Annotated in this window: 51 protein-coding genes and 1 tRNA gene (2 of these 52 cut by a window edge); 31 read left to right on the plus strand and 21 right to left on the minus strand. The window is 69.8% G+C overall.

Going from position 1 to position 57,671, the window contains the following annotated elements:
• The 5 genes from OHA11_RS17705 to OHA11_RS17725 all read right to left on the minus strand — a co-directional run.
• Positions 1-359, minus strand: the start of a protein-coding gene (locus OHA11_RS17705; protein ID WP_266507260.1) for a serine/threonine-protein kinase. 1,123 nt of this gene lie to the left of the window's left edge; only the first 359 of its 1,482 coding nucleotides appear in the window; it begins with the start codon at positions 357-359; the stop codon falls past the left edge of the window.
• A 38-nt stretch (positions 360-397) separates the two neighbouring features.
• Positions 398-1,024, minus strand: a complete 627-nt coding sequence (locus OHA11_RS17710; protein ID WP_266497335.1) for a hypothetical protein — start codon at positions 1,022-1,024, stop codon at positions 398-400.
• A 209-nt stretch (positions 1,025-1,233) separates the two neighbouring features.
• A complete protein-coding gene (locus tag OHA11_RS17715; protein ID WP_266497337.1) occupies positions 1,234-1,977 on the minus strand; it encodes an N-acetyltransferase in 744 nt (247 codons plus the stop codon).
• Between the two features lie 366 nt (positions 1,978-2,343).
• Positions 2,344-3,063: an HNH endonuclease family protein gene (locus tag OHA11_RS17720; protein WP_266497340.1), complete on the minus strand. Its 720-nt coding sequence runs from the start codon at positions 3,061-3,063 to the stop codon at positions 2,344-2,346.
• Positions 3,064-3,368: 305 nt separating this feature from the next.
• A complete protein-coding gene (locus OHA11_RS17725; protein WP_266497342.1) occupies positions 3,369-4,271 on the minus strand; it encodes a hypothetical protein in 903 nt (300 codons plus the stop codon).
• A 320-nt stretch (positions 4,272-4,591) separates the two neighbouring features.
• Here OHA11_RS17725 and OHA11_RS17730 point away from each other — a divergent pair, with 320 nt between their 5' ends.
• A complete protein-coding gene (locus OHA11_RS17730) occupies positions 4,592-5,116 on the plus strand; it encodes a TetR/AcrR family transcriptional regulator (RefSeq protein WP_266507262.1) in 525 nt (174 codons plus the stop codon).
• 167 nt (positions 5,117-5,283) lie between these two features.
• Here OHA11_RS17730 and mfd read toward each other — a convergent pair whose 3' ends face one another.
• Positions 5,284-8,838: a transcription-repair coupling factor gene (gene mfd, locus OHA11_RS17735; RefSeq protein ID WP_266497345.1), complete on the minus strand. Its 3,555-nt coding sequence runs from the start codon at positions 8,836-8,838 to the stop codon at positions 5,284-5,286.
• 486 nt (positions 8,839-9,324) lie between these two features.
• On the opposite strand from mfd, the gene OHA11_RS17740 reads away from it, so the two are divergent.
• Positions 9,325-10,437, plus strand: a complete 1,113-nt coding sequence (locus OHA11_RS17740; protein WP_266497347.1) for a peptidoglycan bridge formation glycyltransferase FemA/FemB family protein — start codon at positions 9,325-9,327, stop codon at positions 10,435-10,437.
• Between the two features lie 88 nt (positions 10,438-10,525).
• Here OHA11_RS17740 and murF read toward each other — a convergent pair whose 3' ends face one another.
• Complete coding sequence (gene murF / locus OHA11_RS17745; protein WP_266497350.1) at positions 10,526-11,869, minus strand: UDP-N-acetylmuramoyl-tripeptide--D-alanyl-D-alanine ligase; 1,344 nt, start codon at positions 11,867-11,869, stop codon at positions 10,526-10,528.
• Positions 11,870-12,336: 467 nt separating this feature from the next.
• Between murF and vanH the strand changes: the two genes are divergently transcribed.
• Genes vanH through vanX form a run of 3 tightly spaced genes read left to right on the plus strand, consistent with a single transcriptional unit; the run spans position 12,337 to position 15,015 of the window.
• A complete protein-coding gene (vanH, locus tag OHA11_RS17750) occupies positions 12,337-13,377 on the plus strand; it encodes a D-lactate dehydrogenase VanH (RefSeq protein ID WP_266497353.1) in 1,041 nt (346 codons plus the stop codon).
• The gene (gene vanA-Sc / locus OHA11_RS17755; protein ID WP_266497356.1) at positions 13,370-14,410 is read left to right on the plus strand and encodes a D-alanine--(R)-lactate ligase VanA-Sc; all 1,041 of its coding nucleotides are present in this window, start codon (positions 13,370-13,372) and stop codon (positions 14,408-14,410) included. Before vanH ends, vanA-Sc begins: the two co-directional genes overlap by 8 nt.
• Complete coding sequence (vanX, locus tag OHA11_RS17760; RefSeq protein ID WP_266497358.1) at positions 14,407-15,015, plus strand: D-Ala-D-Ala dipeptidase VanX; 609 nt, start codon at positions 14,407-14,409, stop codon at positions 15,013-15,015. The genes vanA-Sc and vanX overlap by 4 nt, the downstream gene beginning before the upstream one ends.
• A gap of 169 nt (positions 15,016-15,184) precedes the next feature.
• Here the strand turns inward: vanX and OHA11_RS17765 are convergent, their stop codons facing one another.
• Together OHA11_RS17765 and OHA11_RS17770 are read right to left on the minus strand one after the other, a co-directional pair.
• The gene (locus OHA11_RS17765; RefSeq protein WP_266497361.1) at positions 15,185-17,770 is read right to left on the minus strand and encodes an ABC transporter permease; all 2,586 of its coding nucleotides are present in this window, start codon (positions 17,768-17,770) and stop codon (positions 15,185-15,187) included.
• Positions 17,767-18,555, minus strand: coding sequence for an ABC transporter ATP-binding protein (locus OHA11_RS17770; protein WP_266497364.1), 789 nt, complete (start codon positions 18,553-18,555; stop codon positions 17,767-17,769). Before OHA11_RS17770 ends, OHA11_RS17765 begins: the two co-directional genes overlap by 4 nt.
• A gap of 499 nt (positions 18,556-19,054) precedes the next feature.
• On the opposite strand from OHA11_RS17770, the gene OHA11_RS17775 reads away from it, so the two are divergent.
• The 8 genes from OHA11_RS17775 (at position 19,055) to OHA11_RS17810 (ending at position 27,305) form a co-directional block, all read left to right on the plus strand.
• Complete coding sequence (locus tag OHA11_RS17775) at positions 19,055-20,614, plus strand: MFS transporter (protein WP_266507263.1); 1,560 nt, start codon at positions 19,055-19,057, stop codon at positions 20,612-20,614.
• A 214-nt stretch (positions 20,615-20,828) separates the two neighbouring features.
• Positions 20,829-22,439 (plus strand): flavin monoamine oxidase family protein, encoded by a 1,611-nt coding sequence (locus OHA11_RS17780; protein ID WP_266497366.1) that lies wholly within the window; start codon positions 20,829-20,831, stop codon positions 22,437-22,439.
• Entirely contained in the window at positions 22,436-23,077 is a 642-nt protein-coding gene (locus OHA11_RS17785) for a Rid family hydrolase (RefSeq protein WP_266497368.1), read from the plus strand. Before OHA11_RS17780 ends, OHA11_RS17785 begins: the two co-directional genes overlap by 4 nt.
• 182 nt (positions 23,078-23,259) lie before the next feature.
• Positions 23,260-23,856 carry a hypothetical protein gene (locus OHA11_RS17790; protein WP_266497371.1) on the plus strand — a complete coding sequence of 199 codons (597 nt, stop codon included), beginning with the start codon at positions 23,260-23,262 and terminating at the stop codon, positions 23,854-23,856.
• Positions 23,857-24,085: 229 nt separating this feature from the next.
• Positions 24,086-25,039, plus strand: coding sequence for a helix-turn-helix transcriptional regulator (locus OHA11_RS17795; protein WP_266497374.1), 954 nt, complete (start codon positions 24,086-24,088; stop codon positions 25,037-25,039).
• 269 nt (positions 25,040-25,308) lie between these two features.
• Entirely contained in the window at positions 25,309-25,731 is a 423-nt protein-coding gene (locus OHA11_RS17800; protein WP_266497377.1) for a hypothetical protein, read from the plus strand.
• 463 nt (positions 25,732-26,194) lie between these two features.
• Positions 26,195-27,034 (plus strand): helix-turn-helix transcriptional regulator, encoded by an 840-nt coding sequence (locus OHA11_RS17805; protein WP_266497380.1) that lies wholly within the window; start codon positions 26,195-26,197, stop codon positions 27,032-27,034.
• Entirely contained in the window at positions 27,006-27,305 is a 300-nt protein-coding gene (locus OHA11_RS17810; RefSeq protein ID WP_266497382.1) for a DUF397 domain-containing protein, read from the plus strand. The genes OHA11_RS17805 and OHA11_RS17810 overlap by 29 nt, the downstream gene beginning before the upstream one ends.
• Here the strand turns inward: OHA11_RS17810 and OHA11_RS17815 are convergent.
• From OHA11_RS17815 to OHA11_RS17830, 4 genes are all read right to left on the minus strand, one after another.
• Positions 27,277-28,560, minus strand: coding sequence for a hypothetical protein (locus OHA11_RS17815; RefSeq protein WP_266497385.1), 1,284 nt, complete (start codon positions 28,558-28,560; stop codon positions 27,277-27,279). The genes OHA11_RS17810 and OHA11_RS17815 overlap by 29 nt on opposite strands.
• 358 nt (positions 28,561-28,918) lie before the next feature.
• Positions 28,919-29,806: a cellulose-binding protein gene (locus tag OHA11_RS17820; protein ID WP_266497388.1), complete on the minus strand. Its 888-nt coding sequence runs from the start codon at positions 29,804-29,806 to the stop codon at positions 28,919-28,921.
• A 262-nt stretch (positions 29,807-30,068) separates the two neighbouring features.
• The gene (locus tag OHA11_RS17825) at positions 30,069-33,305 is read right to left on the minus strand and encodes an SUKH-4 family immunity protein (RefSeq protein ID WP_266497391.1); all 3,237 of its coding nucleotides are present in this window, start codon (positions 33,303-33,305) and stop codon (positions 30,069-30,071) included.
• Positions 33,306-33,312: 7 nt separating this feature from the next.
• The gene (locus OHA11_RS17830) at positions 33,313-34,308 is read right to left on the minus strand and encodes an SMI1/KNR4 family protein (RefSeq protein WP_266497393.1); all 996 of its coding nucleotides are present in this window, start codon (positions 34,306-34,308) and stop codon (positions 33,313-33,315) included.
• A 249-nt stretch (positions 34,309-34,557) separates the two neighbouring features.
• On the opposite strand from OHA11_RS17830, the gene OHA11_RS17835 reads away from it, so the two are divergent.
• Together OHA11_RS17835 and OHA11_RS17840 are read left to right on the plus strand one after the other, a co-directional pair.
• Positions 34,558-35,061, plus strand: coding sequence for a YwqJ-related putative deaminase (locus OHA11_RS17835; protein WP_266497396.1), 504 nt, complete (start codon positions 34,558-34,560; stop codon positions 35,059-35,061).
• 109 nt (positions 35,062-35,170) lie between these two features.
• A complete protein-coding gene (locus OHA11_RS17840; protein WP_266497398.1) occupies positions 35,171-35,683 on the plus strand; it encodes an SUKH-3 domain-containing protein in 513 nt (170 codons plus the stop codon).
• Positions 35,684-35,878: 195 nt separating this feature from the next.
• Here the strand turns inward: OHA11_RS17840 and OHA11_RS17845 are convergent, their stop codons facing one another.
• A complete protein-coding gene (locus OHA11_RS17845) occupies positions 35,879-37,207 on the minus strand; it encodes a sensor histidine kinase (RefSeq protein WP_266497402.1) in 1,329 nt (442 codons plus the stop codon).
• A 167-nt stretch (positions 37,208-37,374) separates the two neighbouring features.
• Between OHA11_RS17845 and OHA11_RS17850 the strand changes: the two genes are divergently transcribed.
• The 10 genes from OHA11_RS17850 (at position 37,375) to OHA11_RS17895 (ending at position 47,096) form a co-directional block, all read left to right on the plus strand.
• Positions 37,375-38,250 (plus strand): hypothetical protein, encoded by an 876-nt coding sequence (locus tag OHA11_RS17850; protein WP_266497404.1) that lies wholly within the window; start codon positions 37,375-37,377, stop codon positions 38,248-38,250.
• A 15-nt stretch (positions 38,251-38,265) separates the two neighbouring features.
• Positions 38,266-38,337: transfer RNA gene (locus tag OHA11_RS17855), tRNA-Gln, on the plus strand.
• Positions 38,338-38,464: 127 nt separating this feature from the next.
• Entirely contained in the window at positions 38,465-39,913 is a 1,449-nt protein-coding gene (gene glmU, locus OHA11_RS17860; protein ID WP_266497407.1) for a bifunctional UDP-N-acetylglucosamine diphosphorylase/glucosamine-1-phosphate N-acetyltransferase GlmU, read from the plus strand.
• A gap of 121 nt (positions 39,914-40,034) precedes the next feature.
• The gene (locus OHA11_RS17865) at positions 40,035-41,006 is read left to right on the plus strand and encodes a ribose-phosphate diphosphokinase (RefSeq protein WP_200396421.1); all 972 of its coding nucleotides are present in this window, start codon (positions 40,035-40,037) and stop codon (positions 41,004-41,006) included.
• A 280-nt stretch (positions 41,007-41,286) separates the two neighbouring features.
• Positions 41,287-41,874 carry a 50S ribosomal protein L25/general stress protein Ctc gene (locus OHA11_RS17870; RefSeq protein WP_266497413.1) on the plus strand — a complete coding sequence of 196 codons (588 nt, stop codon included), beginning with the start codon at positions 41,287-41,289 and terminating at the stop codon, positions 41,872-41,874.
• 163 nt (positions 41,875-42,037) lie between these two features.
• A complete protein-coding gene (gene pth, locus OHA11_RS17875; RefSeq protein ID WP_266497416.1) occupies positions 42,038-42,649 on the plus strand; it encodes an aminoacyl-tRNA hydrolase in 612 nt (203 codons plus the stop codon).
• 269 nt (positions 42,650-42,918) lie between these two features.
• Positions 42,919-43,188, plus strand: a complete 270-nt coding sequence (locus OHA11_RS17880) for a hypothetical protein (RefSeq protein ID WP_266497420.1) — start codon at positions 42,919-42,921, stop codon at positions 43,186-43,188.
• Complete coding sequence (locus OHA11_RS17885) at positions 43,181-43,804, plus strand: DUF6879 family protein (RefSeq protein WP_266497421.1); 624 nt, start codon at positions 43,181-43,183, stop codon at positions 43,802-43,804. Before OHA11_RS17880 ends, OHA11_RS17885 begins: the two co-directional genes overlap by 8 nt.
• A gap of 197 nt (positions 43,805-44,001) precedes the next feature.
• Entirely contained in the window at positions 44,002-46,293 is a 2,292-nt protein-coding gene (locus tag OHA11_RS17890; protein ID WP_266507265.1) for a tetratricopeptide repeat protein, read from the plus strand.
• Between the two features lie 317 nt (positions 46,294-46,610).
• On the plus strand, positions 46,611-47,096 hold the full coding sequence (locus OHA11_RS17895) for a hypothetical protein (RefSeq protein ID WP_266497425.1): 486 nt from the start codon (positions 46,611-46,613) through the stop codon (positions 47,094-47,096).
• 133 nt (positions 47,097-47,229) lie between these two features.
• Here OHA11_RS17895 and ppc read toward each other — a convergent pair whose 3' ends face one another.
• Positions 47,230-49,962, minus strand: coding sequence for a phosphoenolpyruvate carboxylase (gene ppc / locus OHA11_RS17900; protein ID WP_266497429.1), 2,733 nt, complete (start codon positions 49,960-49,962; stop codon positions 47,230-47,232).
• Positions 49,963-50,243: 281 nt separating this feature from the next.
• Between ppc and OHA11_RS17905 the strand changes: the two genes are divergently transcribed.
• From OHA11_RS17905 to OHA11_RS17920, 4 genes are all read left to right on the plus strand, one after another.
• Positions 50,244-51,257, plus strand: coding sequence for a fatty acid desaturase (locus OHA11_RS17905; RefSeq protein WP_266497432.1), 1,014 nt, complete (start codon positions 50,244-50,246; stop codon positions 51,255-51,257).
• Positions 51,254-51,925 carry a TetR/AcrR family transcriptional regulator gene (locus OHA11_RS17910; protein WP_266497435.1) on the plus strand — a complete coding sequence of 224 codons (672 nt, stop codon included), beginning with the start codon at positions 51,254-51,256 and terminating at the stop codon, positions 51,923-51,925. Before OHA11_RS17905 ends, OHA11_RS17910 begins: the two co-directional genes overlap by 4 nt.
• Before the next feature lie 76 nt (positions 51,926-52,001).
• A complete protein-coding gene (locus OHA11_RS17915) occupies positions 52,002-52,253 on the plus strand; it encodes a type II toxin-antitoxin system Phd/YefM family antitoxin (RefSeq protein WP_266497437.1) in 252 nt (83 codons plus the stop codon).
• Positions 52,250-52,501 carry a type II toxin-antitoxin system RelE/ParE family toxin gene (locus tag OHA11_RS17920; RefSeq protein WP_266497441.1) on the plus strand — a complete coding sequence of 84 codons (252 nt, stop codon included), beginning with the start codon at positions 52,250-52,252 and terminating at the stop codon, positions 52,499-52,501. The genes OHA11_RS17915 and OHA11_RS17920 overlap by 4 nt, the downstream gene beginning before the upstream one ends.
• Here the strand turns inward: OHA11_RS17920 and OHA11_RS17925 are convergent.
• Together OHA11_RS17925 and OHA11_RS17930 are read right to left on the minus strand one after the other, a co-directional pair.
• Positions 52,476-52,859, minus strand: coding sequence for a VOC family protein (locus tag OHA11_RS17925; RefSeq protein ID WP_266497444.1), 384 nt, complete (start codon positions 52,857-52,859; stop codon positions 52,476-52,478). The two genes, OHA11_RS17920 and OHA11_RS17925, sit on opposite strands and share 26 nt — an antisense overlap.
• A gap of 3 nt (positions 52,860-52,862) precedes the next feature.
• Positions 52,863-53,681, minus strand: coding sequence for a trans-aconitate 2-methyltransferase (locus OHA11_RS17930; RefSeq protein ID WP_266497448.1), 819 nt, complete (start codon positions 53,679-53,681; stop codon positions 52,863-52,865).
• Between the two features lie 125 nt (positions 53,682-53,806).
• On the opposite strand from OHA11_RS17930, the gene OHA11_RS17935 reads away from it, so the two are divergent.
• A complete protein-coding gene (locus OHA11_RS17935; protein ID WP_266497450.1) occupies positions 53,807-54,304 on the plus strand; it encodes a MarR family winged helix-turn-helix transcriptional regulator in 498 nt (165 codons plus the stop codon).
• Here the strand turns inward: OHA11_RS17935 and OHA11_RS17940 are convergent.
• Positions 54,263-55,030, minus strand: a complete 768-nt coding sequence (locus OHA11_RS17940) for a response regulator transcription factor (RefSeq protein ID WP_266497451.1) — start codon at positions 55,028-55,030, stop codon at positions 54,263-54,265. The genes OHA11_RS17935 and OHA11_RS17940 overlap by 42 nt on opposite strands.
• Positions 55,031-55,283: 253 nt before the next feature.
• Between OHA11_RS17940 and OHA11_RS17945 the strand changes: the two genes are divergently transcribed.
• Positions 55,284-55,751: an N-acetyltransferase gene (locus tag OHA11_RS17945; RefSeq protein ID WP_266497454.1), complete on the plus strand. Its 468-nt coding sequence runs from the start codon at positions 55,284-55,286 to the stop codon at positions 55,749-55,751.
• Here OHA11_RS17945 and OHA11_RS17950 read toward each other — a convergent pair.
• From OHA11_RS17950 to galE, 3 genes are all read right to left on the minus strand, one after another.
• Positions 55,738-56,364 (minus strand): Uma2 family endonuclease, encoded by a 627-nt coding sequence (locus tag OHA11_RS17950; RefSeq protein WP_266497456.1) that lies wholly within the window; start codon positions 56,362-56,364, stop codon positions 55,738-55,740. The two genes, OHA11_RS17945 and OHA11_RS17950, sit on opposite strands and share 14 nt — an antisense overlap.
• 133 nt (positions 56,365-56,497) lie before the next feature.
• Positions 56,498-57,670: a galactokinase gene (gene galK / locus OHA11_RS17955; protein WP_266497459.1), complete on the minus strand. Its 1,173-nt coding sequence runs from the start codon at positions 57,668-57,670 to the stop codon at positions 56,498-56,500.
• A protein-coding gene (gene galE / locus OHA11_RS17960; protein WP_266497461.1) for a UDP-glucose 4-epimerase GalE crosses the window boundary here: on the minus strand, positions 57,670-57,671 show a 2-nt sliver of it. It continues 1,033 nt past the right edge of the window; just 2 of its 1,035 coding nucleotides fall inside the window; the start codon falls outside the window, past its right edge; only part of the stop codon is in view: it crosses the right edge, with 2 bases visible at positions 57,670-57,671. Before galE ends, galK begins: the two co-directional genes overlap by 1 nt.

Genomic DNA, 57,671 nt, shown 5'->3' on the forward strand with positions numbered 1-57,671 from the left:
GGCACGGCGTGCACCGCGGACAGCACGGCGCACAGCTGCGCGGCGACCGAGACGGCCCACTGCCAGGGGTACGGGTCGTGGTCGGCGAGGTGGCCGGCGAGGTCGACGCCGTCGACGTACTGCATGACGAGGAACAGCTCCTCGCCCTCGCTGCCCGCGTCGTGGACGGTGACCAGGCCGGGGTGGTCGACCTGGGCGGTGACGCGGCACTCACGCACGAAGCGGCGGCGCAGTTCGTCGGCCTCGGCGCCCGCGACCTTGTCGGGGCGGAGCAGTTTGACGGCGACGCGCCGGTCGAGGCGCTGGTCGTACGCCGTCCACACCTGGCCCATGCCGCCCTGTCCGATGAGCGTGGACAGTTCGTAGCGGCCGGTGATCACCCGCCCCGGCGCCACGGTCACCTGCCGTCCTCGTGCTTGCGGAGATAGTCACTCAGCTCGTCGAGCTCGGCGCGCACCTGGTCGATACGGGCGGGCGCGGGGCGCTGCGGCGGCGGGGTCGGGGTTGGTGTGGGGGTCGGTATGGGGGTCCCGGGCGCGGCGGGCTGGGGTATCGGCGCCATCGGCGCCATCGGGGGCACCGGGGTGTGCGGGCCCGTCGCGGCGGCGTACGGCGGCTGCGGATACCCGTACACGGGCGGGGCGGGCCGCTGGTGCAGCGGGTGTCCCGCTGCCGCCTGGCCCAGCTGGTGGAAATGGCGGATGTCCGCCGCGAGGTAGTACGAGATCACGATCACGAGCGAGCCCAGGAGCAGGGCGAAACCCAACCCGCCGCCGACCGTGTGGATCTCCTCGCCGGGCTCGGTGGCGAGCAGGACGATGCCGAGGACCTCGGCCGCCAGGGCGGCCACGAACAGCCCCCAGTCGAGCGACCTGCGGGTCACGAGCGCCAGGCGCAGCATCATCGTCCAAGCGAGCAGACCGAAGCTGCAGACGGAGATCGTCACGAACAGCACGCGCAGGAAGACCAGCAACCCGGTCGAGGGTGGCGGCGTCACCGGCTGCGCCTGGCCGTGGCCTTGCATGGTTGCTCCTGGAAGCCTGATGAGGGCGGACGAAAGACGAACCTATGAGTTGGAAGTCCGAGCGTATAGGCCGACAAGGACAAGTGTTCCCGGGTTGTACCGAACCGTTGTCGTGCTGAGCGCTTCGCCCGTCCCAACCGCCTCAGCCGGGCGCGACCGTGCCCGCCGTACACACCGCGGCGGACCTCACCGGTCGCGACCGGTGCGCCTCATAGTGCGTGCCGCACCCACACGTTGGGCTCGACATACACCGCGTACCCGCGCCGCGGCTCGCAGTGCACGGGCACCAGCGCCCCGGGCACCTCGACCTGACCCTCCTCGTCGAACGGCAGCCCCGTCCACGCCCGCCACTCGTCGAGCGACGCCGCCACGGTCATCGACGCCGGCGCCACCGCCTCGATACGCGCGCCCGCCCGGACGTGGACCCGCAGCCACGGGTCGTACGGCAGCCCGTCGCCGCGCGTCCGGAACGCGTACTCCGCCATCTCCGTACGCGGCTCCAGGTGCTTGGCGCTCGGGCGCACCGGGGCGACCACCTCGTCGAAACCGCGCGCCAGGGCGTTGTCGCGCATCGCGGAGAGCATGCGGCCCGACAGACCGGTGCCCTGGGCGTGCGGGGCGACGACGATCGAGATCGCGCTCACCGTGTCGGGGGTGATGCCGTGGCGCCGGTCGGAGAACGCCCACACCAGCGCCTCGTCCCAGCCCCGCGCCGGCAGCTCGCCCCGGTCCTCGTCCGCGAGGGCGAACGGCACGCTGTAGGCGTGCGCGACCACCTCGCCGCGCTCGTCCTCGGCGAACAGCACGTACTCCGGCAGCTCGGTGGCGATCCGGCCGTAGTGCGCGTTGCCGACGGGGTCGTTGCGCAGGAACTCGGGCCAGGTGTCCGCCATCCCCGTCACCTGGCCGTACTTCTCGGGCCGCTCGGCGAGACTCGCCACCGTCAACTCCATGCCGGACACCGTAGGCGGCGGCTCACCGCGGACGGAACCGATAGGCGCGCCATGGAATCGAGGTGCGCGCCGCGGAGCGGAATGGTCTTGGCTCGCACAAATCCGGAACAGGTCCCCCTGAACCGGCCCAGCTCGCCTGGACCGACTCAGCCCCTCGGAACCAGCTCACCTCGCGTTGGACCGACTCACCTCGCGCCACCCACTCACCTCGCGCCGAACCGACTCAGCTCGCGTTGGACCGACTCAGCTCGCCCGGCACCGGCCCTGGTTGCCCGGCACCGGCCCAGCTCGCCCGGCACCGGCCCAGCTTGCCCGGGAAGCAGCTCAGCTTGCCCGGGAACCGGCCCAGCTTGCCCGGGAAGCAGCTCAGCTCGCGCGGAACCGGCTCGGTGCCTGGGTCGACGTTCCCCCGGAGGGGAGCTGCTGCCCCGGGCAGCCGGACAGCACCCGCTTCATGGCGTCCTTCTCGGCGGCGGTGACCCACAGCCCGTACTTCTTCTTCACGGCCACCTGCCGGGCCACGTATGTGCAGCGGTACGCCTTGTAGGGCGGGAGCCAGGTCGCCGTGTCCCCGTCGCCCTTGCTGCGGTTGCGGCCGGCGTCGACGGCGAGGAGGTTCAGCGGATCGTTGGCCAGTGCTATCCGTTTGCTCGCGTCCCACTTCTGGGCGCCCTTCACCCAGGCGTCAGACAGCGCGACGAGATGGTCTATGTCGACCTCGCTGCGGCCTCCTCGTACGAAGGTCACGTCCTCGTTGGTGTAAGGGTCGGGGTCGAGCGTCCCGGACCTCACCTCGCAGTCACCGTCGCTGAACTTCACCTCCTTCAAGTCCCGCTTGAGTACGTCGTCTCGGGTGTCGCAGCCGTTCGAGTCCGTGTCGGCCCAGGGGCTGCCGAACTTGTCCCGGTCGTATCCCGTCTTGGGCGCCCGTCCCTTGACGGTCAGTTCATCGACAGCGGTGAGGGCGGCTCCGCCCCCGCTCGCCGCCGTCTCCTCGGGGCCGGCCGTACCCGTCGTCTCGGCGGTGCAGCCGGTCGCGGCCAGCAGCAGCACCGCGGCTCCAGCGACCCTGGTCCAGAGCGTCACGGCGCTCCCTCCCCTTGCTTGCCCCTGTCCGCCCTGAGCGGGCGGCTTTTCCCTGCACCTCACCGTACTGGCCAGGGGCTGAGGCGATAACAGGCGGAGAGCGGGCTTCAACGGACTTCAACGGGCAAGTGGTGCACGACCGGCGTGACGCCGGTGGTGACCGGGAGTGGGGCGTCCCCGGCACGCTGCCTTAGCGGCCGGCCACCAACCACCCACCACCGACCTCGACCTCGGCCACGACCTCGACCACGACCTCGACCTCGACCTCGACCACATTCGCCGTCGCCGTCGCCGTCGCCAGCACCTCACACCTTCCCGATCCCCAACGTCGTCTCCGACGGAAGCAGTCCTGATCCGAGTACCGCCACCCAGAACTCCCCCAGCAGATCGGCGAGTCGGCCGGTGGCGTCCGGGCCCAGCGCCCGCCAGGGTGCGGCGGCCAGCTCGTCGGTGTGTCGCTCCACCTCCTGCCGGAGGGCACGGCCGGCGTCCGTCGCGGTGCCGTCGTCGGCCAACAGGCCCCGCGCGACGAGCCGTTCACCCGCCGCCGACCACTCCCCCGCGCTCCACCCCCGGCTCTCGAACCGCTCCACCGACGCGGCGCCTATCGCCGCGAACGACACGAGCGACTCGACGGGGTCGAGGCCCGCGACGAGCAGCGCGGCCAGATGCCCGTCACCGCGGTGCTCACGCAGGATCGTCGCCGCGTGCCACAACTGCTGATGCGGGGCTTCCGGCCAGGGCAACTCGGCGTTGGCGGCGGCCAAGGGGCGGCCCGCCGTGTTCACCGACTCGGCCGCGCGGCGGGCGAGAGAGGCGGCCTCGGCCAGCTCAGGGCTGTCGACACGGTCGCCGAATATCGCTCGATACGCCCGGTCGACGCCCCGCTCCCTCGCCTCGATCGCGGCCTCGGGACTCGCTATCCCCCAAGCGGGGGCCATGTGTTCGGCCACCATGCGAGGGCTGAAGCTGTAGAAGGCAGAAGAGACCCGCTCGGCCCCTACCGCGCCCAACGGGGCCGCCCGCAACGGGAAGTAGCTCGGCCAGCGCTCCCCGACCTCGAAGCCGAGAGCGGTCGCCTCCTCGAAGACCTCCGGCGCGTAGTAGAGCACGGCATGCAGAGGCTCGATCAGGTGCCACATCTGCCGCACCCTGCCGAGCTCGACTCCTCCCCCGCCCAACACCGCCCCGCCGATGTCCACAGACATGACGTGCCCCCTTCGCCCGTTCTCGACCGTCCGACAACTTGACATCGTCTAGATTGCCCGACCCCATCGAACTTGTCAATGCCTAGATTCGGCGTACGCTGCTGACCATGACGAAGAGCACCCCCATGCCGTCCTCCGGGTCCTCCGGGTCCACGCCGCCCACCCGGCCCGCCCGGCCTTCCGCCAAGTCGGCCAAAGCCACCAAGCCCGCCCACACCGGCGAGCCCGCCGAGCCCACCGAGCCCGCCGAGCCCTCGGCCAAGTCCTCCGCCAAATCCGGCGAGCGCCGCGCCTACCACCACGGGGACCTCCGCCGCGCCATCGTGACGGCCGCGCTCGACGCCATCTCCGCCGAGGGCCCCTCCGCGCTGAGCCTGCGGGACCTGGCCCGCCGCGCGGGTGTCTCGCACGCGGCACCGGCCCACCACTTCAAGGACCGCACCGGTCTGCTGACGGCGATCGCGGCGGAGGGTTACGCGCTTCTGGCAGCCACGCTCGCGGAGGCCGCGGATCTACGGGACGCGGGCGTGCGCTACGTCCACTTCGCGCGCGAACACCCGGCCCACTTTCAGGTGATGTTCACACCGGAGCTGCTGCGCGGGAACGACCTGGAGCTGACGACGGCCCGCGCTCTCGCGGGCGGGCGTCTGCGCGACGCCGTCTCGGCCGTCCCGCCCGAGGGCCGCGGCGCCGACGCCCGCCTCGCCGGCGTGGCCGCCTGGTCCCTGGCCCACGGCTTCGCCACGCTGCTGCTCAGCCACAACCTGGACGGACCGCTGGACGGCCAGGACGACCCCGAGGACGTCTTCCGCACGCTCAGCGGCATGCTCTTCCGGGCCACCTGACCTTCCGGGCCATCCGCCCCTCCGTCCACATGGCCCTCCGTCCACATGGCCCTCCGTCCACATGGCCCTCCGTCCACGTGGCCTTCCGTCAAGGTGACCTTCCGCCAACGCGATCCAGCGGGTCCGCTCACGAGCCCTCACGAGCCCTCACGAGACCTCACGAGCCCTCAAGACCCCAGAATCGACGCCAGGAACTCCCCGGTCCACCCCAGCAACTCCCGCCCGACCAGCGGCTTGCCGCCCACCTTCGCCGTCTTCGGGCGGGGCACCAGCACCTGGTGCGCGGCCGGCTTGATCACGGTGCCCGGATACAGCCGCTTGAGACGCAGCTCCTGCGACTCCCTCAACTCCACCGGCGCGAAGCGGATGTTGTTGCCCTGGAGGACGATCTCGCCGACACCGCACGCACGCGCGAGCATCCGCAGCCCCGCCACCAGCAACAGGTTCTCCACCGGCTCGGGCAACTTGCCGTAGCGGTCGACGAGTTCCTCGCGTACCGCCTTGACGTCCTCCTCGGAGTTCACCGAGGCGATCGACCGGTACGCCTGCAGCCGCAGCCGCTCGCCCGGGGCGTAGTCGTGCGGGACGTGCGCGTCGACCGGGAGCTCGATCTTGACCTCCAGCGCCGGCTCCTCCACGACGCCGCCCTCCAGAGAGGCGCGGTAGTCCGCGACCGCCTCGCCGACCATGCGTACGTACAGGTCGAAGCCGACACCGGCGATGTGACCCGACTGCTCGCCGCCCAGCAGGTTGCCCGCGCCGCGGATCTCCAGGTCCTTCATGGCCACGTACATGCCCGCGCCCATCTCGGTGTGCTGGGCGATGGTCGCGAGGCGCTCGTGGGCCGTCTCCGTCAGGGGCTTCTCCGGCGGGTAGAGGAAGTACGCGTACCCCCGCTCCCGGCCACGGCCCACCCGGCCGCGCAGCTGGTGCAGTTGGGAGAGGCCGAAGTTGTCGCCGCGCTCCACGATCAGCGTGTTCGCGTTCGAGATGTCGATGCCCGATTCCACGATGGTCGTGGAGACGAGGACGTCGAACTTCTTCTCCCAGAAGTCGACGACGACCTGTTCCAGGGACTGTTCCGACATCTGGCCGTGGGCGGTCGCGATGCGCGCCTCCGGGACGATCTCGCGGAGCTTCGCGGTCGCCCGGTCGATGGACTCGACTCGGTTGTGGATGTAGAAGACCTGGCCCTCGCGCAGCAGTTCGCGGCGGATGGCCGCGCCGATCTGCTTCTCCTCGTACGGACCGACGAAGGTCAGGACCGGGTGGCGCTCCTCCGGGGGTGTCGTGATCGTCGACATCTCCCTGATTCCCGTCACCGCCATCTCCAGCGTGCGCGGGATCGGGGTCGCCGACATCGTCAGCACGTCCACGTTCGCGCGCAGCTTCTTCAGCTGCTCCTTGTGCTCGACGCCGAACCGCTGCTCCTCGTCGACGATGACGAGCCCCAGGTCCTTGAACTTGGTCTCGGCGGAGAAGAGCCGATGTGTGCCGATCACGACGTCGACCGAGCCCTCGCGCAGGCCCTCCAGGGTCGCCTTCGCCTCGGTGTCCGTCTGGAAGCGGCTCAGCGCCCGGACGTTCACCGGGAATTGCGAGTAGCGCTCGCCGAACGTCCCGAAGTGCTGCTGCACCAGCAGCGTCGTCGGTACGAGGACGGCGACCTGCTTGCCGTCCTGTACCGCCTTGAAGGCCGCGCGGACCGCGATCTCCGTCTTGCCGTAGCCCACGTCGCCACAGACCAGGCGGTCCATCGGGACCGTCTTCTCCATGTCCTCCTTGACCTCGGCGATGGTGGTGAGCTGGTCGGGCGTCTCCGCGTACGGGAACGCGTCCTCCAGTTCGCGCTGCCACGGCGTGTCGCCGCCGAAGGCGTGCCCGGGGGCCGCCATCCGGGCCGAGTACAGCTTGATCAGGTCCGCGGCGATCTCCTTCACCGCCTTCTTGGCGCGCGCCTTGGTCTTCGTCCAGTCGGCGCCGCCGAGGCGGTGGAGGGTCGGGGCCTCGCCGCCCACGTACTTGGTGATCTGTTCCAGCTGGTCGGTGGGGATGTAGAGGCGGTCGCCGGGCTGGCCGCGCTTGGCCGGCGCGTACTCGACCACCAGGTACTCGCGGGTCGCGCCCTGCACCGTCCGCTGGACCATCTCGATGTAGCGGCCGACGCCGTGCTGCTCGTGGACGATGTAGTCGCCGGTTTCGAGGGTGAGCGGGTCGATCGTCTTGCGGCGGCGGGCCGGCATCCGGGCGCCGTCCTTGCCGGCCGCCTTCTGGCCGGAGATGTCGGTCTCCGTGAGGACGGCGAGCTTCAGCGCCGGGTCGATGAATCCGTAGTCGATCGAGCCGCAGGCCACCTGGACGACGGAGGGGACGAGCCCGGCGAGGTCCGACTCCAGGCGGGCGGCGATGCCCTCGCCGCCGAGCACCTCGACGGTGCGGGCCGCCGGGCCGTGGGCCTCAGTGACGAACACCGTGCGCCAGCCGTCCGCGAGCCAGCCCTTGGTGTCGGCGAGGGCCTTCGCGGTGTCGCCGCGGTACGTCTCCGGCGCGTGCATCCCGAGCTTCAGCGTGTCCGCGTCCCCCGCCGCGTCGGCGGCGGATGTGAATGTTTCGTCGGCCGCGAACGGGGACACCGACCACCACATCATGTCCAGTTCGCGGGCCCGGTCCCGTACGTCCGCGATGGACCACAGGGACGCCGCGTCGACGTCGATCGGGGCCTCCCCGCCGCCCGCGGTCGCCGCCCAGGACGCGTGCAGGAACTCCTGCGAGGTCGCCACCAGGTCCGTCGCGCGCGTGCGCACCCGCTCCGGGTCGCAGACGACGGCCATGGAGCCCTTGGGCAGGACGTCGATGAGCAGTTCCATGTCGTCGACGAGGACGGGGGCGAGGGACTCCATGCCCTCGACCGCGATGCCCTCGGCGATCTTGCCGAGCAGTTCGCCCAGCTCGGGGTGGGCCTCGGCCAGCCGGGCCGCCCTCTCCCGTACGTCGTCCGTGAGCAGCAGTTCGCGGCAGGGCGGTGCCCAGAGCCCGTGTGCGGCGACCTCCAGGGACCGCTGGTCGGCGACCTTGAAGTAACGGATCTCCTCGACGTCGTCGCCCCAGAACTCCACGCGCAGCGGGTGCTCCTCGGTGGGCGGGAAGACGTCCAGGATCCCGCCGCGTACGGCGAACTCGCCGCGCTTCTCGACCAGCTCGACCCGTGCGTACGCCGCTGCCGACAGGGCCGCCACGATGTCACCGAGGTCGGCGGTCTGGCCGGTCCGCAGGGCCACCGGCTCCAGGTCACCCAGGCCCTTGACCTGCGGCTGGAGCACCGACCTGATGGGGGCGACCACGACGGAGACCGGGCCGGTCTCCGGGTCGTCGGGGCGCGGGTGCGCGAGTCTGCGCAGGACGGCGAGCCTGCGCCCGACGGTGTCGCTGCGCGGGGACAGGCGTTCGTGCGGCAGCGTCTCCCAGGACGGGTACTCCACGACCCCGTCGGACGGCAGCAGCGAGCGCAGTGCCGCCGCCAGGTCCTCGGCCTCGCGGCCCGTGGCCGTCACGGCCAGCACCGTGCGGCCCGTCTCCCTGGCCAGCGCCGCCACCGCGAACGGGCGGACCGCGGGCGGCCCCACCAGGTCGACGTGCATGCGGTTGCCGTCGCCGGCGGCCCTCACCGCTTCGGTGAGTGCGGCGTCCTTGACGACGGCGTCGAGCAGACCGTGCAGGCTCATGAAGAGGATTCCATCCGAGGATCTGAAGAGCGGGGAGCAGGAACGGGGATCAGGAACGGGGAAGGAGGAGGCGTGTGGGGTGGCGTGGCACGGAACGAAGGAGTTGGGAGGGAGTGGGTGAGGTGGGTGGGCAACGCGAGCCGCCCGACACGTCTGACGGGCCGGGGGTGTCCAGCGTACGACGCCGGGGTCGCCCACGCCCGCGCCTGTGGACAACGCCTGTGGATACCGGGGTCCCTCGCGGATGGCTTCCGCCATTTGGGTATCGTCGTCGGCGTATCGAAACCCGCATACGTCCCGACACCACCACGCCGCCTTGACCGGAGGCCTGTTGACTGAAGGGATGTCCTACAGCGAACCAGCCCGAACAGCGACCCAGATCCGGTGGTGCCCGGGGTGTATCAACGCCCCGTCCGCGACCGCCGAAGTGAGGATGGCGGACCAGTGAGCCGAAACGCACACCACGGAGGGGCGGGTGCCGCGGGCGTGAGTCTGACCGTCAGGCCGATCAGCGCCGCCGAACACTTGGCGTTCGTGCGGGCACAGCGGTCCACCAGCTTTCTGCAGACCCCGGCATGGGCCCACGTCAAGCCCGATTGGCGCAGTGAGTCCCTCGGCTGGTACGACGGCGGGCAGCTGGTCGGTACCGGGCTCGTCCTGCACCGCCCGGTGCCGAAGCTCGACCGCTACACGCTGGCCTATCTGCCCGAGGGCCCGGTCATCGACTGGACCGGCGAGATCAGCGCGTGGCTCGATCCGCTGGCGACGTATCTCAAGGCACACGGCGCGTTCGCGATCCGGCTCGGCCCGCCGGTGTGGACGAACACCTGGAGCGCCGCCCAGGTGAAGGAGGGCGTCGCCAACCCGGACATCAGGCGGCTCACCGACATGCCCAGCCGGGAGGAGAACTCGACAGGCCTGCGCGTGGCCAGGCAGCTCAAGGATGCCGGCTGGCTGCCGCAGAACCCGGAGGACGGCTTCGGGGTCGGACATCCGCAGTTCAAGTACGAGGTTCCGCTGGCGGGCAGGACCGAGGACGACGTACTCAAGGGCATGAACCAGCTCTGGCGCCGCAACGTCAAGAAGGCGGCCAAGGAGGGAGTCGAGGTCACGGTCGGTGACGACCTGATGGCGTTCCACGACCTCTACGTCCACACCGCCGAGCGCGACCACTTCACGCCCCGGCCGCTGCGCTACTTCGAGACCATGTTCGCGGCGCTGCGCGCCGAGGATCCCGAGCGGATCAAGCTCTACCTGGCCCGCCACGAGGGCGACCTGGTCGCCGCCACCATCATGGTCCGCGTCGGCACCCACTCGGTGTACTCCTACGGCGCCTCCTCCACCAAGAAGCGCGAGGTGCGCGGCTCCAACGCCCTCCAGTGGGCGATGATCCGCGACTCGCTGGCGGTCGGCTGCGACGTCTACGACCTGCGCGGCATCACCCCCACCCTCGACTCCGACGACCCGCATGTCGGGCTGATCCAGTTCAAGGTGGGCACCGGCGGTCAGGCGGTGCGGTACGTCGGTGAGTGGGACCTGCCGCTGCGGCCGATGGTCTACAAGGCCTTCGACCTCTACATGAGGCGGCGCGGGCGCTGAGCCCGGTAGCGGCCCCGAACAGCACCACGGCGTGGCGGGTCTTCCCGCGCACCCGGGCGTGACGGGTCTTGCGGCCCACCCCGCCGCACTACGCGAGTGCGGCGGCGACCTCGTCGAGGCGTGACCCGCGGGAGGCCTTGACGAGCACCACGTCGCCGGCGGCGAGGTGGCCGCGCAGCCAGTCGACGGCCGCCTCGTTGTCGGCCAGCGTCACCGCCCGCGCTCCCGCGCCGTCGGCGATCGACCGGGCGGCCTTGCCGACCGCGGCCACCACATCGGCGCGGGCGGCGGCGTACTCCCCGACGGCGCGGTGCTCGGCCTCGCTCTCGTCGCCGAGTTCGAGCATCTCGCCGAGGACGGCGATCCGGCATCCGCCCTCGATCGCCGCCAGCGCGTCCAGGGCCGCGCGGGTCGAGTCGGGGTTGGCGTTGTAGGAGTCGTTGAGCAGCGTCGCGCCGCCAGCGAGTTCGCGCAGCTCCATGCGCCACTTCGACAGCGAGACGGTGGCCAGCGCCGCCGCGGCCGCATCGAGGGGTACGCCGGCCGCCAGTCCCGCCGCCACGGCGGCCGACGCGTTGAGCGCCTGGTGGGCGCCCACGAGCGGCAGCGCGACGGGAACCGAGGCGTCGGCGGTCCCCAGCGTGAAGGACGGCCGGCCGAGCCGGTCCAGCGCCAGGTCGAGCACCCTCATGTCGGCGTGTTCCGCCCGGCCGAAGGCCAGCACCGGACCGTCGGTGAGCGAGCGCATCGCGGCGACCCGGGGATCGTCGGCGTTGAGGACGGCGGTGCCGCCGGGCGCCAGCCCCTGTACGAGTTCACCCTTGGCCTTGGCGATGGCCTCGCGCGACCCGAACTTGCCGAGGTGGGCCTGGCCGACGTTGAGGACGACGGCGACGTCGGGCGCGACCAGGCCGGTGAGGTGGGCGATGTCACCAATGTGGCGGGCGCCCATCTCGAGGACGAGGAACCGGGTGGCCGCGTCGGCGCGCAGCATGGTGAGCGGCACGCCGAGTTCGTTGTTGAACGAGCCGGTCGTGGCGATCGTCGGCGCGGTGCTCGACAGCACGGCGGCCAGCAGGTCCTTGGTGCTGGTCTTGCCCTGGGAACCGGTCACCCCGACAACGGTCAGCCCGTCGCGCAGCCGGGCCACGACGTGGGCACCCAGCGCCTGCAGCGCGGCCTGGGCGTCCTCGACGACGACGGTGGGCAGCGACGTGGGCCGGGAGCCGAGCACGGCCACCGCGCCGGCCCGGCCTGCCTGTTCGGCGTACTCGTGGCCGTCGACGTGTTCGCCGGCGAAGGCGACGAAGAGGCCGCCCTGTTCGGCCTGCCTGCTGTCGAGCACGGCGGGCGCGGTCACCGTCACAGCGCTGTCGCCCTCGACCGTCCCGCCGACGGCCGCGGCGATCTCGCCGAGGCTGAGCGGGATCATGCGCAGACGGCGCGAAGGCCGGCGAGCGGGAGCAGGTTGACGAGGCAGCGGTCGACGGAACAGCGGTCGTCGGAGGCTGGTTCGCTGTGGGTCATACGTGCAGTCAACATGCCTCCAGGCAATTCGGCGTGCTGTTGCGAGCACGTATGTGCTTTTCGATACACAACGGCATGCTACCGATCGGTCGCATCGAGAGCGTGCATGGCGCCGTGCACGCCGGGATCCTCGCGCGTCCTCGCCGGGACTTTCACACGTCTTCGACCTGCGGTCGGTCCGTGTCCGGTTGACAAGACCCCTGTCGCCCGGGTCAAATCCTCTTCGGCGCGGCCGCCAAGCCCTCGGACTTCGATGATCAACATGCGCATGGTTCCAGTGTTACCGTTCAGTAACGACTTGTAACATATCGAAATGCGCATACGTGGGGACAACACCGCGCCACCTTGACTGGAGGCATGTTGACTTCGCGCATGACCCACAGCGAACCGGCCCGCGCAGCGGCCCGCCGCACGGGATCGCCGACGACCACGCCCTCCTCGGGCGCCCCGGCAACCGGAATCACCATTTATGGGTGCGGACAGGACGAGGCCGCTTTGTTCCGGGAGATGGCACCCCGCTTCGGCGTCATACCGACCATCACGGAGGAGACGGTCTCCGAAGCCAATATTGAACTGGCGTTCGGAAACCGGTGCATCAGCGTAAGCCACAAAGTGCGGATTGCTAATTCTGCCCTTCTTGCGTTCAGCCAGGCAGGTGTAGCGTACATCTCCACGAGGAGTATCGGCTACAATCACATCGACGTGGAATACGCAGAAAGCGTCGGAATTTCCGTCGGGAACGTCGCCTATTCGCCGGACAGTGTTGCCGACTACACACTGATGCTGATGCTGATGGCAGTACGGAATGCGAAATCCACTGTCCGTCGCACGGATGCGCATGATTACCGGCTGCACGATGTGCGCGGGAAAGAGCTGCGCGACCTGACCGTCGGAGTGGTCGGCACGGGACGCATCGGTACGGCAGTCGTGGACAGGCTGCGGGGTTTCGGCTGTCGAATACTGGCCCACGACAACAGCCCCAAGGTCGACGTTGAATACGTTCCTCTCGATGAGTTGCTGCAACTGAGCGACATCGTCTCGCTCCACGCACCCCTCAACGAGGACACGTACCATCTTCTCAATCATCAACGCATCGAGAAGATGAGGCAGGGCGCGTACGTCATCAATACCGGACGCGGCCCGCTGATCGACACCGAGGCCCTTGTTCCGGCGTTGGAAGAAGGCAGGCTGGGCGGTGCGGCGCTGGATGTCCTCGAAGGCGAGGAAGGGATATTCTACGCCGACCTCAGAAACAAGCCCATCGAAAGCAAACTGCTGCTGCGGCTGCAGAAGCTGCCGAATGTGCTCATCAGCCCGCACACTGCCTACTACACCGACCACGCGCTGAGCGACACGGTCGAGAACTCCATCACGAACTGCCTGAAATTCGAAAGCAGGAATCAGCATGGCTAAGCTGAAAATCGGCGTAATATTCGGAGGCTGTTCAGAAGAACACCCCATCTCCATCAAGTCGGCGCGAGAAGTCGCACAAAACATCGATGTCGAGAAGTACGAACCGTTCTACATCGGGATCACGCAGAGCGGCGACTGGAAGCTCTGTGACGGCCCCGACCCGAATTGGGAGAACGGCGAGTGCCGTCCGGTTGTGCTGTCACCGGACAGGAGCGTGCACGGACTGATCATCCTGGAGGAGGGGAAGTACGAGACGATCCGTCTGGACGTCGTATTGCCCGTTCTGCACGGCAAGTTCGGTGAGGACGGCGCGATGCAGGGGCTGCTGGAGCTCTCCGGCATCCCCTACGTGGGCTGCGACGTTCAGAGCTCCGCCCTGTGCATGGACAAGTCCCTCGCCTACGTCGTCGCCAGGAGCGCGGGAATCGCCACGCCCGATTTCTGGACCGTCATGGCGGGCGAGAAGATCGACCCCGACCTGCTCACCTACCCTGTCTTCGTGAAGCCGGCCCGCTCGGGGTCGTCCTTCGGCGTCAGCAAGGTGTCCAGCGAGGAGGAACTGCAGAGCGCGGTGGAGACCGCGAGGCAGTACGACTCGAAGGTGCTGATCGAAGGGGCCGTCATCGGCAGCGAGATCGGATGCGCCATCCTGGGGAACGAGTTGGACCTGTTCGCGGGCGAGGTGGATCGAGTCGACCTCTCGCACGGGTTCTTCAGGATCCACCAGGAGGACTCGCCCGAAACCGGTTCCGAGAACTCCACATTCATCGTTCCCGCCGACATTCCGGAAGAGCTGCGATCACGCGTCCGGGAAGCGGCGAAGGACGTGTACCGCGCCTTGGGGTGCAGGGGTCTCGCACGGGTGGACATGTTCCTCAAGGAGGACGGCGAAGTCGTCCTCAACGAGGTCAACACGCTGCCCGGTCTGACCTCGTACAGCCGCTACCCGAGGATGATGGCGGCCGCGGACGTGCCGCTGTCCGAAGTGATCGACCGGACCGTTTCGCTCGCATTGGCGGGGAAAAACAGGTGAATGAAGATTTCGTCTTCATGGACGAGCACATATCCGGAATACGCTGGGACGCCAAGTACGCCACGTGGGACAACTTCACCGGCAAGCCGGTGGACGGGTACCTGGCAAATCGGATAGTCGGTACGAAGGCTTTGTGTGCGGCTCTGGAAAAGGCGCAGAAGCAGGCCGAATCCCTCGAATTCGGCCTGCTCCTCTGGGACGGCTACCGCCCGCAACGCGCCGTGGACGCCTTTCTGCGCTGGTCGCAACAGCCGGAGGACGGCCAGAAGAAGCTGCGGCACTACCCGAACATCGACAGAGGCGAGATGTTCGAAAAGGGGTACGTGGCCGCGAAGTCGGGCCACAGCCGCGGTAGCACCGTTGACCTGACGCTGTATCACCTGAACACCGGTGAACTTGCCCCCATGGGCGGTGACCATGACGTGATGGATTCGATTTCCCATCATGGAGCACAAGGGGTCACCGAAACCGAGGCGGCAAACCGTGAGCACCTGCGCTCCATCATGGGTGCCTGCGGATTCAGCGCGTACGAGTATGAGTGGTGGCATTACACGTTGAAGGGCGAGCCCTACCCGGACACCTATTTCGATTTCCCCATCGCGTAGTTGTCCCGTGGTTGGCTCGTGGTTGTCTCGTGCCTGAGGGCTCCGCCCCCGCGCACGCCAGAGCCCGGCACCGCCAAGTCCGAAGACTTGCCGGTGCCGGGCTCTTTTTCCCCCGTGACCCCCGTACACGGTGGCTCTGAGGCGGCGATGGCGGCTGCCGCCGCGGTGGCTAGTCCGTCGCGATCGCGTTCAGTACGTTCATGCGGCCCGCCCTGAACGCCGGGACCAGTGCGGCGAACAGGCCCACGAAGGCCGAGCCGATGAAGACGCCGATGATGGTCGGCCAGGGGATTTCGAGGACCTTGAGGCCCTCCAGGGCGAGGAGCTTCTGGGCGGTGGCGCCCCAGCCCATGCCCAGACCGAGGCCGAGCAGCGCTCCGAAGAGGGCGATGACGACCGACTCCAGGCGGATCATGCGGCGCAGCTGGCGGCGTGAGAGGCCGATGGCCCGCATCAGGCCGATCTCCCTCGTGCGCTCCACCACCGACAGGGCCAGGGTGTTCACGACGCCCAGGACCGCCACGATGATCGCGAGGGCCAGCAGGCCGTAGACCATGTTCAGGAGCTGGCCGATCTGGTCCTTGAGCTCCTGCTTGTAGTCGGTCTGGTCACGGACCTGGTACTGCGGGTACGGGTCGAGGGACTTCTTCAGGGCCGCGTACGCCGCCTTCTCCTGGCCGTCCTTGGCCTTGGCGAACATCATGTCGTTCGGCGGGATCTTGTCGGCCGGGACGTACTTCTCGACCGTCGAGATGTTCATGTAGCGCGCGCCCTTGTCGATGGCCACGTCGTCGTTCGTGATCGCCGCGACCTTCAGCTTGGCGGTCCGGCCGTCCTTGAAGGCGACGGTCATCGTGTCGCCGACCCGCACGCCGTGCTTCTTGGCGTAACCGGAGCCGACCGCCATCGCATCCTTGCCGTACGCCGCAGCCAGGTCACCGGCAGTGGTCTCGCGGCGCAGGTCGCTCGCGTACGTCGGGTCCGCGGCCGTCACGTCGCTGTTCTCGGTCTTGCCGTCGGGCGAGGTCAGCTTGGCCTCGACCTCCTTGTAGCTGGTGACGTGTGCCATGCCCGGTGTCGACTCGATGGCCTTCTGGGCCTGCGGGACGATCCGCTGGTTGCCCTGGATGATGAAGTCCGTGCCGACCGACTTGTCGAGCTCCTCGGTCGCGGAGGCCACCATCGAGGAGCCGACCACGGAGAGGCAGGCGACCAGCGCGAGGCCGATCATCAGGGCCGCGCCCGTGGCGCCGGTGCGGCGCGGGTTGCGCAGCGCGTTCCGCTCGGCCAGTCGTCCCACGGGTCCGAAGCCGCGCAGCAGGACCGCGCTGATGGCCCGGACCACGCCGCCCGCGAGCAGCGGGCCGATGATGACGAACCCGATCAGCGAGAGCACCACACCGGCACCCAGCATCATCGAGCCGTCGCTCGCCTTGTCGGCGGAGGCCGCCGTGTAGAGCGCCGCGGCACCGCCGCCCGTGAGGAGGAGGCCGATGATGCCCCGGATCCAGCCGGCCTTGCCGTCGGCCGGCGTACCGGCGTCGCGCAGCGCGGCCATCGGGGAGACCTTGCCCGCGCGGCGGGCGGGCAGATAGGCGGCCAGCACCGTGACGACGACGCCGAGGACCAGGCCGACGACCGGGGTCGTCGTCTTCACCGTCAGGTCGGCGGTGGAGAGGTTCATGCCCGCCATCGACATGAGCTTCATGAGGCCGATCGCGATACCGACGCCCGCCGCGACACCCAGGATCGAGCCCACGACACCGAGCAGCAGGGCCTCGATCAGCACGGACCGGTTGACCTGCTTGCGGGACGAGCCGATCGCCCGCATCAGGCCGATCTCACGGGTGCGCTGGGCGACCAGCATCGAGAAGGTGTTGATGATGAGGAAGATGCCGACCAGGAAGGCGATTCCGGCGAAGCCGAGCATGGCGTACTTGATGACGTTCATGAACTCGCCGACGCCCTCGCGGTTCTCGTCCGAGAACTCCTTCTGCGTCTGGATCTTGTACGCACCGGCTGCGCTCTCGCCACCGGCGAGCGTCGTGGAGACGTTCTGCTTGAGCTGCGTGTCGCTGACGCCCGACGCCGCCGAGACGTTGATCTGCGTGAACCGGCCGGTCTCGCCGAGCAGTTCGCGCTGTGCGGTGGCGGTGTCGAAGTAGACGATGGCGGCACCGGGGTTGGTCACCTTGAAGGTGGCGATGCCCACGATCTTCGCCGTGAAGTCACCGGTGACGGCGATGGTGCGCAGCTCGTCACCCATCTTGAGGTGGTGCTTGTCCGCGGTGTCGGAGTCGACCATGACCTCGGTGGGCCCGCGCGGGGCGTGTCCGGAGGTGATCTCCATCGCGCGCAGGTCGTTCTTCGTCCAGTTGCCCGCGATCGTCGGGGCGCCGGTGCTGGACCCCATGTTCTTGTTGTCGCTGTTGACGACGGTCACGTTCATCGAACCGACCGCGCCCTCGGCCGACTTGACGCCCTCCGCCTTCTGCGCCTGTGCGACGGCCGACGCGGGCAGCGACGCCGGCTTGCCGTTCTGCGGGGTCGAGCCGTCCGCCTTGGCCGCCTTGGGGGAGACCGTGACGTCGGACGCGGTGGTCGCGAAGAGCTTGTCGAAAGTCGTGTTCATCGTGTCGGTGAACACGAGCGTGCCGCACACGAAGGCGACCGACAGCAGGACGGCGACAGCAGACAGGGCCATCCGCCCCTTGTGGGCGAAGAAGTTGCGTATCGAGGTCTTGAAGACAGTCATGACGTACGCCCCCGGGCGTCGAAGTCCTTCATGCGGTCGAGGACGGCGTCCGCGGTGGGCTTGTACATCTCGTCGACGATCCGGCCGTCGGCGAGGTACAGCACACGGTCCGCGTACGAAGCGGCCACCGGGTCGTGCGTGACCATCACGATGGTCTGGCCGAGCTCGTCGACCGAGCGGCGCAGGAAGCCCAACACCTCGGAACCGGCGCGCGAGTCGAGGTTTCCGGTCGGTTCGTCACCGAAGATGATCTCGGGCCGGGCGGCCAGGGCCCGTGCCACGGCGACGCGCTGCTGCTGGCCGCCGGAGAGCTGGTTCGGCCGGTGCTTGAGCCGGTCGGCGAGCCCGACGGTCTCGACGACCTGGCTCAGCCAGCCCTTGTCCGGCTTGCGGCCGGCGATGTCCATCGGCAGCGTGATGTTCTCCAGCGCGTTCAGCGTCGGCAGCAGGTTGAACGCCTGGAAGATGAAGCCGATCCGGTCCCGGCGCAGCTGCGTGAGCTTCTTGTCCTTGAGGCCGGTGATCTCGGTCTCGTCGAGGTAGATCTGCCCGGAGGAAACGGTGTCGAGGCCCGCGAGGCAGTGCATCAGCGTGGACTTGCCGGACCCCGAGGGGCCCATGATCGCGGTGAACCTGCCCCGCGCTATGTCCACGTCCACCTGGTCCAGAGCGACGACGCGGGTCTCGCCGGACCCGTACGCCTTGACGACCTGCCGCGCCCGTGCGGCAACGGCCGTACGCTCTCCAGTGCCCCCGTGCCTGGGAATGGTTACAGCCGATGTCACGGTATGTCTCCTAAGTCGGTCGCCCTTGAGGACGACGGGATCTGCGGTTGACCAGGTCGTGCGGTTTCGCCGTGCGCTCGTGCCGTGCGCTATGTCGTGCACTCGTGCTGTGCGTGACGTCCTGCACTCGTGCCGTGCGGTTACAGCGACAAGTCTCGTGGCGGAGGGTGGTCCACCGCGCTGGTGCCCAGCGCAGTCTTCTGCTGGGGAAAACCCCACCCCCGCCAGTGCGGTACACCGCCCCCCAGCGGCATAAAGCCAGGTTAAAGAGCAGATCGGCCTCTCTCCTCCTCCGGCAGTACGAACCCTCCCCGAGCCGTAGTACGGAGATCCCCCTAGGGGCTCTCCACCCATCGGTGGATGACCTCTCAGGGACGCCTCCACCCGTGAGCCCAGCCAGTGGGCGCCCTCCCGCGACGGGTGGGGCAAGTGGGAGAGTGGCTTCCGGCAGATAGGTGCAGGGGGAAGGAATCCAGTGGGCCAGGGGGAAGACACCGAGATACCCGCCGCGACAGAGGACGGGCCCGCCACCCCGCGGGCCGGGGCCCGCGGCCGGAGAGCCGTCGTCGCCGCCCTCATGCTCTGCATGGGCCTCGCCGCGCTCGACTCCACCATCGTGTCGACGGCCGTCCCGCAGATCGTCGGCGACCTCGGCGGCTTCTCCGTCTTCTCGTGGCTGTTCTCCGGCTATCTGCTCGCCGTGACGGTCTCGCTCCCCGTCTACGGCAAGCTCTCCGACACCTTCGGCCGCAAGCCGGTGCTGATCGGGGGCTCGATCCTCTTCCTCCTCGGCTCCCTGCTCTGCGCGGTCGCCTGGAACATGGCCGCGCTGATCGCCTTCCGGGTCGTCCAGGGCCTCGGCGGCGGCGCCCTCCAGGGCACGGTCCAGACCCTCGCCGCCGACCTCTACCCGCTCGAACAACGCCCCAAGATCCAGGCCAAGTTGTCCACGGTCTGGGCCACGTCGGCGGTCGCGGGCCCGGCGCTCGGCGGGGTGCTCGCCGCCTACGCCGACTGGCGCTGGATCTTCCTCATCAACCTGCCGCTCGGCGCGGTCGCGCTCTGGCTGCTGATCCGCCACCTCCACGAGCCCCAGCGCAAACGCTCACAGGACCACGGGTACGAACACGAAGGCAATGGCGCAGGCGCAGGCGCAGGCGGGGCCACCGACCGCCCCCGCATCGACTGGGCCGGCGCGCTCACGGTCTTCGCCTGCGGCGGCGTACTCCTGACGGCCCTGGTGCAGGGCGGGGTGGCCTGGCCGTGGCTCTCGCCGCCCTCAATCGCCTTGTTCGGTACGGGACTTGCCCTGATCGCCGCTCTCGTCGTCATCGAACGCCGGGCCGCCGAACCGATCATCCCCGGCTGGGTCTGGCGCCGCCGCACGATCGCCGCCGTGAACCTGGCACTGGGCGCGCTGGGCCTCCTGATGGTCGCGCCGACGGTCTTCCTCCCGACGTACGCGCAGTCGGTGCTGGGCCTCGCCCCGATCACCGCCGGATTCGTGCTCTCCGTATGGACGTTGAGCTGGCCGGTCTCGGCGGCGCTCAGCCAGCACGTCTACCGGCGCATCGGCTTCCGCAACACGGCGATGCTCGGCATCGGCACGGCCACGCTGATCCTGTTCGCCTTCCCCTTCCTCCCGTACCCCGGCGAGGCCTGGCAGCCCACCCTCCTGATGTTCCTGCTCGGCGGCGCGCTCGGGCTCTTCCAACTCCCGCTGATCATCGGCGTGCAGTCGAGCGTCGGCTGGTCCGAACGCGGCACGGCCACCGCGTCCGTACTCTTCTGCCGCCAGACCGGCCAGACGATCGGCGCCGCCCTCTTCGGCGCGATCGCGAACGGGGTACTGGCCTCCCGGCTCGGCGGCGCGGGCGACCTGGACTCGGTGACGAAGTCCCTGGACTCGGGCACCCCCGACGAGCACGTACGCCGAGCGGTCGCGGAGGCCGTCCACTCCGTCTACTTCGGCGCGGCCTGCGCGGCCGGACTCGCCTTCCTGGTCCTGCTGTTGGTGGCACCGCGCCGCTTCCCGGTGAAGCAGGGCCCGGAGGACTGAGGCACCCGGAGTACCGAGGGACCGGCATGCTCATGCCGTGGAGACGTCATTGGCATGGGGCCGTAACACTCCTGTTGGAGGCTCGTGGCGCACCTTCCGGCTCTCCAGCAACTCACCCCCCACGAAGCCGGGTTCGATCGGACGATGTGCCCAGCCCACGCAGGTCGCGGCCCACGCAGGTCGCGGGCCGAGGGCTGCGGGTTAGGAGACATTGATGACCCAAGATGCATCCAGACGTAATTTCCTGAGATCCGTCGGCGTCGCGGGCGGCGCCGGAATGCTCTACTCGGCGATGGGCGCGATGGGGCTGGCCCCGGTCCCGGAAGCGCGGGCGGAGGCGTACCGGCCGCCCCGGAAGAGCGACTTCACGCTCGCCGGGCAGAGCGGCAAGAACGGCAAGAAGATCCTGATACTCGGCGGCGGCATCGCCGGGCTGGCGACGGCGTACGAGCTGGGCAAGGCGGGCTACGACTGCCGGATCCTGGAGGCGAAGGACCGCCCCGGCGGCCGCAACTGGACGGTCCGCGGCGGCACCACGCTCACCGACCTGGACGGGCGCACCCAGACGGCGTCCTTCTCCAAGGGCCAGTACATGAACGCGGGCCCGGCCCGGCTGCCGCAGTCCCATGTCACGCTCGAATACTGCCGTGAACTCGGCGTTCCGCTGGAGGTGTTCACCAACCAGAACGCCAACGCGTACATCTACCACGAGAACAGCGCCGCCCAGGCGGGCAAGGCGATCCGCTGGCGCACCGCGAAGGCCGACGCCTACGGATATGTCTCCGAGCTGCTCGCGAAAGCCACCGACCAGGGCGCCCTGGACACAGCACTCACAGCCGACGACAAGGAACGGCTGATCGCGTTCCTGCAGAACTTCGGTGCCATCAAGGGCAAAGCCGATGGCTTCGCCTACACCGGCTCCGACCGGCGCGGGTACTCGGTCGAGCCGGGTGCGGCCTTCGAGGAGGGCACGGTACTCGGCCCGGTGCCATCGTTGTCAGACGTCATCGGGAGCGGCGTCGGGCAGCGCTTCTCCTTCGAGTTCGGCTACGACCAGGCCATGCTGATGTTCCAGCCGGTGGGCGGGATGGACGCGATCCCGTACGCGCTGGCGAAGGCCGTCGGCGAGGACCGGATCACCTACGGCGCCAAGGCGTTGGAGGTCAAGGATCTCCCCGACGGCGCCGAGGTCGTCTACCAGGACGCACACGGCCGAACCCGCAGCCGGCGCGCCGACTTCGTCGTGGCGGCCCTTCCACCCATGGTCATGGCCCGGATCAAGCACAACCTCGGCGCGGACGTCACCGCCGCGCTGAAGTACCCCGTCCCGAACCCGGTCGGCAAGGTGGGCCTCGAATACCGCAGCCGCTGGTGGGAGACGGACGAGCACATCTACGGCGGCATCACGCCGACCGACATGGACCTGGGCCCCATCTGGTACCCCTCGTACGGCTACCAGGGCCGCCGCGGCACCCTCATCGGCTACTACAACACCGGCGCCAACGCCGTCACCTACGGAGCCCTGACGCACGCCGAGCGGGTGAAGCGGGCGGTGAGCCAGGGTGTGAAGATCCACGGCGACAAGTACCGCACAGAGCTCGACCGTTCCTTCAGCGTGGCCTGGCACCGCACGCCCCACATCGAGGCCGGCTGGGTGATCTGGCCCTCGCAGAGCGGCCCGGAGTACAAGCTGCTCAACAAGCCCGCGGGCCATGTCCACTTCGCCGGCGACTGGCTCAGCCATGTCATCGCCTGGCAGCACGGCGCGTTCACCTCGGCCCGCAAGGTCGTCACTGACATCCACGAAAGGGTGATGGCCGCATGAAGCGGCGCACGAAGATCCTTACCGCCACGGCCCTGACCGGCACGCTCCTCACCGGCGGCACCGCGCTGGCCGACGCCCGGGGCTGGTGGCCCGGCCCGAAGACGGTACGCGTGATGCTGCCCGAGGGGCAGACCAACCCGTCCATCGCGAACGGCGTGGCGCTGGGCGGGGAGGTGGCCGTCTACCAGAGCAGCGGCCTCGGCCCGACCGCGCTGAACCCGAGCGCCCCGGCGGGCACTCCCGAGAGCTTCACCGACCCCGCTCTCACCGAGGGGGCCACGGGTGTCACGATCACCGAGGCCCAGGCCCTCGTCGTCCTGCGCAACATCAAGACCAACCTGGAGGCCGCGGGCCTGACCCCGGCCGACGTCATCACGATGAAGGCCTATCTGGCCAATCCGCCGGGCGCGGAGATCGCCGACTACGCGGGCTGGAACCGCGCGTACCGGCAGTACTTCGCCAACATCGACCTGAAGTCGCACGAGGTCGTACCGGTACCGATGGGCACCTCGCCCGCCAAGGCCCCGCTGCTCGCCAACAACGCCCGCCCGGCCCGGGTGTCGACGGAGGTCGCCTCGCTGCCCGTCCAGGGCTGGCTCGTCGAGGTCGAGGTGACCGCGAGGTACAAGAAGCGCTAGTCGGGGCACCCCCGAGGCCCTTGTCCGGGTCGCGGTCCGCCTCGCGCAGGGGGCGGACCGCGGCGCGGCCCGTGTGTGCTGAAGCCATGGGCGCGGGCTGGATACGGGACGGCCAGTCATAACCATCCACCGAACGGACACTGGGCGCGTACGACACGGATCACCACGACAGGGTCACGCGCGTGCTGCGCAAGCACGGCCTCTCGCCGCTGGAGGTCATGTCGCCCTCCCCCGAGTGGGCCATGACGGACGCCTCGCTCCCCCTCCCGGCGGACCTGCGGCACGCGTATCGCTACGCCCGCCGCCCCGCCGCCGACCGCCCCGCCGCCGACCGCCCCGCCGCCGACCGCCCCGCCGCCATCCAGCTCTCCAACGAGCCCGACATGGACGTCACCAGCAGCACGGGCGACGCCCACGCGGCCTTCGTGAAGGCGGCGGCACGCGGCCCGGAACGCGGCCCCCAACAAGGACAACGGGGACGCGGAACCCCCGCTGGCTACCGCCTGTCCCGCCGGACCCGGATGTCGCTGGACGTCTACAACTTCACCGCCACGCCACGGACGGTGACGGTGAAGGCTCCGCGGCCTGCCGGGGGTTGGTCGGCACGGGCGGAGGGGCCGACCCGAGTCGAGGTCTCACCCCAGGGCCGTACGACCGTGCCCTTCACCATCACGGCGGGCAGCGCGGTGAAGTGCCGGACGGACCATCGCCTGGCCTTCACGGCGACGCTCGACGGCGACGAGGTGCCGCCGTCGGTGTCGTTGGTCCAGCTCAAGTAAGCGGACCGCACTTGGGGCATTGGCACAGAGGGAGACGTGCGACCGCCCACCAGTAAGTCTCGCGGCCGCTCGACGAGCTCTGCGACAGACGACCGGGAAAACGGTGGCCTGGCTTGGGTTCTGCTTGCGGCTGCGACCTCTGTTTGGTCGTCTGAGCGTTGCCTTCCGAAGCTTCGAAGGGGGACGGGTGGCGTTTCGGATTCACTTCACTCACGACGACTTTCTCCGTGTGTCTCTCGCCGAGGGCCCCGCTCTGCTCACCGAGACGGTGATCAGCCTGCGGATTCTGCAGCAACGCAGACCGGGCCCAGTGTTCGGGACATGGCAGCGCTGGGCACGTCAGCGGATGCCGCGCTCAGTCCACCGCTTGCGATCGCTGGTGCAGCCCAACGGGGCAGTCCCGGATTTCCTCACACCAAACGACTACTCGGATCTCGACGCGGGCTTGGACGCGGTACTGCATACACCGAAATCGATCCTGCGGACCGATCTGGACGCCTTCGCCCAGTTCACCAACGCCCGGTTGCCATCGTGGGCCGATCCACTCTCCGAGGGCTGTCCCCGGGCCCTGGAGACGCTGACCCAGGCGATGCGGGACTGGCACAAGGCCGCCATCGCCCCCATGGGCCAGCACCTGCACAGCCGGATCAAGGAAGCCCGGTTATCGGCAGCTCGCACGCTGCTCGCCGAGGGGCTGGACGCGATGTTGTCCCGGCTGCACCCCACGATCAGCTGGAAGTCTCCCGTGCTGGAGCTCGCCTGCCCCGACCACGACATGGACATCTATCTGGAAGGTCGTGGCCTGCGCCTGGTGCCGTCCTTGTTCTGCGGCCGTGAGGCCGCAATCAACCTGGACCCCGGCCTGCCACCCGTCGTGTTCTACCCCGTCGCCCACGAGACTCTGTGGACTCCGGACCGCCCTTCCGCTTCCAAGACCGACCAGGGCACTCTGGGCGCCCTCCTCGGCCCGACCCGTGCTGCGGTGCTGCAGGTCATCACCGCTGGGTACGGCATCACCACCACCGAGCTCGCCCGTCATGCCGGCATTTCGGCGGCCACCGTCTCCCACCACACCGCGCTGCTGCGTGAGGCCGGGCTCATCGCCACCCACCGCACTGGTCCCCACGCCCATCACCTGCCCACTCCGTTGGGAGCCAGGCTGGTGAACAACAGGCAGGAGTGAATCAGAAGGCGAGGAGGTCCGGACACCGCTCCAACCGCTGACCTGCGGTCTTTGAGCACTCTCTAAGCGCCTCGCCGGGAATGCCTGCCTCACACAGCATGGAGTCCTGGCTGAGATCGGAAGGCCGGCGGGGGATGTCAGGGCCTCTGGTCTCAGCCGCCTTCGGGTTCTTGTGGGAGTGGATTTCCGCTCCCACAAGAACCCGGCCCGCTCGCTGAAGAGCGGGTGACGGCCTCGAAGGGGACATCCATGCGATCGAAGGGGAACTCATGAAGAAGGCAATACCGCTCAAGCGGGTGACCGCCGCGGCCACAGCAGGTTCCGCGCTCCTCACCGCCGGTCTCCTCGCCGCAGGGCCAGCGCAGGCGGCGACGTCGGACACGGCCTCTCCTGCACGGGCCCTGAGCTGCGTGGTCGAGCTGGGTAAGCCGGCGAGGGGTGGCTCCGGGGTGACCGCCTCGGTCCGCACCAGCGGCTGCGGCACGAACGTCAAGTGGAACGCCAAGCTCCAAAGCTCCCGCTGGTGGGGCTGGGCCGACGACGCCGCGCAGTCCTGGAACGGCAGCCAGTTGCGTCGGCTCACCGCGACGTGCGCCGGAGTCCACGACCACCGGGTCATCGTGCAGGCCGTCGTCGACGGCCAGGGAAGCCCGTGGAAGGTAGGCCCCACGGCCACGCTCAACTGCGGCTGATCCCGAACACCCGGGCTGCCCGCGCAGAGCGGCCGTCGGCGAACCCGCCGGGCAAGGTAGGCAAGGTAACTGTCGCGTGAGTCCCAGCGACACGCCGGGTTCACGGCGTGTCGCTGGGACTCACAGCACACTTGCTGACGGTCTGGCGGGCAGCATCCGGGTCGTGACAACTCACGTGAGGGGCCCGCACTTGGGGCATTGGCACGGCGGAAAGCGCCCTGGCGACTCGATCGGCGGCGCCTCGCGACCGGGTTCGTACGTCACCTTCGGGCTCCAGGTCCGCCCGCTGTCCCGGGAGACCCGGAGGGTGATGTACGGACCGGGAGCCTTGTAGTCCGTCGCGTCCATGCACTGCCGCCTTTCACTGTCTGTATCGATCCAGACACAGAGTGGCGCGACGGTGGGTACCCTCGGAAGACAGCGGAGCGTGACAAGCAAACCTGCACGTACGGGAGTTGCACACATGGCGATCGAGGACAATCCGCAGGCTCGGGTGAAGTACGGCGAGGAGCTGCGGCGGCGCCGTGAGGCCGCCGGCCTCACCCAGGAAGAGCTGAGCCAGCTTGCGGTGATGTCGCGCACACACATCGCCCACATCGAGGCGGGGCGGCGACGGCCGGACATCGATGATGCGCGGCGGCTGGATCAGGTGCTGGACACGGGTGGGTTCTTCGTACGGTTCCTGCCGACGCTGGACGGCAAGAAGGTGGCGGAACACTTCGCCGAGGCGTTGGAGTTCGAGGGGAAGGCGACGACAATCAAGGAGTACGCCCCCAAGTTGGTGCCGGGAATCCTGCAAACGGAGGCGTACGCCCGCGAGATCCTCAGCTCCGGCTACCCGCCCAAGACCGACGAGGAACGTGACAAGCTCCTCGTCACACGCCTCCAACGCGCCCGCATCCTCGACAACTTCCACTCTCCCAGGGTGTGGACGCTCTTCGACGAGGCAGTACTACGCCGCGCCGTAGGGGGCCCGGCGGTTATGTGCGAGCAGCTGCGGCACATCGTGGCGCTGGGGGAGAGCCGCCGCATCGGCGTGCATGTGCTCCCCTTTTCGGCGGGCGCTCACTCTCTGCTGGAAGGCTTCCTCTCGCTCATGTGGTTCGAAGACCTCCCGCCCATCGCGTACGCAGAGGGCTTGAAGTCGGGCAGGCTCCTGGAACTTCCGTCAGTGGTGCGCCAATGCCAGGAGCTCTACGATCATGCTCTGGGCGACGCGTTGTCGCACCGAAAGTCCCTAGACCTCTTGAGGACCGTCGCGGAGGATTACGAGCATGAAGCCCAGCGAGCACACCATCCCTGACGCCTCGGTCCTGCCTGCTTGGCGCAAGTCCACCCACAGCGGCGGCAGCAGCGGCGAGTGCCTGGAAGTCACCGACCCCACCGCCTACGCGACCTGGCGCAAGTCCACCCACAGCGGCGGCAGCAGCGACTCCTGCCTCGAAGTCAACGACTCCGCCCTCCCCGCCCGCGTACCCGTCCGCGACAGCAAGAACCCAGCCGGCCCCGCCATCACCTTCTCCACGCCCGCCTGGGCGGCCTTCGTCACTTCTCTCGGTCGAACCAGGCCGTAGTCTCCGGCAGGAACAGCAGGACGATCACGGGCACCCCGAGCACGATCCGCAGCCCGAGCGTGGTGAGCGTGTCCTTCGCCTTCGCGGTGTACGCGACGGCGGACGTGGCGTCGAACTCGATGTCGCCGTCTGGGCACTCTGTCGAGTGGCCCTTCGCCGCCGAGACGGTGTCGGCCTTCGCGTACCACTTCGGCGGGTTGCTCCACGTCGTGGACCCGGAGATCTTGCTCGTGCGGTACAGCTCGACGTTCTTCTTGTCGCAGTTCGCGGACCAGATCGCGTACGGCGTGAAGGTGGCGCCCAGGATCTTCTTGCCCGCCACCTTGCGGGTGTCGAACTGGAAGAGGGAGCGCGCCTTCTTGTTGTCCACGAACGCGTCGTAGCCCACGCCGAGCGCGTGCTTGGTCTTCCAGAAGCTGGTGCCGGGCGAGCTGGACCACAGGGTCGTCCAGCCCGTCAGGGTCGCCTTGACGGCGGGCGGGTCGAGGACGACGGGGAACGTGGTGGCGCTGTCGGCGAGGAACTCCTGGTCCGGGACGATGGACAGGGCGTCGTCGCTGACGTCCGTCTCCATGACGGCCGTACGGGAGCCGGCGCTCGCGCCGAGCGAATCGGCGACGGCCGCCACGGAACTCGCGGACCGGGAGGCCGCCTTCGAAGCCGCCTGTGAAACCGTCTTCGTGGCCGTGGACTGGGGCGCGGACTGGGGCGTCGTGGACTGGGGCGTGCCGGCGTCCCACATCAGCGCGGAGCCGCTGGAGACGACCGCGTGTCCGGTGTCGTCGACGAACGCGGCCGTGCCGGTTCCGTCCGCGCGCACGGACAGTCCCCGGCTCTCGACCGGGAACTCCACCTTCTTCAGGGCCGGGTTGGCCGCGGCCTCACGTGAGTGGAGGACCAGGTGGTAGGTGAACCCGTCCGGATGAACCTGAACGGCGAGGTCCACATCGGGAAGCACCGAGCGGTAGACGGCTGACGCTCCGTCGATCTCCGGCTTCGGCAGGGTCCACGGGGACGACACCGCGTACTCCTTGTCACCGGTCACCAGCCGGACCAGCGGATCGTCCGTCCCGCCGCCGGACAGTCGGACGTCCTCCGCCGCGCGCGGCGCGAGGCTGCCGTCCGGCCGTACGGCCAGGGTGGTGTCGATGTCGGTCCACGCGCCGTTCTTCCGTACCCGCTCGGGCGATGTCGCGGACTCGGCCGTGAACGTGCCGTCGGGGTTCGCGACGACCCGGCTCGTCGCCGTCGTCAACTCGCCGACCTCGACGGCCTTCCCCGAGTCGACGGCCTTCTGTGAGACGCCTTCTCCTCCGCGGTGGCGGTGGGGAGGATGTCGTCCTCCCAGAACGCCTTGCCGCGCGCGGCCTCGTCGGCCGGTTCGGCCGGTTCGGCCGGTTCGGCCGCGGCCACTTCGTCAATGGCCGCTCCGTCAGCGGCCTCCGCCCCCGTTGCCGGCGCTCCGATCGGAACAACAGCCAGAGCCAGCACTGCGGAAACGACGGTTATCGCTCCGCGCAGCGCTCTTCTTCACACTCCGATCACAACTGACTGGATGGGGCACCGATACGTCAGCGGAGGCAACGGGCCAGGTCAGAGAAGCACGCCCCGGACTACTCCGCCGTCGCTCGGCCCGTCAGGGCCGTGAGGCTGTTGCGGACGTGGGTCATGTGGGCGCTCACGTCGTCCCACTCCTCACCGTGTTCGCGCAGCACCCGTTCCGTTTCGAGGGAGACCCGGTCCTCGTACAGGCGCGCCTCCGCGAGGAGTTCGGCCGCGCGGGCCTCGGCGTCCTCCTGGAGGTGGCGGGTCGACTCGTGGGCCTCGGTGAAGACCCGCTCGGCCGCCGCCAGATCCGCCGCCGCGCGCACCGCCCGCTCCTCGTAGCCCGCGTCCACCGCGGCCTCCCCCACGGCGGCCTCGCGTTCGAACCTCTCCCAGCGCTCGGCGTGCTCCTTCTCCTGCTCGCCGAGGAGCGTCTCGCTGCGCCGCCGCGTCTCGCGCAGCGCGGCGAGCGCCTCACCGCGGTTCTCCTTCACCTCGCGCCGCGCACCGATCCGCATCTCGTCGGCCTCGGCCTGCGCGGCGAGCAGCCGGTGCCTGACCCGCTCCTCGGCCTCACCGCGCACGGCGTCGGCATCCGCGCGTGCGGACTCGCGCAACCGCCCGGCCGCCACCTCGGCCTCCGTCACGACCAGCCGGGCCGCACTCCGCGCACCCTCGCGCACGGCCGCGGCCTCCTCCTCGCCCAGCTCGAAGAGCTGCCGGGCACGCTCGCCGAGCGACTCGTACGTCTGGGGAACCAGCCCCGCCACGACCTCGCGCAGCCGTTCCGTCTCGGCCTCCATCTCCCTGGCCAGCACGGTCAGCCGGGCGGCCCGCTCCCAGGCGGCGTCCCGCCCCCGCGAGAGCGCCGCGGCGTACGCGTCGACCTGGTCGGGACGGTAACCGCGTCCCCGTACGACCTCGAAGCCATGAGGCGACACCGGTGCGCTGCTCATCCTCGAATCCCCTCTCCGGCGTACGACTCTCCGCATGCGACGTACGACATGATTTGTCGCACATCTTGACGGATGAGGCAGAAGCGTTCATAACGCGACACTCCGGATAGGGGCCAGGCAGGAATGTGACGCAAAAGGGCCGGGCCCGGTCAACCGACCGGGCCCGGCCCTCTCGTACTCAGCGACTCGACATCACGTCACGTCACGCCACGCCACGCCACGCCACGCCACGTCATGTCATGTAACGCCACGTCATGTCATGTCACAGCAGGCCGTCCCACATCTGCTCCAGCAGGACCGACCACCAGCTCTCCGGCGACCCGAGCGCCGCCGGGTCGAGCGCGGCCAACTGCGCCTGGAAGTCGACGGTCCAGCGCCCCGCCTGCTCCTGGTTGAGCCCGAACCGAAGGCGCCACATACGGCCCAGCAGCGCGAGGCAGCGCGCGAACTCGGGCAGCCCCGTGTTCACGAACTGCGGCGGTACGGAGGCCCCGCCGGGACCCGCCTCCATGGGTACGGCCACGATGTGGGCCGTCCCGTACTGGACACAGATCGCCTTGCCGAAGTCGCTGCCCATGACGAGGTACGAACCCGCGTCCGCGGCCGGCTGGATGCCGCGCTCCTGCGCCAGTTCGGCGAGCGTCGGCACCGGACGGCCCGGCTGGGACTGCGCCCAGAAGAACGGGTTCATGTCGACGGGCAGCCCGGCCACCACCAGCGTGTGCGCCACGATCGGCGGCACGCCCTGCCGGGACACGGCCCCCTGGTCGAAGCGGAACAGCCCCGGTCCGAACGCCGCCGCCAGCTCCTGCCCGATCGCCTCCGGCGGAATCGGCGGCGCGGGCTGCACCGGCGGCAGCGGCGACCGTACCGGCCCGGGCCTGGCCGGCCCGTCCGCGACCTGGTGCAACTCGCCCTGGTGCGCGAGCAGTTGGGCCATGCCCTGCTGACGGCTCGCATGGTCCGTGCCGTACGAGGCGATGCTCGTGATCCGTGCCTGCGGCCAGGTCTCCCGGATCATCCGCGCGCAGTACGCGCCCGGCAGCTCACAGGACTCCAGCTCCGTGTGGAGCTCCAGCACCTGCTGCGGCGGCACGTTCATCGCGCGCAGCTCGTGCAGCATCTGCCACTCCGGGTGCGGGGTGCCCGGCGCGGACCGCCGGATGAGCTGCTGCTCGCTCCCGTCCTGGGCGCGGTAACGGAGAACCGCCTGGTAGCCGGGTCCGACGGTCGGCTGCCCCTGCTGGGGGTAACCGTAGGCCGGGGGCGGGGGCTGCTGACCGGGCATCGGCTGCCCGGGGAAGGACTGACCCGGCATGGGCTGCCCCGGGAAGGGCTGCTGACCGGGCATCGGCTGCATCGGTTGCATCGGCTGGGGAGCGCCCGGCGTCATCCCAGGAGCACCCGGCGCACCCGGCGCACCGGGGAACGGGGACGGCGGGGCCGTACCCGGGCCTCCGACCGGCGGACCGGCCAGCATGGTCGCGGCGTGGTGGACACCGCCCGGAGGCGTACCGCCGGGCGCACCCGGACCGCCAGGAGCGCCGGGAGCGCCAGGAGCGCCAGGGGCACCCGGAGGCTGCGGGGCGCCAGGGCCGCCGACCGGCGGACCGGAGAGCACGGTCGCGGCATGGTGGACGCCACCCGCGGGCGTACCGCCGGGCTGGTTGGGCGCACCCGGAGCGCCAGGCGGCTGCGGGGCACCCGGAGTACCGGGCGCGCCAGGCGGCTTGGGTGCGCCGGGCTGGTTCGGGTCGGCGAACATGGTCGCCGCGTGGTGGACACCGCCCGGAGGCGTACCGCCCGGGGTACCCGGAGCGCCAGGGGCACCCGGAGCTCCAGGACCGCCCGGAGGCTGCGGGGCCCCGGGCCCACCGGCCTGGCCAGGTCCGCCAGGTCCGCCAGGTCCGCCGGGCCCGCCGGGCTGCCCGGGCGCACCCGGACCCGCGGGCCTCCCCGGCCCTCCCAGTCCTCCCGGCCCGTCGGGACCGAGCTGCGAGACGAGCTGAGTCGGTACGTACCCACCCGCGGGCGCCCCCGGCGCACCGGGTCCGGACGCGGGAGCCGCACCCCCCGGTCGTACACCGGGCGTTCCCGGCGCGCCCGGCGGAGGCGGCGTACCGGCCACGCCCGCACCACGGGCACCACGCGGCGGACCCTGCGCCTTGCTGGTCGCGGCGTCGGCGATGTCACCGGCGTTCGGAGCCAGCTGCCGCCCGGGCCCACCCGAACCGGCAGGCGGCTGCGGCGGGTTGGGCGCGGCGGGCGGCTGCGGAGGACCCTGCGGAAACCCGTACGAGGGAGCACCGGACGCACCCGGCCCACCTGGCGCACCCGGCGGCGGCGTACCCGCACCGGGCCCCTGCGGCGGATAGCCATACGAAGGAGGCGCCCCAGGCGGCGGCGTACCAGGCACACCGGACGCACCGGACGCACCCGGCGCACCCGGCGCACCCGGCGCACCCGGCGGCGGCGTACCCGCACCGGGCCCCTGCGGCGGATAACCGTACGAAGGAGGCGCCCCAGGCGGCGGCGTACCGGGCGCGCTGCCCTGCGCACCCGGGCCGCCCGGACCCTGCGGGAACGCGGGCGGGTTCGGAGCGTCCAGCGCGGGGGCGACGGCCGTGCGCGGAAGCTGGCTGCCGCCCGAGATCAACTTGGTCTTGGCCTCGGGGGTCGCCTCGGGCACCGACGGCGTACCACCGTCGCCCGCGTCGCGGACGTCCCTTATCTGCGGCGCGTACACGGTCGCGGGCAGCGGTACCGAACGGTCGTCGCCCGTCTCGGCGTTGGTGTCGGTCCCGGCCCACGGCGTCGCGTCGGCGGGCACATCGGCAGGGGCCGAGGCCCCGCCGCCGGCGGCGGGCCACGCCGGACCACCACCGGGAGCGGACGGCGCTCCGGCCGCGGACGACGCCGCCGGAACCGAGTCACCGACGGGTCCGGGCAACGTCTGCGGAATCGCCCCTCCGGCCCCGGCACCGGCCCCGGCACCGCTCCCAGCCCCAGCCCTGTCCGATGTCCTGCCCGGCGTCCTGTCGGACGGCCCATCCTGTGGCCCGCCCGACGTCCTGCCCGACCCGCTCTGCGACGCCCCGCCGGACGTCCGGTCCCTGCGGTCCGGGATACCCAGCCGGTCCGCCGCCTCCTGGAGCCACTCCGGAGGCGTCAACAGGAAGGAGGTCTGATTGAGGTCGACGCGCGCGGGAGGCTCGGACACCGGCTCGGGCACCGCCGCCGGCAGCCCGTACTCCTCCTCGTACCGGCGGATCACCTCGCCCACCGGCAACGAGGGCCACAGGGTGGCCTCGCCGCTGTCGCGGGCGATCACAAGCCGGTGGGCGCCGCCGTCGGACCGCGGTCCGTCGGGGCGGTCCTCGGCCCACACCACGAATCCGAGTTCGAACTCCCGCACCCGCACCTCACGGTGCTGGTAACCGGGCACATCCCCGTTGATCCACTCTTCCGCGCGCTCCTGCGCCTGCGCGAAGGTCACCATCGGACGCTCACTCCCCCACCGAAGACACCGCGGGCACCGGCACAGCCCGCGCGAAGCCACCGTCCACCATCAGGTTCGCCACGGTCTCCAGCTCCGGCGGATTGCCCGCGAGCCGGAACAGAAACTGGTCGAAGTCGTCCCCGCAGGGCAGCAACAGCCGCTGCACCCGCTCCGGAGGCGCCCACAGGTCCTGGTCACGGGCGTCGTCGTACGCGCAGAACCACACGGACCCGAGGCGCTCGCCCTTGACCTTCACGGCGAGCAGGCCGCCCTGCACGAAACCGACCCCCAGGTAGTCCTTGGTGAGGTGGTCACGCAAACACTTGTTGACGTACACGAGGTCGTTGACGGCGGCCTCGTCCCGCACGGTGAAGAACGGCTGGTCCACCAGCAGCCCCAGCTCGGCGTCGAGCGCGGCCCCCATCGGAGCGCACCCGCCCGCGGCCTTCAGGAACGACCGGTACGCCCCCGGCAGCCGGTACCCGAGGTCCTCCTCGACACCCAGCACCTGCTGCTCGGTCACCGCGACCGCTGCCTTCGGGAGGCCGAAATGCGCGGGCCGGGTCTCCTGAAGAGGCCGGGTCCCACGCTTGTTCTGGTCGACGGCCGCGGTCGCGAGCCCGCCGTGATGGCGGAGAAGCGCCTTCACCTCGACCGGTACGAGCTCCAGCCGCCGCGTCCCCGGCACGTGGTGCCAGGTCCAGCCGTGCGGAGTGGCGACGGGCGGGATCGTGTCCCACAGATCGTGCCCGTCCGCGGCCATCGCCGCGTTCGCGGAGACGTAGTCGGTCAGCCGCAGTTCGTCGACCCCGAACCCCTCGGGCGGATCGGCGATCTCCGCGGCGGCCCGCGCATAGAACGAGAAGTCGGGATAGCCGCGCTCATCGACACGTACACCTCTCGGGTGACGCGCCGCCCGGACGGGATCCGGGAAGCGTACGACCTGCCCGGCATACGCCGCGTTCGGCGGCGCGGCTTGCTGCCCGAGCCGACCTGTCGTCATGGCGGTTGCCCCCTGCGGCATTCTGAAGGTACGCGGATGTCGACAGCCTATGCGGTTGAACGACACCGGTCACCGGGCCTCCGGTTCCGTACCGGCCAGGACGCCTCCGGTTCCGTGACCTGCCGTCATCGTGCCGTGACCGTGCGGCGAAGACCACGCGTGTCGCACCGCCCCAGCTTCCACACCGGCCCCGGAGTTTGGCACTCTGTCCGAGCACCGGGGGATGCGGTAAGGGGAGGAAACAGGACGATGAACACAACGCAGGCAGGTAGGTCCGGAGACCCGAGGGTGGGCTGGAGCAACACCGAGCCGCCCGTCATCCCTGCCCTTCTCCACCGCCGCGACGGCATACTCCCGACCATCGCCGCCGCCCTGTCCGTACGCGGCGCGACCCTCACCGGCACAGCGGGCCGAGGCGACCAGCCGCCCCCGCTCCACCCCCTCGTCCGGGACTTCCTCGACACCCTGACGAGCGGACAGCGCGACCGCTTCACCGGCCGCTGCGCCGAAGTGATCCTCATCTCCCGCCACATCGCGACGGTGGACGTGGCCCGCACCAAACGGGCCGCCCGCAAACCCATGACCAACGGCGAAGCCCGCAAATCCCTCAAACAGGCCAAACTCACCGCCCGCCACATCCGCGAGAGCGGCGACCCCTTGCACGGCAGTTTCGCGCCACCCTGCCGTTCCTGCGCCGCGCTCAGCGCCCACTTCGGCGTACAGATCGTCGATCCGACGGCACCGGGGGACTGAGAAAACCGTCTTCCCCCAGCAGAGGGCAACACCAACGCCCCTGGCCGAAGCCGCCGAACCACAGTCGCCGAACCACGGCCGCGGCAGCTCAGACGAACGCGAAGGTCCGATGCACACCGACCGCACCTCCCCCTCCCCCACCCCGACCTCGACCCGGTTCTCCGCCGCGGTCGACGCCGCGCTGCGCTCCGCGGGATGGCAGCCGGGACGCTGGGACATAAGGCAGGCCGAGATCTGGGCCGATGCCCTGCGCGGTCACGAGACCCCCGGCGGCCACCGCCACTCCGTGTTCCCGGCGGCGGTGGAGGCCTGGGCGGAGTTCGGCGGCCTCCACATCACCGCCACGGCCCCGGGCCGCCAGATCGCCCCCACGACCCTGCACCTGGACCCGCTCCACGGCCTCCACATGGCCCGCATCCTCGTGGACCTCGGCAGAGCCCTGGACACCGAAGTGGCGCCCCTGGGCGAGGAGTCCGACACCAGAGCCCTGCTGGCGATCGACGAGGAGGGCCGCACCTACACCCTCGACCACACCGGCGACTGGTACCTGGGCGCGACCATCGACCAGGCCCTGACCACACTCGTCTCGGGCAGAGAACCCGTACGCCTGACAGCCGGCTGAACACCGACGGCCGCGCGGCCCGACTCACCCTGCGGTCCGGCTCACCCTGCGGCCCGGCTCACCCTGCGGCCCGGCTCACGCCACGACCCGGCTCACGCCTCAGCCGGACTCATCCCGCCGCCCGGCTCACGCCTCGGCCGGACTCACCCCGCCGCCCGGCTCACCCCACGGCCGGAATGACCGCCAACACCCGGCTCACCCCACGGCCGGAATGACCGCCGACACCCGGAACCCACCGGCATCGGTGGGCCCGGAGACGAACACGCCGCCCAGCCCCACCACCCGCTCCTTCATGCCGAGCAGCCCGTTCCCCCCGCTGGGCAGCCGCGCGTCGGACGCGGCTCCGGGCTCGGGCGGCGGACCGTTCTCCACCTGCATGGCGATCTCGGCCCCGCGATGCGCGACCCGTACCCGGGTCTTCGCCCCCGCCGCGTGCTTGTGGACGTTGGTCAACGCCTCCTGCACCACGCGATAGGCGGTCTGCTCCACCGCGGCCGCGTAGCCCCGGGCATCCCCCTCCACGGACAGGTCGACGGCCATCCCCGCGGCGGCGGACTGCCCCACCAACTCCTGGAGATCGTCGAGGCAGGGCCCGTCCCCGGCCTCCTCGTCCACGGCCCGGGACGCCGCGGCGGCCGCGGCAGCCCCCACCGCCGCGAGCGGCACGACCTGCATCCGCATGGAGGAAACCGCCGAACCCCCCTCCCCCTTGCGCAGCACCCCGAGCATCTCCCGCAGCTCGGTCAGCGCCTGCCGTCCCATGTCGCCCACGAGTGAGGCGTTCTTGACGGCCTTCTCGGGATCCTTCCGCGCCACGGCCTGCAGAGCCGCCGCGTGCACCACCATCAGGCTCACCCGGTGCGCGACCACGTCGTGCATCTCCCGGGCGATCCGGGTCCGCTCCTCGTTGCGCGCCCACTCCGCCCGCTCCTCGGCCCGCTCGGCCAGCAGCTGCAACTCCCGCTCCAGGGAGTCGGCGCGCTCCCGCAGACTCTCCATCAACCGCCGCCGGGCCCCCACGTACAGGCCGAGCAGGATCGGCGGCGCGGTCATCCCCAGCGAGGTGGTGATGGACACGAACGGCACGAACCAGTCCCCCACCATGCTCAGGTCGCCCCGCACCATCCCCTGGTGCGCACGCACGTACGTGACAATGAGCGTCCCCACCAGCGACATACCGGCCAGCGCCCCGATGATCCGCCGGGGCATCTCGGACGCGGCGAGCGTGTAGAGCCCGACGAGCCCCATCAGGAACCCCATCTGGGCCGGCGTGATGGCGATCGACACCAGCACCACCGCGATGGGCCACCGCCGCCGGAACAACAACACGGACCCGGCGACGGCGCCGAACACCACCCCCGTTGGAACCGGCACCCCCGCCGCCTCCGCGAAGGGATACCCCTCGATCGCACACTCCACGGCCGACACCAGCGCGAGGCTCCCGTCGAGCACTGCACTACGCCACCTCGCCCACCACCACGGCCCTGCCAGGGCCGCGGTGTGGTCTTCCCCCGTCGTGGTCATGCCTCCAGCCTACGGTCGCCCCCGGTCGCTTTTCCGGTGAGTTTCGCGTACTGGCCTACACCACTCGCCGTAATCGAACAGATACGAAACCGGCCGGAATCCCTCGAACTGCTGAATCGCCCACCGTTCGACCCTCGAAGCCCCCATTCCGCCTGGACGGTATGCCTATGGCACACGCACACAGCAAATACGGGGACTTCGAGGCGCTACGGGAACAGGCGACCGCGCTGCGCCGGGCGGGGCTCAGCCGCCGCCAGATCCGCGACCGCCTGCACGTCGACAACAACGACATCCTCAACCGCCTCTTGGAGGGCGAGCCGCCTCCGGAGTGGACGAAGCGACCGAACGCGAAGGACGACCTCCGCGACAGGGCTCGCGAACTACGCCTCAAGGGCTGGACGTACGACCAGATCCAGGTGGAGCTGGGGTGTTCGAAGGGTTCGATCTCACTGTGGGTACGGGATCTACCGAAGCCGGAACGCCGCGACTCCGCCGAGCAGGCGAAGCTCGCGGCACGGAAACGGTGGGAGCACGAACTCGCCATTCGCGATGAGAAGCGCCAGAGGACCAAGGCGGACTCAGCAAGCGAGATCGGCGCAATGACCGACCGGGAGTTGCTCATGGCGGGTGCGGCCCTGTACTGGGCAGAGGGGTCGAAGGACAAGCCCTACGACCGGCGCGAGAACGTCCTCTTCGTCAACAGCGACCCCGGAGTCATCCGGCTCTACCTGGCTTGGCTCAACCTTCTCGGCGTGGAGCGTGGACGCCTGCAATACCGAGTCATGATCCACATGACAGCCGACGTGGATGGCGCCAAGCGCTACTGGGCTGACCTCGTTGGCGTCGACGTCGCTACGTTCCAAAAGACGACCATCAAGAAGCACAACCCCAAAACCGTCCGCAAAAACGTGGGCGAGAACTACCGGGGCTGCCTCGTGATCCGCGTATCACAGGGCGCCGAGCTCTACCGCCGCATCGAAGGCTGGTGGTCCGGGATGGTGGACTCCGCAGGGAGGGATCATGCCCCTCCCCTCCTCCGGTAAGGTTTGAGGCAGCAATCCGCCGTGGGGTAGCGGCATCCCGCAGGCCTTTGGAGCCTTGAGACGCTGGTTCGAATCCAGCCGGCGGAGCTGCGCAGCTCGGGCCCTGACAGCACTGTCAGGGCCCGCTCACATTTCCCCCTCACAACGCCCCGGTATCCTGCGGATGTCCACCCCCCAAAGGCACCCCAGCCATCCGAAGCCGAAGGGCATCCCCGTGAGCGCCAACCGCCCGGCAGCCGTCGTCGTTCTCGCAGCGGGTGAGGGCACCCGTATGAAGTCGGCCACACCCAAGGTCCTGCACGACATCTGTGGCCGTTCTCTCGTCGGCCATGTACTCGCCGCCGCCCGCGAGTTGGAGCCCGAGCACCTGGTCGTCGTCGTGGGCCACGCCCGCGAGAAGGTCACCGCCCACCTCACCGAGACCGCTCCGGGCGTACGGACGGCCGTGCAGGCCGAGCAGAACGGCACGGGTCACGCCGTACGGATGGCCCTGGAGGAGTTGGGCGGCGCGGTCGACGGAACGGTCGTGGTCGTCTGCGGGGACACGCCTCTCCTCAGCGGCGGGACCCTGCGTGACCTCGCCGCGAACCACACCGCCGACGGCAACGCCGTCACCGTGCTCACCGCCGAGGTCCCGGACGCCACCGGTTACGGCCGCATCGTGCGCGACGGCGCCTCCGGTGCCGTCACCACGATCGTCGAGCACAAGGACGCCTCGGAGTCGCAGCGCGCGATCCGCGAGATCAACTCCGGTGTCTTCGCCTTCGACGGGCAGCTGCTCGCGGACGCGCTCGGCAAGGTCCGCACCGACAACAGCCAGGGCGAGGAGTACCTGACGGACGTCCTCGGCATCCTCCGCGAGGCCGGGCACCGCGTCGGTGCCTCCGTGGCGGGCGACCACCGCGAGATCGCCGGTATCAACAACCGCGTCCAGCTCGCCGAGGCCCGCCGCATCCTCAACGACCGGCTGCTCCACCGCGCGATGCTCGCCGGCGTCACCGTCGTCGACCCGGCCTCCACCTGGATCGACGTCACCGTCACCTTCGAGCAGGACGCGACCGTGCACCCGGGCACTCAGCTCCAGGGCGCCACACACCTCGCCGAGGGTGCCGAGGTCGGCCCCAACTCCCGCCTCAAGGACACCAAGGTGGGCGCGGGCGCCCGGATCGACAACACGGTCTCCGACGGCGCCGAGGTCGGCCCCCAGGCGAACGTGGGTCCGTACGCGTATCTCCGCCCCGGAACCCGCCTCGGGCTGAAGGCCAAGGTGGGTACGTACGTGGAGACGAAGAACGCCTCGATCGGGGAGGGTACGAAGGTCCCGCACCTGTCCTACGTCGGGGACGCCACCATCGGCGAGCACACCAACATCGGGGCCGCCAGCGTCTTCGTGAACTACGACGGCGAGGCCAAGCACCACACCACGGTCGGGTCCCACTGCAAGACGGGTTCGGACAACATGTTTGTGGCGCCTGTCACGGTCGGGGACGGCGCTTACACCGCCGCGGGCTCGGTCATCACCAAGGACGTACCGCCCGGTTCGCTGGCCGTCGCCCGGGGCCAGCAACGGAATATCGAAGGCTGGGTGGCCCGGAAGCGTCCGGGGAGTGCCGCCGCGAAGGCCGCGGAGGCGGCTGTCCGGGAGACGGAAGGCGAAAGCTGACCGGAAAGCGGTGGGTCGCAGTCGGCGTACCGTGATAGATGCACACCCGCTCAACCAGCTGGGCCCGCATCCGAGAACACATCTCACCATCCAGCTGAGACACCTCTGAGGAGACAGTGCTGTGACCGGGATCAAGACGACCGGCGAGAAGAAGATGATGTTCTTCTCCGGCCGCGCCCACCCCGAGCTTGCCGAGGAGGTCGCCCACCAGCTGGGTGTCGGGGTCGTCCCGACGAAGGCCTTCGACTTCGCCAACGGCGAGATCTACGTCCGCTATGAGGAGTCGGCCCGCGGCGCCGACTGCTTCCTCATCCAGAGCCACACCGCTCCGATCAACAAGTGGATCATGGAGCAGCTGATCATGATCGACGCTCTGAAGCGGGCCTCCGCCCGGAGCATCACCGTGATCATGCCGTTCTACGGCTACGCCCGGCAGGACAAGAAGCACCGTGGGCGTGAGCCGATCTCGGCCCGTCTGATCGCCGACATGATGAAGACCGCGGGTGCGGACCGTCTCCTGACGGTCGATCTGCACACCGACCAGATCCAGGGCTTCTTCGACGGCCCGGTGGATCATCTGTTCTCGCTGCCGCTGCTCGCGGACTACGTGGGCCACAAGGTCGACCGCACCAAGCTCACGGTCGTCTCCCCGGACGCCGGCCGCGTGCGCGTGGCCGACCGCTGGTGCGACCGGCTGGGCGCGCCCCTCGCGATCGTGCACAAGCGCCGCGACAAGGACGTCGCGAACCAGGTCACGGTCCACGAGGTCGTCGGTGATGTCGAGGGCCGGGTCTGTGTCCTGGTCGACGACATGATCGACACCGGTGGCACGATCTGCGCCGCCGCGGACGCGCTGTTCGCGCACGGCGCGGAGGACGTCATCGTGACGGCCACGCACGGCGTGCTCTCCGGTCCGGCCGCGGACCGGCTGAAGAACTCCAAGGTCAGCGAGTTCATCTTCACGGACACGCTGCCCACCCCGGGCGAACTGGAACTCGACAAGATCACCGTGCTGTCGATCGCGCCGACGATCGCCAACGCGGTGCGTGAGGTCTTCGAGGACGGCTCGGTGACCAGCCTGTTCGACGAGTAGGACGAACAGGACGAGCAGCGGGTCTGCCGGTCCCGTCCCTCCGGGCCGTCCCTCCGGGCCGTCGCTCCGGAGCCCGCGTAGATCGATTTCTTGTACGGCCTCCCCGCCCCGTAAGCTGTCACAGTTGCTCGGCGAGGGAGGCCGCACTCTTTGGTGCGGCGGTCCGTTATCGACGCGCTCTTCGTAGCAGGCCGATGTTTTGGCCGGGTGACCTCCCCCACTCTCAACTTTCGTTCGAGCGGGGGGACCCCCATCCCCATTTGATCTACGAGGAGTGACCATGGCCGACGTCAAGCTCGCCGCCGAGACCCGTACTGAGTTCGGCAAGGGCGCCGCCCGCCGCATCCGCCGCGCCAGCAAGGTTCCCGCGGTCGTCTACGGCCACGGCGCGGACCCCGTCCACATCACGCTGCCGGGCCACGAGCTGCAGCTTGCCCTGCGTACCCCGAACGTCCTGCTCACCCTGGACATCGAGGGCCGCACCGAGCTGGCGATCCCGAAGGCCGTCCAGCGCGACGCCATCAAGGGCTTCCTTGAGCACGTCGACCTGCTCACCGTGAAGCGCGGCGAGAAGGTCACCGTCGAGGTCTACGTCCACACCGAGGGCGAACTGGCCCCGGGCGCCTTCCTCCTTGAGCACGTGCTGAGCACGCTGACGGTCGAGGCCGAGGCCACGCACATCCCCGAGTCGGTCACCGTGTCCATCGCGGGCCTGGAGGCCGGTGCCTCCATCCTCGCCAAGGACATCCCGCTCCCCGAGGGCACCACGCTGGCCATCGACGAGGACGCCGTCGTGCTCCAGGTCCTGGCCGCCCAGGCGGAGGAGCCCACCGAGGACGCCGCGGGCGACGAGACCGCCGAGGTCTGATCCCGACCCCGCACCGGATCACCGTGCGCAGGCCGCCGCTCCCCAGGGGGCGGCGGCCTGCGCATATCCGGTACGGCCCGCGCGTACCCACCGCTTGTCCGCGCGCACCCGCCGCTTGCCCTCGCGCACCCGCTGACCGAGGAAGCCCGCCGATCAAGGACCCATGGGAGACACGGACGTGACCACGGAACCAGGCGCCCCCTGGCTGATCGTGGGGCTCGGCAACCCCGGCCCCGAGTACGCCATGAACCGCCACAACGTGGGCTTCATGGTGGCCGACCTGCTCGCCGACCGGATCGGCGGCAAGTTCAAGCGGGCCGGCAAGGCGCAGGCCCAGGTGATCGAGGGGCGTATCGGCCCGCCGGGACCGGCGAACCGCCGGGTGATCCTGGCCAAGCCGATGTCGTACATGAACCTGTCGGGCGGCCCGGTCACGGCCCTGCGCGACTTCTACAAGGTGCCGACGGCCAACATCGTCGCCGTCCACGACGAACTCGACATCGACTACGGCGTCCTGCGGCTGAAGCTCGGCGGCGGCGACAACGGCCACAACGGCCTGAAGTCGATGACGAAGGCGATGGGCCCGGACTACCACCGCGTCCGTTTCGGCATCGGCCGCCCGCCGGGCCGTATGCAGGTCGCCGACTTCGTCCTGAAGGACTTCGCCTCGGCGGAGCGCAAGGAACTGGACTACTTCGTGGACCGTGCGTCGGACGCGGTGGAGGCTCTGGTGATCGAGGGCCTGGAGCGGGCGCAGTCGACGTACAACTCGTGACGTGAACGGAAGCAGTGTCCATGCTCGTTGGGTAGGGCGGGTCGGCGGGCGGGTTCCGCGAGGACGGCTGCCGCGCCTTCTGGATCTGCAAGCCGGGCTGCGAGCGTGACCACGGCCGGGCTCCCGCACGAGGACTTCGCGTTCGTTGCGTCGCGGTGCAAAGGCGACCGGAAACAAGCCTCCATTGGCCCTGCACCCCATTGTCCTCTGTGTCGAAGCGAATACAATCCGTAGTTGATGAAAGCGCAACGAATCGACTGGAGGCGGAGATGACCCGTGCCTGGGAGGCCGACCCGTCCGCGTTATTCGAGCGAAGGCTGGGACGGTCGGCCAAGGAGCTGGGCAACTCTGACGGTCGTGATGAATGCCCGGACATCTGGCAGCTCGACAACGGTGACATCGCTGTCATCGGCAGGGACCTCACAGCTGCCTACCGCTCCCGTCTTCCTGACGGCGTGGCCCTGTCCCCGGACGAGCGGTTGGTGGTCATCCCTGGAGGCATGCTCAGCGCGGCAAAGGCAGACATCCCCGATGCTTGACGTACTCCCGCCGATTCTCACGCCTGAACAGGGTCAACGGCTGGATCGGGACGCCTACAAACGGGCCTTCCGGGCACAGGACATGGCGATTCGTGACGCGGGTTCCTGGAAGTTGGAGCGTCGGCAGCACTTCGAGGAGCAGGGCAGTCCCAGCCGGGAAGCGCTGCGCCGAGGGGAGTGGGAGCAGGCACTCAGGCTTCTCACGGACCGGCGTGACGCCCTGCTCGCCGCCGCCCGGGAGGACGAACGCAAGGGTCATCTCTTTCACCGCGTGCGGGTGGTCGAGAAGCCGCTGACGCCGTATGTGCAGTGGGAGCTCCACTCTCATCGGCAGCGCGCCGAGTACGGAGAGCGGATCCGAGTCGTCGGCGCCGAGCAGGTGGCTCGGGCTGAGCGTGCCTGCCTGCTGCCAGAAGTCGTTGTCCTTGGCGGCAGCACCCTCTTCCAGGTCCTCTACAGCGAGGCCGGAGCCACGGTCGGCGCGGTCCGTTACTCCGACCGCTATCTGGTCGGGAGCTGGGAGAACTACATCAGGAAGCTCTACGAGGTGGGGGAGGACGTGAGTTCCTACTTCGAGCGCGAGGTGGCTCACCTTTCTCGGCCCAGGACGTTGTAGCCGCCCCAGCCGTCGTAGCAACCGCAGTTCCCAGGCCGTCGTCGCAACCGCAGATCAGGACGGAGCAGGCAATCACCGAGTCCAGTGCTGACGACAAGCGCCCCGGCAGCACACACTCCGAAGTGTCGGGGTCGTCCACCCACGATGTCGTGCAGGCCAGGGATGTCGCGGGAGGAATCCACTTCCACGAGCGGGGGATGTCGGAGAGCGGCGGCTTCGCGAACCCCACGCCACGGCAACTGCCCGCCAACGTACGCGACTTCGTCAACCGCACCGACGAACTCGATCAACTGAACGCGGTGTTGACCGGCGAAGGCGACGATCCGCTCGTCGTGTCGGTGTACGTGATCGCCGGGACCGCCGGTGCCGGCAAGACCTCGCTCGCCCTGCGCTGGGCCCACCACGTCCGCGACCGCTTTCCGGACGGACAGCTCTACGTCAATCTGCGCGGGTACGACCCGGGGCAGCCGGTCACCGCCCAGGATGCGCTGCACCGTTTCCTGATCTCCCTGGGGGTCGGTCCGCAGTCCGTCCCGCAGGACCTCGACACCGCGGCCGCGCTCTACCGCTCACTGCTGGCCGACCGTCGGGTGCTGGTGGTCCTGGACAACGCGGCCACAGTGGGCCAGGTCCGCCCGTTGTTGCCCGGCAGTGCGCGCAGTCTGGTGGTCGTCACGAGTCGCAGCCGGTTGTCCGGTCTGGCGGTCCGGGACGGGGCGCGGCGGATCACGCTCGGAACACTGCCCGAGCGTGAGGCCATCGCCCTGCTGCGGGCCGTGACCGCCGGGTACCGGCCACAGGACGACGAACAGCAGCTCGCCGAACTCGCGCAGCTCTGCGCGCGGCTGCCGCTGGCCCTGCGCATCGCCGCCGAACGGGCCGCCAGCCACCCCCACATGCGGCTGCACGAGCTGACGGCGGACCTGCGGGACGAGTCCTCCCTGTGGGACGCCCTGAGCACGGGCGACGACGAAGAGGCCGAAGCCGTGCGCACCGTCTTCGCCTGGTCCTATCGCGCCCTGCCCGACCAGGCAGCCCGGCTCTTCCGTCTGCTGGGTCTGCATCCCGGCCCCGAGTTCGGCCTGGACGCCGCCGCAGCCCTCGCCGGAACGACCACACCCCGGGCCCGTCACCTGTTGGATTCCCTGGTCGGCGCTCACCTGCTGGAGCAGACGGCGCCGGACCGCTACCAGTTCCACGACCTGTTGCGCGCCTACGCCGTCGACCAGGTGCAGCACGAGGAGCCGCCGGAGGAGCGGAGTGCGGCCCTGCGCCGCGTCCTGGAGTGGTATCTCCACGCCGCCGACGCGGCTCAGAGCTGGATCAGTCCCGGAGAGGATCGTCTGGACCTCGCAACGCCACCGGAAGGCGTGCGCCCCTTGTCCTTTCCCGACTACGACGCCGCTGTGGACTGGGCCGAGTACGAACACACCAACCTTCTGCAGGCGGTCCGTACCGCGGCTGCCGCCGGAGACGACAGGCTCACCTGGCAGTTGCCGGCCGTGCTGTGGCACGCGCAGTTCCCCTCTGCCGCGGGCGCCGACTGGTTGGCCGTGGGCCACATCGGGCTGGCGGCGGCGGGTCGGTCCGGCGATCGTGCCGCGGAGGGCCGGCTGTTCACAGAACTCGGCATGACCCACTCGCGGGTCAACCAGCTGGCTGAGAGCCTCGAATGCCACCGGAGCGCCCTGGAGATATGGGGCGAGCTGGGCGACCGGCTGAACGAAGCGCACTCTCTCAACCTGATCGGGCTGAACCATCTCCACCGGAGGCATCTCGACACCGCTGCCCACCACTTCGTTCAGGCCATCAGCGTTTTCCAGGAGCAGGGCTCGGACCGCTGGGCCGCCACCGCGCTGTCCAATCTGGCGACCACCCACTACCGAGCCGGACGGCTTTCAGAGGCCTCGGCTGTCATCGAGCAGGCTCTGGCAGCGCACCGCGCCCTGAACAACCAGCGGGGCGAGGGCAACGTTCTGCGTCTCCTGAGCAGCCTCCGGCGTGAACAGGGCGATATCGAGGAGGCCCTGGCCTCGGCTCAGGCCTCTGTCGACATTGCCCTCGGTCTCCGCAACCTGCGCCTGGAAGCCTATTGGTTGCTCACTCTTGGTGACGCCCAGCAGGCGGGCGGCCAGTTCGCCGACGCGCTGACCTCCTACCAACGGTCCGCCGCACTCCAACGCCGCCTCGGCGACCGCAGTAAACAGGCATGGGCGTGGCATCGCGTGGGCGAGGTCTATCGTCGACTCGACCGCCACACGGAGGCAGCCGACTTCCACCGCCAGGCCGCCGTCACCCACCGCGATCTCGGCGATATCTGGCATGAGGCCCTGGCCCTCGACGGCCTGGGGGCAGCTCTGCTCGACGAGACCCCCGAAGCAGCCCGTCAGCACTGGACGGAGGCGCTGAGGCTCCTTGCCGACTACGACGACCCACGGGCAGCGGCGACACGCAACAGCCTCGAGCACCGACTGGCGGAAGCCGGCTGAGCCGACGCGAGACCCGTATCAAGACCTTGAATCCGGAAGATCCGGGCACTCTCCTGGTCACGTCCGGATCCACGCGTGACGGCCGAGGTGACCGCCGACGGGTATGCCTCTACGAGGCCATGGCTCCTGACGCTCGGCGCAGTGCCGTGAGTCCGGGCCTTGGAAATCAGCTCCCGCCGCGGAGAACCTTCCAGGGTTTGTTGACCCGTGGGGCGGCTGCCGAGACCGCCAAAAGGTCCGTACAACAGGGGACTTGTCGCCCGTCGGAGCCCTACCGGAGTTGACCGAGTGCAGGGCCATGGCCAAGGATCGCCGCCATGTCTGCCCTCGCCTCCCGTCAGAACACGGTCGCGGCGCTGCGGTTCGGACAGCTCGCGGCGATGGGTACGGTCGCGCTGCTGATCCTGATCGCGGGCGTCTGGGCCTCCTGGGGCACCGCCCAGCACGTGATGCTCAGCAAGGGCCGCGAGCGCGGCACGATGACGGTCACGCGATGTGCCGACGACCGCTGCACGGGCCCGTACCGGCCGATGTCGGAGGGGTCCACCGCCCGCGCCCGGGTCGTCCTCGACAGCGAGGTCGCGGTGGACAAGGGCCGCACCTACACGGTCACCGTGAAGCCCGGCAGCGACGAGGTGGTGCGCACGGGCACCAGCGGACTCCTCTACGCCTGGGTCCCGCTGGGCGGCGCACTGCTGCTCGCCTCGATGGTGGTGGCGGGCGGCCTGCGCCGGCCCCGCCTGGCCTGGGCCCTGGGCGGCGCGGGACTGACGCTGGTCACGGCGGCGTTCGTGACCCTCTGAGGCACGGGCAGCGGCCCCGCGCCCTTTTTAGGGGCGCGGGGCTGTGACATATGCGGCTCCGCCGCGTGGGCGCGACCAGCCACGACGCACCCGCAGACGACGCACGACGCTCCCCGCAGGGCGCTTCCGGTGATCAGCCCGTGTTGCGCAGCCCGGCCGCAACCCCGTTGACCGTCAGGAGCAGGGCCCGCGACAGCAGCGGGTCGGCCTCCTCACCGGCGGCCGCCGCATCGCGCTGCCGCTTCAGCAGAGCGACCTGAAGGTACGAGATCGGGTCGAGATAGGCGTCACGAATGGTGAAGGTCTGCTTCAACACCGGGTGGGCATCGAGAAGCCCCGGCTCACCGGTGATGCGCAGCACCTCGCGCACGGTCAGCTCGTGCTCGGCGCGGATGGTCTCGAAGACATGCTTCAGATCGTCCGGGACCAGAGTGTCGACGTAGTGCCCGGCGATCCGCAGATCCGTCTTCGCCAGCGTCATCTCGACGTTGGAGAGGAAGTTGCGGAAGAAGTGCCACTGCTCGTGCATCTCCTCCAGCACGCTGTCGAGACCGGCCTCACGCAAAGCCTTCAGACCGGAGCCGACACCGAACCAGCCGGGCACGATCTGCCGGGACTGGGTCCAGCCGAACACCCACGGGATGGCGCGCAGACCGTCGAGCGAGACGCCCGAGCCGGGGCGGCGGGAGGGCCGCGAGCCCAGGTGCAGGTCGGCGAGCTGGTCCACCGGCGTGGAGGCGAGGAAGTACGTCGGAAGGTCCGGGTCCTCGACCAGCCTGCGGTAGGCCGCGTGGGCGGCGTCGCTGACCACGTCCATGGCCGCGTCCCAGCGGGCCAGCGCCTCCTGGGACTGGCGCGGCGAGGTGTGCAGGGCGGAGGCCTGGAGGGTGGCCGCGACCGTGAGTTCCAGGTTCTCCCGCGCGAGTGACGGCACGAGGTACTTGTCGGAGATGACCTCGCCCTGCTCGGTCACCTTGATCTCGCCCTCAAGCGTGCCCCAGGGCTGGGCGAGGATCGCGTCGTGGGACGGGCCGCCGCCGCGCCCGACCGTGCCGCCGCGGCCGTGGAAGAGCCGCAGCCGTACGCCGTACCGGTGGGCGACGTCGCGCAGCCGCCGCTGGGCCCGGTGGATCTCCCACTGCGAGGTCGTGATGCCGCCGAACTTCGACGAGTCGGAGTAGCCGAGCATGACCTCCTGGACGTCACCGCGCAGGGCCACGAGCCGCCGGTAGGACGGATCAGAGAGCATGTCCTCCAGGATCGTGTCCGCGGCCTTCAGTTCGTCCGTCGTCTCCAGCAGCGGCACGATGCCGATCTTCGCCCAGCCGGCGTGCAGATCGACCAGCCCGGCCTCGCGGGCCAGCACGGCCGCGGCGAACACGTCGTCCGCGCCCTGGCACATCGAGATGATGTACGACTCGATCACCTCGGGCCCGAACACCCCGAGGGCCCGCTTCACGGTCTCGAAGACGCCGAGGGTCTTCTCGCCGGCCGCGTCGAGCGGTGCCGGGGTGGGCGCGAGGGGCCGCCGGGAGCGCAGTTCCCTGGCGAGCAGCTTGTGCCGGTACTCGCGCGGCATGTCCTCGTACCGCCACGACTCCTCGCCGAGCCGGTCGAAGAGCTGCCCGAGCGCCTGGTGGTGGGCGTCCGCGTGTTCCCGTACGTCCATGGTGGCGAGCTGGAGGCCGAAGGCGGCGAGCGTGCGGATCGTACGGTTCATGCGGCCGTCGGCGAACAGCGCGCCCCGGTGCTCGCGCAGCGAGGTCTGGACGAGGGTCAGGTCCTGGAGCAGTTCGGCCGTGCCGAGGTAGTCCCGGCCGGCCTCGTGGGGCGTCTCCTTGGCCAGGCGCTGCTTGGTGTTCTCCAGCTTCTGCCGGATGCAGGTGGCCTTGAGGCGGTAGGGCTCCTCGGCGTTGAGGCGCTTGTAGCGGGGGCTGATCTCCGGGAGCAGCTCCAGGTCGGTCCGCAGGGAGTCGAGGAGCTCCTCGGTGGCGCCGGTGTAGCGGATGGAGTTCGACAGGAAGCCGCGCAGCTCGTCGATCAGCTCCAGCGCGTCGTTGATGCCGTGCTCGTGCTGGAGGATCAGGACGTCCCAGGTGACCTGCGGTGTCACGTTCGGGTTGCCGTCGCGGTCGCCGCCGATCCAGGTGCCGAAGGTGAGCGGGCGGGTGTCGTCGGGGAGGACGACCCCGACGCGCTCCAGCTCGGCCGTCAGGTCCTCCAGTACGTCACCGACGGCGCCCGCGTGGAGTTCGTCCAGGTAGTAGATGGCGTTGCGGGCCTCGTCGGCGGGCTCGGGGCGGACGACGCGGAGCTCGTCGGTCTGCCATACGAGGTCGATGTTCTCGGCCAGACGGGTGTCGTAGCGGCGCCGGTCGGCCTCGATGACGGGTGTCTCCAGCAGGGCGGCGATGCGGCGCAGCTTGTTGAGGACGGAGCGCCTGGCCGCCTCGGTGGGGTGCGCGGTGAAGACCGGCCGGACGTTCAGGTGTCGCACGGTGGCGCGCAGGTGCTCGGGATCGGCGTCCTTGAGCCGGTCGGCCGTACGGGCGAGCAGTCCGCCCTCGGCGGCCCGCTTGGCGCGCAGCTCGCGGCCGCGGTGCACCTGCTCGGTGACGTTCGCGAGGTGGAAGTACGTGGAGAAGGCGCGGACCAGCTTGGCCGCGGTCTCCAGTTCCGTGCCGCGCAGCAGTTCGGCGGCGGCCTCGCCGTCCTCGCGGGTGAGACGGCGGACCTTCTCGACCAGCTCCAGGAGCTCGGGGCCTTCTTGCCGTACGAGGGTCTCGCCCAGGAGATCGCCCAGGCGGCGGATGTCGGCGCGCAGCTCACTGCTGGTGGTCGTGGTCTGGTCGTCGGCACTGCTCACAGGTGCGGCTCCTTGCAGTGTTGAAGCTCTTTTGGAGGGAACCCGGGGCCGCATCAGCGGCTGGGCAACCGGGAATGAAACAGAGCGGACCGCGCTGTCCGACCGAACTTAAGGATAGGTGTCGATACGGACGCGCAGTCTCTCGGGCTCTTGCCGCCGGGCGAGGCGCTGCCATACTTACGACGCCGTAGGTTACGGAACCGTAAGCGCGGTTTCCGGAAAAGCGGCAGGTGCGATTACCGGCCACTCTCACAACCCTCGACCCCACAGGGGACGCCCCCATGACCACGAGTTCCGATGTGATCGACGACGCCCCCGAGGCGAACAACGACGACACCCCCCTTCCGTCCGCGACACTGGGCGGCGAGCAGAAGCGCTCGCTGGAACAGATCACCCTCCTCCTCTTCATCACGGTCCCGTTCCTCGCGGTCCTCGCGGCGGTGCCGCTGGCCTGGGGCTGGGGCGTGAGCTGGCTGGACCTGGGCCTGCTGGTCGGCTTCTACTACCTCGGCTGCCACGGCATCACGATCGGTTTCCACCGCTACTTCACGCACGGCGCCTTCAAGGCGAAGCGCCCGCTGCGCATCGCCCTCGCGATCGCCGGCTCGATGGCGGTCGAGGGGCCGCTGGTCCGCTGGGTGGCCGACCACCGCAAGCACCACAAGTTCTCCGATGCCGAGGGCGACCCCCACTCGCCGTGGCGGTTCGGCGAGACGGTCCCCGCGCTGATGAAGGGCCTGTGGTGGGCCCACATCGCCTGGATGTTCGACGAGGAGCAGACACCGCAGGACAAGTACGCGCCGGACCTGATCAAGGACGGGGCGATCCGTACGATCTCGCGCCAGTTCCTGCTCTGGGCGGGGCTTTCCCTCGCACTCCCGGCACTGATCGGCGGCCTGGTGACGATGTCCTGGTGGGGCGCGTTCACGGGCTTCTTCTGGGGCTCGCTCGTCCGGGTGGCGCTGCTGCACCACGTGACCTGGTCGATCAACTCGATCTGCCACGCGGTGGGCAAGCGCCCCTTCAAGTCGCGTGACCGTTCGGGCAACGTGTGGTGGCTGGCGGTCCTCTCCTGCGGCGAGTCCTGGCACAACCTGCACCATGCCGATCCGACCTCCGCGCGGCACGGTGTGGAGCGCGGCCAGGTGGATTCCTCGGCCCGGCTCATCCGCTGGTTCGAACTGCTCGGCTGGGCGTCCGACGTGCGCTGGCCGTCACGCTCGCGTATCGATTCCCGCCGGAACCCGGACGGGAAGGGCGCCCGACGCAAGGCGGAGACCGCCGACGCGGCATGATTGACGGCGTGGCCGACTCCAGCACACCCAGCAATGAAAAGCCGCGGCGCGCCCGCCGCACCCGGATGACCGGTGCGGAGCGCCGGGCCCAACTGCTGGAGATCGGCCGTACCCTCTTCGCCGCCAAGGGGTTCGAGGCGACGTCGGTGGAGGAGATCGCGGCGAAGGCCGGCGTCTCCAAGCCCGTCGTCTACGAGCACTTCGGCGGCAAGGAGGGCCTGTACGCGGTGGTGGTGGACCGCGAGATGCGCCGCCTGCTGGACATGGTGACGAGCTCCCTGACGGCGGGCCACCCGCGCGAACTGTGCGAACAGGCGGCCTTCGCCCTGCTCGACTACATCGAGGAGTACACGGACGGCTTCCGCATCCTGGTCCGCGACTCCCCGATCCCCCAGTCCACGGGCTCCTTCGCATCCCTGATCTCGGACATCGCGACGCAGGTGGAGGACATCCTGGGCCGCGAGTTCAAACGCCGCGGCTTCGACCCGAAACTGGCACCGCTGTACGCCCAGGCCCTGGTCGGCATGGTCGCCCTCACGGGCCAGTGGTGGCTGGACGTCCGCCGCCCGAAGAAGGCGGAGGTGGCGGCCCATCTGGTGAACCTGGCCTGGCACGGACTGGACGGTATCGAGGCGAATCCGCGGTTGATAGGGCGTCGGAAGAGTTAGTTCGGTTCAAAGGCACCAAATCAACTGAAGATAGTCCAACGGTGCACAAGGTGAATCTCGTGGTACCAACGTACCCATGACCAAGATTCCGATCAGCGCGGCCCGTTCCCAGCTCGGCGACCTGGTCCGCCGGGCCGCTCACGGCCGCGAGACCATCGCCCTCACCGACCACGGTCACGTGGCCGCGCTGTTGATCTCTCCCCAGGTGATCGAGGACCTCGAAGACGCCATCGCGGTGGCCGACTACCAGCGACGGAAGGCCGAGGGCACGCTCGAAGAGGGCATCCCCCACGAGGAAGTCGGGCGCGTCCTGGGGCTGCGTCCGTGACCTGTCGCATCGTCTGGGAACCGAGCGCCACGAACGCGGCCGTCCGCTCCCTCAAGGACGCCCCAAACGGCCTCGCCCTGGTCCTGGACACCATCGACAAGCTGGCCGACGATCCTCGTCCGACAGGGTCGATCGTGTATACGTCCCCCAGCCTCCGCCGCCTGCACGTCGGCGACTACCGCGTCCTCTACGTGATCGACGACAGCGTGATCCGCATCCTCATCACCCACCTGGGCCGCACGCCCTGACAACCGGCTCCAGGAACTCCAGCCGGTTGCCCACCGGGTCCTCGGAGTAGAAGCGGCGGTGCCCCGGGAGCTTGTCGTCCCAGGTCACCGCCGCTCCGCAGGCGGCGAGGCGGGTCGCGTACGACTCGATGTCCGCGACTCTCAGCCCCGGGTGGGCTTTCTTCGCGGGGCGGAAATCGGCCTCGATCCCCAGGTGCAGGTGCACCGCCCCGGCCTGGAACCAGCAGCCCCCGCGCGCCGCGAGCACCGGCGGCTTGGGGGTCTCCGTCATGCCGAGGACATCGACGTAGTACGTACGCAGCCGTGGCTCGCTGCCGGGTGGGGCGGCGAGTTGGACGTGGTCGACGGCGGTCAGCATCCGTCAGGCGGCCTTCCGAGCCACCGCGAACAACCGCCGGAACGGCAGGACCGTGCCGTACGGGGCCGTCGGGTAGGCCCTGCGGAGCAGGTCGCGATACTCCGCCACGAAGGCGTCGCGGGCCTCCGGGTCGTCGGCCAGGGCCGTGAGGGCGGGGCGCAGGCCCGTGCCCTTGGACCAGTCGAGTACCGGGTCCTCGCCCTGCAGGAGCTGCATGTACGTCGTTTCCCAGACGTCCGTCTCGTAGCCCTGGCGGGCCAGCCGGTCCAGGTAGAGGAGCGGTGGATGGACGGAGTCCTCGCGGCGGAGGACGCCGTCGAGGCGGTCCTTCCAGCGGGCGGTCGCGGCGAGTTCGCGCATCAGGGTGTGCAGGGGTGCGTCGATGTTGTTCGGGACCTGGAAGGCGAAGGTGCCGCCGGGGGCCACCGCGTCGAGCCAGGCGGGGAAGGCGTCCAGGTGCCCCGGCACCCACTGGAGCGCCGCGTTCGAGACGATCAGGTCGTACGTCTCCGTGGGCGCCCAGTCCGTGAGGTCCGCGTGGGCGAAGTCCAGGCGGCCACCGCCTGCCGTGGGGCCCGTGTGCGCCTCCGTCTTCGCCAGCATCTCCGGGGAGTTGTCGTAGCCCGTGATGCGCGCTGTCGGCCAGCGCTCGGCGAGTTGGACGGTGACGTTCCCGGGCCCGCAGCCCAGGTCCGCGATGCGCGCCGGGGCGCCGGGCAGCTCCGGGACCCTGGCCAGGAGTTCGGTGAAGGGGCGGGCGCGGTGTTCCGCGTGGCGCAGGTACTGGCCCGGGTCCCATGCGGGAGCGGCGGCGGCAGACATGAGGCCTCCTCGGGAGTGGACGGGACTCCACCCTCACACCCACATATCTTGACGTCAAGAGACTTCAGGTTAAGAGAATTCACGTCAAGAGACTTCACATCGACACAACCATTACACTGATCGCCATGGAGGACGAGGTCGATCGGCTGGTCGCTGCGTGGCGCCGGGAGCGCCCTGACCTCGACGTGGAACCGCTCGAGGTACTCAGCCGGGTGAGCAGGCTCGCCCGGCATCTGGACCGCGCACGCCGGATCGCGTTCTCCGAGCATGCCCTGGAACCCTGGGAGTTCGACGTCCTGACGGCGCTGAGGCGTGCGGGATCCCCGTACCAACTCTCCCCCGGCCAGTTGCTCACCCAGACGCTCGTCACCTCGGGCACGATGACGAACCGCATCGACCGGCTGGCGAAGAAGGGCCTCGTCGAACGCCTCCCCGACCCCAGCGACCGCCGCGGTGTACTCGTCCGCCTCACCGAGGACGGCCGCGACCGCGCCGACCAGGCGCTCGCCGGACTCCTCGACCAGGAGCGCGCGATCCTGGCGGAACTGAGCAGCTCACAGCGCGGCGAACTCGCCGGGCTGCTACGCCAGTTGACCGCCCCGTTCGACAACATCCCCGGCTAGGTCGACGGGTCCGACCCCGGCCCGGCGGGCGAGCGCCACCGCGGCGAGGGTCGAGTGCACCCCCAGCTTCCCCAGCACGTTCTGCATGTGCGTACGCACGGTGTGCGGGGAGAGGAACAGCCGCTCGGCGACCGCCTTGCGCCCGAGCCCGGCGACCATACAGCGCAGGACCTCCCTCTCCCGCGGGGTGAGGGACTCCACCAGCCGCTCGCTCTCCGTGCGGTGCTTGCGGGCGGCGGTCAGCTCGCGCAGGACGCCGGTGAGCAGCGCGGGCGGCAGATGCGTCTCGTCCCGCAGCACGCCCCGTATGACGGTGAGCAGCCGGGACAGCGAGCAGTCCTTGGCCACCCAGCCCGAGGCACCGGCCTGCAGAGCGAGCGCCGCGCGACGCGGGTCGTCCTTCTCGGCGAGTACGACGATACGGACGTTGGGCTGGCCCGAACGGACGCCCGCGACCAGCGAGATGCCGTCGACCAGGCCTTCTTCGTTGTTGTCGTGGACGGGCACGGCCGGGCGGGCGCCCGGCACGTTGCCACCCAGGTCGGCGTCGACGAGCAGTACGTCGAATCTGCGGCCCTCGGCGGCCGCCCGCTCCAGGCAGCGCAGCGCGGCAGGGCCGCTGCCGGCCGCGGAGACATCGACGTCGGGCTCGGCGGCCAGGGCGGCGGCGAGCGACTCGGCGAAGATACGGTGGTCGTCGACGACCAGGACACGGATGCGAACCACTGAAACCCCCACTGGTCGGGGGACGACCGGATCAGGTACGGCGCCCGGAGATCCCGAACCTCTTAGACTCGGAAAACGGGGTGCCGCAGCCGCACGGCCGCCGCCGTGCTGGAACTGCTACCCCCACTCCGGGCGTCGTACCCGACTGTCTCGCCCCCTGAGCAGCACCGGCCCCCACCGGTGCTGCTCATCAGAGTACGGCCGGGCAGCGGGAGCGGAAGGCGATTTGCAGAACTGATTGGCCAGCACGTTTATGGTGAGCCGTATGTTTCGTATTGAGACAGAAGTCGACAAAGAGCGTACCCAATTCCTGCGTTCGCGGCTGCGGGTCACGAACACGGCCGCGTCTGCGGAGCTGCGTTCGCTGCGCGGAACCCCTGGTGAACGGGAAGTTCCGCTCCAGGTATGGGCGTTGGGCGCGGGTGGTGAGGTCGCGGGGGGTCTGGTCGGGCACACGTGGGCGACGTGGCTCCACGTGGCGTACCTCTGGGTCGACGAGCGCCACCGCGGTTCCGGTCTCGGCTCGCAGCTCCTGTCCCGGGCGGAACATCTGGCCCACTCGTCCCGTGGTTGCCTCAACGCCCGGCTGGAGACGTGGGACTTCCAGGCGCCCGAGTTCTACAAGAAGCAGGGGTACGAGGTGGTGTGCGCGATCCCGGACTACCCGCCGGGGATCACGGAGTACACCTTGACCAAGCGGCTGTCGGTCACAGCTCCCTGAGCGCGTCCAGCGTGATGTCGAGGTCAAGGTCGTACGGCACGCTGAGCTTGAGCTGATCGTGGTGGATGCCGGTCAGCGCGTACGTCCTGGACAGCGGGTCGAGTTCATAGACCCTTACGACCGGGTGCTGGTTCGCGCTGGTCATCTCGACCAGCCAGAAGTGCGGGATGCCGGCGGCAGCGTATTTGCGGGGCTTGGTGTCGCGGTCGCGGGCCTCGGAGTCGGGGGAGACCACCTCGACTGTGAGCAGGACGTCCTCAGCCTTGTACCGGGTCAGCTCCGGACCCGTGATGGCCTCGGCGCGGACTACGGAGAGATCGGGTTCGGGGCCGTTGCGGCGGTCCAGGACGACGGTCATTTCGCGACGCACCTTGAGCTCTTTGGGAACTGTGCGGCGCAGGCCGACCGCCAGAAGGTCGATCATGGTGCTGTGGAAATCCCGCTGCGGGCTCACGAAGACAAGGCTCCCGTCGATCATCTCGGTGTGCGGCGGGAGATCGGGCAGCGTGAACAGGTCGTCCACGGTGTACCCGTCCTGCGGCGGCATCGGCCAGCGGCAGCCCTGCTCAGGCTGGTGCTCGGCGATCGGCTCGGCGGTCATGGTTCCTCCCATGGACGGGATTCTCGGCCTGCCCGTCCACGGTAGCTGCCGAGATCCAGAGGCGTCATCACAAAGAGTGACCGGTCCGGGGAAAAAAACCGCTGCCTCCCCGACCAGTGTTCAGAGAGGCAGCGAAGGCAGGGATTCAGGCCACCCGCCGAGCCCCCTCCGAAGGCACCGCAGGAAACACCCGAGGCGCCGTGTAGCCCGCCGCGGCGAACGCCTCCTCCAGCGCCTTGGTCACCGTGTCCGCGTCCGAGGACTCCACAAGGACGATCGCCGAGCCGCCGAAGCCGCCGCCCGTCATGCGAGCACCCAGCGCCCCAGCCTCGTTCGCCGTGGCGACCACCAGGTCCAGCTCCGGGCAGGAGATGCGCAGGTCGTCCCGCAATGAGACATGGCCGGATGTGAGGATCGGGCCGATGCTGCGGACATCCCCCGCGTCCAGCAGCGCGATGACCTCGTCCACCCGGTGGTCGTCCGACACCACGTGCCGTACGTAGCGACGCACCCGCTCGTCCGACAGCCGGGCGAGGGACGCCTCCAGGTCCTCGTACCGGACGTCCCGCAGGAAGGGGACGCCGAGCTGCCGTGCCCCCTCCTCGCAGCCCTCCCGCCGCTCCGCGTACTCGCCGTCGCCCAGGGCGTGCTTCACGCGGGTGTCGACGACCAGGAGTTGCAGGCCGTGGGCCGGCAGGTCGAAGGGGACCTGGCGGATGGAGAGGTCGCGGCAGTCGAGGTGGAGGGCGTGGCCCTCCGTGCAGCAGGCGGATGCCGTCTGGTCCATGACGCCGCAGGGGACGCCCACGAAGTCGTTCTCCGCGCGCTGGGAGACGCGGGCCAGCTCCGGGCCCGTGAGCCCTAGTGTGAACAGGTCGTTCAGGGCCAGGGCCGTGACCACCTCCAGCGCCGCCGAGGAGGACAGACCGGCACCGGTCGGGACCGTCGAGGCGAGGTGGATGTCCGCGCCGGTGACGGCGTGGCCGGCCGCGCGCAGGACCCAGACGACACCCGCCGGGTAGGCGGCCCAGCTCGTGTTCGTCAGCGGTGCCAGTTCGTCGACGTGCAGTTCGACGACCGGGCCCTCGATGTCGGCCGAGTGCAGACGCAGTACGCCGTCGTCGCGGCGCGAGACCGCGGCCACCGCGGTGTGCGGCAGCGCGAGCGGCATCACGAAGCCCTCGTTGAAGTCCGTGTACTCGCCGATCAGGTTGACCCTGCCCGGCGCAGCCCAGACACCCTCCGGGGCAGCCCCGTAGAGCGCCTCGAAGCCGTCCCGGACCTGCTGCTCCGCCGGTGCTGCCTGCTGTGCCCCCACT

It is taken from the genome of Streptomyces sp. NBC_00878 (assembly GCF_026341515.1).
GTDB lineage: Bacteria > Actinomycetota > Actinomycetes > Streptomycetales > Streptomycetaceae > Streptomyces.

Coding starts and splice junctions, on each gene's coding strand:
- OHA11_RS17935 (WP_266497450.1), top strand. CDS start 53,807: ATGGAGGACGAGGTCGATCGGCTGGTCGCTGCGTGGCGCCGGGAGCGC.
- OHA11_RS17835 (WP_266497396.1), top strand. CDS start 34,558: ATGAACACAACGCAGGCAGGTAGGTCCGGAGACCCGAGGGTGGGCTGG.
- vanH (WP_266497353.1), top strand. CDS start 12,337: ATGACCCACAGCGAACCGGCCCGCGCAGCGGCCCGCCGCACGGGATCG.
- OHA11_RS17765 (WP_266497361.1), bottom strand. CDS start 17,770: ATGACTGTCTTCAAGACCTCGATACGCAACTTCTTCGCCCACAAGGGG.
- OHA11_RS17870 (WP_266497413.1), top strand. CDS start 41,287: ATGGCCGACGTCAAGCTCGCCGCCGAGACCCGTACTGAGTTCGGCAAG.
- OHA11_RS17830 (WP_266497393.1), bottom strand. CDS start 34,308: ATGACGACAGGTCGGCTCGGGCAGCAAGCCGCGCCGCCGAACGCGGCG.
- OHA11_RS17850 (WP_266497404.1), top strand. CDS start 37,375: ATGGCACACGCACACAGCAAATACGGGGACTTCGAGGCGCTACGGGAA.
- OHA11_RS17785 (WP_266497368.1), top strand. CDS start 22,436: ATGAAGCGGCGCACGAAGATCCTTACCGCCACGGCCCTGACCGGCACG.
- OHA11_RS17715 (WP_266497337.1), bottom strand. CDS start 1,977: ATGGAGTTGACGGTGGCGAGTCTCGCCGAGCGGCCCGAGAAGTACGGC.
- murF (WP_266497350.1), bottom strand. CDS start 11,869: ATGATCCCGCTCAGCCTCGGCGAGATCGCCGCGGCCGTCGGCGGGACG.
- OHA11_RS17710 (WP_266497335.1), bottom strand. CDS start 1,024: ATGCAAGGCCACGGCCAGGCGCAGCCGGTGACGCCGCCACCCTCGACC.
- OHA11_RS17840 (WP_266497398.1), top strand. CDS start 35,171: ATGCACACCGACCGCACCTCCCCCTCCCCCACCCCGACCTCGACCCGG.
- OHA11_RS17915 (WP_266497437.1), top strand. CDS start 52,002: ATGACCAAGATTCCGATCAGCGCGGCCCGTTCCCAGCTCGGCGACCTG.
- OHA11_RS17895 (WP_266497425.1), top strand. CDS start 46,611: ATGTCTGCCCTCGCCTCCCGTCAGAACACGGTCGCGGCGCTGCGGTTC.
- OHA11_RS17825 (WP_266497391.1), bottom strand. CDS start 33,305: ATGGTGACCTTCGCGCAGGCGCAGGAGCGCGCGGAAGAGTGGATCAAC.
- vanA-Sc (WP_266497356.1), top strand. CDS start 13,370: ATGGCTAAGCTGAAAATCGGCGTAATATTCGGAGGCTGTTCAGAAGAA.
- OHA11_RS17805 (WP_266497380.1), top strand. CDS start 26,195: ATGGCGATCGAGGACAATCCGCAGGCTCGGGTGAAGTACGGCGAGGAG.
- OHA11_RS17820 (WP_266497388.1), bottom strand. CDS start 29,806: ATGAGCAGCGCACCGGTGTCGCCTCATGGCTTCGAGGTCGTACGGGGA.
- OHA11_RS17725 (WP_266497342.1), bottom strand. CDS start 4,271: ATGTCTGTGGACATCGGCGGGGCGGTGTTGGGCGGGGGAGGAGTCGAG.
- mfd (WP_266497345.1), bottom strand. CDS start 8,838: ATGAGCCTGCACGGTCTGCTCGACGCCGTCGTCAAGGACGCCGCACTC.
- OHA11_RS17905 (WP_266497432.1), top strand. CDS start 50,244: ATGACCACGAGTTCCGATGTGATCGACGACGCCCCCGAGGCGAACAAC.
- OHA11_RS17880 (WP_266497420.1), top strand. CDS start 42,919: ATGACCCGTGCCTGGGAGGCCGACCCGTCCGCGTTATTCGAGCGAAGG.
- OHA11_RS17810 (WP_266497382.1), top strand. CDS start 27,006: ATGAAGCCCAGCGAGCACACCATCCCTGACGCCTCGGTCCTGCCTGCT.
- OHA11_RS17925 (WP_266497444.1), bottom strand. CDS start 52,859: ATGCTGACCGCCGTCGACCACGTCCAACTCGCCGCCCCACCCGGCAGC.
- OHA11_RS17910 (WP_266497435.1), top strand. CDS start 51,254: ATGATTGACGGCGTGGCCGACTCCAGCACACCCAGCAATGAAAAGCCG.
- OHA11_RS17945 (WP_266497454.1), top strand. CDS start 55,284: ATGGTGAGCCGTATGTTTCGTATTGAGACAGAAGTCGACAAAGAGCGT.
- pth (WP_266497416.1), top strand. CDS start 42,038: ATGGGAGACACGGACGTGACCACGGAACCAGGCGCCCCCTGGCTGATC.
- OHA11_RS17800 (WP_266497377.1), top strand. CDS start 25,309: ATGAAGAAGGCAATACCGCTCAAGCGGGTGACCGCCGCGGCCACAGCA.
- OHA11_RS17950 (WP_266497456.1), bottom strand. CDS start 56,364: ATGGGAGGAACCATGACCGCCGAGCCGATCGCCGAGCACCAGCCTGAG.
- OHA11_RS17890 (WP_266507265.1), top strand. CDS start 44,002: ATGTCGGAGAGCGGCGGCTTCGCGAACCCCACGCCACGGCAACTGCCC.
- OHA11_RS17885 (WP_266497421.1), top strand. CDS start 43,181: ATGCTTGACGTACTCCCGCCGATTCTCACGCCTGAACAGGGTCAACGG.
- OHA11_RS17845 (WP_266497402.1), bottom strand. CDS start 37,207: ATGACCACGACGGGGGAAGACCACACCGCGGCCCTGGCAGGGCCGTGG.
- OHA11_RS17780 (WP_266497366.1), top strand. CDS start 20,829: ATGACCCAAGATGCATCCAGACGTAATTTCCTGAGATCCGTCGGCGTC.
- OHA11_RS17930 (WP_266497448.1), bottom strand. CDS start 53,681: ATGTCTGCCGCCGCCGCTCCCGCATGGGACCCGGGCCAGTACCTGCGC.